Source organism: Klebsiella sp. FDAARGOS_511 (assembly GCF_003812845.1).
In the GTDB taxonomy this organism is placed as follows: domain Bacteria; phylum Pseudomonadota; class Gammaproteobacteria; order Enterobacterales; family Enterobacteriaceae; genus Klebsiella; species Klebsiella grimontii.
The window spans coordinates 229452-285625 of sequence record NZ_CP033824.1; the positions used below are offsets into that span (position 1 = coordinate 229452).

Here is a 56174-nt window from a genome sequence, read left to right on the forward strand (position 1 = left end):
GCGGGTGAGTTTATCATTGTGCCGAAAGGAACCGAGCATTGTCCTGAAGCGTTAACTGAAGAGTGCTGCGTCGTTTTACTTGAGCCAAAAACGACGCTGAATACGGGCAATATCGTCAATGAACGTACGGTCCATGAGCTGGATAGACTATAGCCGCGCCTCCTGACGTCTCAGAACGTTATCAACGAAGTTTCGTGTGAAATTAACACTCTCATAACATAATTAAAATTAAGCAAATGAAGCAGGTTGGCATTGTGGGTTGGCGAGGAATGGTCGATTCTGTTTTGCTACAGCGAATAATCGAAGAGTGAGGGGGTATTTTATGTCCTTTCGCAGGAAGTAAGTCCATCCTTAAAACCAACGGCATAAATACACGCTGAATACGGAGCTCTTGATGGTCACTACACATGTTTTTATCGCGGTCAGTCTTGATGGTTATATCGCCCGACAGGATGGCGATATCGACTGGCTGTTGCAGCGCGATGACCCGACAGAAGATCATGGCTATGCCGCATTCATCGCGGACAAAGATTGGATCGTTATGGGCCGAGGGAGCTATGAGAAGGCGCTGACTTTTGACCAATGGCCTTACGATCGACCCGTGCTGGTTCTCTCCCGACAGCTATCCGATATCGCCATTCCCGAGGCGCTGAAGGGCAAAGTGCAGCTCTCAAGCCGCACGCCAGGGGAAGTGCTTGCTGACCTGGCGTTGCAAAACGCGCATCGCGTCTATCAGGATGGCGGGCTGGTAATACAGTCGTTCCTGCGCGAAGGTCTGGTCGCCGATATGATTATCACTACCGTTCCTGTCCTGCTCGGTGCGGGAAAACCGCTGTTCGGTTCCCTGACAAGGGATATCGATTTGACGCTGTTATCAAGCCGCAGCTTCCCTTCGGGTCTGGTGCAGTCGCACTATCGGCTGACGTCATAAACTGCATAAATACATAGCGGCGACCAACGCGGAAGCAACAGTACCGCCCTGCCAGCGGTATTGAATGTTACTGATATAATCTCAAAATAGATAAAAGAGGTGACGCATGGGGACTGACAAAGTGCATAAACAAATATCAAGAAGCTTCAATCCCCTCCGTCAGGGGAGTAAACCATTTAGTCGCAAGATGGGCGGGTACTCGCCCGCCCTGCCGCCGCTACCGCGGCCAGACCTGCGGAAACTCATCGGCGATTAGGGGCTCGCCGTCGCGCAGCTTAAGCCCCGGAAACGGCGGCGAGGTCACGCCGCCGCGGTCGGCGAATGTCGCATCATCCCCGACCCAACGGGCAGAAAATACCCGCCGCGCGCGGGCGCTTGAATTGCCCCTGGCGCCGTGCAGCGTGCGGAAATGGAAAGCGACCGCATCGCCCGGCTCCAACGCCCAGCTGACAATATCGTAATCCTCCTGATGGGCATCGATATCCGGCAGCTCTTTAAAACGCGAGTGGGAATAGAGCTTTGAACCGTTAAACCGCGTTGGGCTGAACTCCTCGTCCCAGCGATGGGAACCGCGAATACAGCGCAGCGAAATCGCCTCCGCTACCGGATCGAGCGGGATCCACAGGCTGACATTCTGCCGCCCCTCCACGCAGTAATAGGGCTGATCGTGGTGCCATGGCGTTACCGTACTGCCGCCGGGCTGTTTCACCAGCGTGTGCTCGTGGAAAAACTTCGCCGTCTGCGACCCCATCAGCGCCGCGGCGATCTCCGCCGCCGGCGACTGAAAAACAAAATCGCGAAATTCCGGGATTCGTTGCCAGTTGCAATAGTCCTGAAAGAACGGTGCCGAACCGTCCTCAGGGATCACCGTTCGCGCATGACCATATTCGCTGGGGTTCTCCATCAGCGCGGCGACGCCGCACGACAGGCTCTCGATCCACGGCGTGAACACGCCTTTAAGCAGTACGACGCCGTCGGCCTGCCAGCGGTCGACGGTCTGTTGATCTATGAGCGGGGAGTTCGGGTTTTGCATAGTCGCCATCCTGTGTTGATAAATCAGTGAAGAGAATCGGAGGGATCGGCGCGCATCCAGGCGCAAAGGTTTTCCAGCATCGCCATACAGCGTTCGGTCTGGGGGATGCTGATATATTCGTCCGCTTTGTGGCCCTGCGCCATGCTGCCCGGCCCGCAGATCAGCGTCGCGACGCCTGCCTCGTCAAACAGGCCGCCTTCGGTACCGTAGGCGACGGTGGTGAAATCATCGCAGCCGCACCACTGCGCCAGCCAACGGGCGAACTCTGACTGCGGGTCGCTCAGCAGCCCCGGATAGTGGCTCAGCGTCTGGAAATGAATGTCGCTGCGCTGCGCCACCTTGCGCATCGCCGGAAGCAGCTGCTCGCGGGCATAATCGCCCAGGGCGTCGGTCACGGCCTGCGGGCACGTGCCGGGTAAATAGCGAATTTCAAAGTCGAACCAGCAGGATTGCGGGACGATATTCAGCGCCGCGCCGCCATGGATCGTCCCTACCTGCAGCGTGCCTGACGGCGGCGAGAACCGGTGGTCCTGCTGCCGTGAAAAGCTTTCGCCCAGCCCATCCAGCTGGTAAATCAGCTTCGCCGCATAGCTAATCGCGTTAACCCCTTGCGGGGCGTAGGCCGAATGGCAGGCGTGGCCTTCCACGCGACAGCGCACCGCGAGCTTGCCTTTATGACCATAGACCGGGCGCATGTCGGTCGGCTCGCCGATAATACACAGCGCCGGTTTATCGGCGGAGGCGCGGAGAAAATCCACCAGGCTGCGCACGCCCAGACAGCCGACTTCCTCATCATAAGAGAATGCCAGATGCAGCGGCATCCGCAGCGGCGCGGCCAGAAACGCCTCCAGCGACGCCAGCACGCAGGCGATAAATCCTTTCATATCCGCGCTGCCGCGACCGTAGTAGCGCCCGTCGCGTTCGGTAAGGGCGAACGGCGGCACCGTCCACACCTGACCATCTACCGGCACCACGTCGGTATGGCCGGAGAGCATCACCCCGCCGGGGCCGGTTGGCCCAAGGCGGGCATAGAGGTTTGCCTTGCGCCCTTCGTCGTCATAAAACAGCTGCGACGTTACGCCGCGCGCGCGCAGAAAGTCGCCGATCCAGGCAATCAGCGCCAGATTCGACTCGCGGCTGGTGGTATCAAACGCCAGCAGCGCGCCGAGGATCTCACGCACGCGGTTATTCATCGCCCGGCACCCCGTAGGTCGGCGCTTCGCGCGGGTCAAGGGCACGGGTGATATACGCTTCCATCTGCGGCTCGTAGGCCAGCCACAGCGCTTCCAGCGCTGCTACCGGACGTTCTTCCGCCCAGTCGACGCGTAAATCCACCACCGGCCAGGCGTAATCCTCCACGACTTTAAGCGCCGCCGAGTGCTCCGGCCCGGCTTCCCCGCCCGCATCGATACCCGCCTGCAGAGCCGCAATCAGGCGGCTGGCCAGTTCGCCGGTGGCGGCTTCGAACGCCGCCGTCATGGCGGTAATCACCTGCGGGTTGGCCAGCATATTCCCCGCCGCCACGCAGTTCTCGCCCTGCGCCAGCTGCCAGATGCCGAGCGTATGTTCACCGCTGAACACTGCGCTCTCGCCGCTGGCGTCGATGACCGCCACCTGGCGATAATCGCTAAACCGGTCTTCGCCCAGCGCCTGCTTCAGGGCCTGCTGCGGCGTGAGCCCCGCCTCAAGCCCGGCAAGAATCTGCGGTCCGAGCGCGGGCAGCGTAATGTTCTGGCTGGATACCGCGCCAACACCTGCCAGCAGCCACGGGCAGCGGGCGCCGACGGCAATGCTGGATGAGCTAATCGCAATGCCCAGTTGACCCGACTCCGGGCACAGGGCGGAAATCGAAAGGGTCATGGTGCCTCCTGCGCATGCCAGTCGTCAGGGATCACCGCCGTGACGTCAATTTCCATCAGCCACTGCGGCTGCGCGAGGGCCGACACCACCACGCCGGTCGAAATGGGAAACACGCCTTTGAGCCATTTCCCCACCTCCTGGTACACCGGTTCGCGGTAGCGCGGGTCGATCAGATAGGTCGTCGTTTTCACGATATGCGTCAGATCGCTGCCAGCCTCTTCCAGCAGCTGTTTAACGTTCTTCATCGCCTGTTCCGCCTGGGCGCGCGGGTCGCCCAGGCCGATCAAATTGCCGTCAAAATCGGTACCCACCTGGCCGCGAACGTACACGGTATTTCCCGCGCGCACCGCCTGGCACAGATCGTTATTGAGCGTCTGATTGGGATAGGTCTCTTTGGTGTTAAACATCCGAATACGGGTATGGGTAGGCATAGGTTGCGTCCTCAAATCAGGCGTTAGCAGGAAGGTTGGTAGTGTTGATACTGGCGCTGAATGGCAATCTGATCGGCGATGTATTTCGCATCGTGCCAGACGCCCCAGATAAAGGTTGAACCACGGCGGGAGAGCCAGGGCAGGCCAAGGAAATAGACACCCGGTTCGCTGGAAACGCCGCGATGGTGCTGCGGGCGCTGCTGTTCATTAAAGGCGTTGACCTTCAGCCATCGGTAATCGGTGGTATAGCCGGTGGCCCAGATAATGCTGCGCACGCCCGCCTTTTCCAGGTCGAGTTCGGCAAGCGGCTGGGTCAGGCAATCGGGGTCGGGCAGGAAGAAGCGCGCTTCCGGCTCTTCCGGCAGCGATAGCCCGTTGCGAGCGATATACTCATCCGCAGCGTCGAGCAGCGCCAGATAAGAGGCGTCGCCGAGACGAATGTTGTCCGCCAGATCGGCACGGAATACGGCTTTGCCCTCGGTAAAGCCGTGCGTCTGCCCGACCAGGGTAATCCCCTGGTGCGCCAGTTGGCGAAAGTCAACGGTATGACCGCCGCGCGCGCCGCTGACCGCAATCGTCACGTGTTCTTTACCGGGCTGATTGGCCGCCGCATCCCACAGTCCTAATACCCCCAGCCACCAGCAAAAATCGCGCTGGCGGTAGCGGCGCGGCGGGCGATCGTGCGCGCCGACGGAGAGCCACACCGCACGCCCCGCCCGGCGGAGTTCTTCGGCGATTTGTACGCCGGACGATCCCGCGCCAACCACCAGCACGCCGCCTTCCGCAAGCTGCTGCGGGTTGAAATAGTGCGCGGAATGTATTTGCTCAACTACGCTATCCTGCGGCGCGATGGCCGGTATCACCGGGCGCTGGAAGGGCCCGGTGGCGGCGACAATACGCTGCGCCTCAATCACGCCCAGTGACGTTTCCACGCGAAACCCCGGACGGCCGTTTAAGCGCTCTGCGCTAAAGACCTCAACGCCGGTCTTGATCGGCGCACTAAAGGATTTGGCATACGCGGCGAAGTAGTCGGCAATCTGCTCTTTGGCGACAAAGCTGTCGGCGTCGCAGTCGGGAAAGGTCATGCCGGGAAACCGATCGTGCCAGGCCGGGCCGTTGGCCACCAGCGAATCCCAGCGGCCGCTGCGCCAGGCCTCAGCGATGCGCTTTTTTTCCAGCACCAGATGCGGAATGCCGTGATGCGTCAGATGCTCGCTCATCGCGACGCCCGCCTGCCCCGCGCCCACCACCAGGGTATCGATCTCTGTAATCTGCTCTGTCATGTCTGTGTCCTTCAAGCACGGTTGTCCGGCTTATCCGCCGGAATTGACAGAACTCAGGTTAAGTAAGTGTGATGAAATGGTAAATTATTATAAAACGATCGTCTGAATAGAAATTTACGAGGCTGGATAACGCAGCGGGAAAATAACGCTTGCGGCCGCGTTAATTACATTACGCGTGCTGATGCGGCGTTAATTCCATGCTGCGACAATAATCCATAAAAAGCTGCGTCGGGCGCGTGGGTTCATTATTGGCAAGGTGCGCCATAATTAATGTCGATGCGGGCATCTCGTCGGCAATATCCAACTGCACCAGCTTTTCACCGTCATAGGTCGTATCGCATAGCGGACGGGTAACCAGTACCGAAAAGCCTAATCCCTGACCGACCATACAGCGCACCATTTCAATTGAGGGCGAACTATAGGCCACTTCCGGGTGATAACCTTTCTCTTTAAATATTGAGACAAAATAGTTTTTGCTGGGGACCGCATCGAGCAAAATCATCGGTTCACGACTTAACTCCTGCAGCGTGACGCTTTTTTTCTGTGCCAGTGGATGAGATGCAGGCAGCAATGCATAGGGTTTATGCGGGGCATTGAGCAGCTCTTTATGAATGGAATGCCCTAATTCAAGATCATAAACCAGCGCCAGATCGAAACGCCCGCGATGCAGGCCGTGCATCAGCTCATGTTGCTCACCGTCGTAGAGCTGGAGTGTGATCTCGGGATACATTTTTTTAAATCCCGCCACCAGTTTTGGCATATACAGCGGCGCGACGGATTCAAAGCAGCCGACGGAAATGGTCCCGGATACCAGCTCTTTATCCGCCCGCGAGTTCTGCTCAAACTCATACGATAGCCGCAGCAGCTCTTTGGCTTTATCGTAGAAGCGCCGCCCGCTTGAGGTCAGGGATACGCCCTGCGCGTGGTGGCGAATAAACAGCTGCTGGTCGAAGGTGCTTTCCAGATTTTTGATGGCAATGGAGATCGACGGCTGGGCAATATGTAGCTGGCGGGAAGCCTCGGCGATACTCTCCGTTTCCACCACCGTCACGAAATACTTAAGCTGTTTGAGGGTAAATCGGTTCATCGCGTCACCATTGATAAAATATTGTCTTATTGCGAACGGGCTTAGTTTTACGATAAGCAGTCTGCAAGCATCGTGCCATGCTCTTTGCGCTCTATATCGTCGGCAAATAACCGCCGCCTCTATTTAATTACCCGCCCTCTTTATTTTCCTGATTTCGCGTATTGCACCATAAAGAATCACCCTGCACCTTATTTGCCCGCAACATGCCCCAATATTGCACAAAATACCGTTTTGCAAAAAATCAGGTTTAAAAATAACGGTGATTGTTTTTAAGTTGTTTCAATGCTGTTTCTCATTAATTGCGTTAAATTCCTTGAGGTTAATATAGCTGTATAGTTTTTTTAAACTTAAAGGCCAAAAATTTACTAATTGCCACCGGTCGAACAGTGCCAGCATAGTGTCAGGGCAAGATGAACGCCGGCGGCTCCCCATTTTAGAACAGGGGAATCGCCTTAATTTCCGTTAATTATGGCGAGTGAAATAGCCCATGACGTTTAACTGGAACTATATGTTAAGCCTGCTCAGCGATGTCGATTTCTGGCAGGCCACCTGGACCGTCATCAAATTAAGTTTGCTGACCTGGGCTTTCAGCATTGTGCTGGGATTCATTCTGGCGCTGGCCAAACAGTCGCCGCGCAAGCTGTTTAACGCGCCTGCCCGCCTCTATATCTGGCTGTTTCGCAGCATGCCGCTGCTGGTGCTGCTGATTTTTGTCTACAACATGCCGCAGGCGCTGCCCTCCTTCGCGCCGGTGCTGAACGACCCGTTCTGGGCCGGGCTGCTGGCGATGGTGCTGAGCGAAGCCGCCTATATTGCTGAAATTCATCGCGGCGGGCTGCTGTCGATTCCGAAAGGACAGAGCGAAGCCGCCCGCGCGCTCGGGCTGCGCTATGCCGGCACCCAGTGGCGCGTGGTGATCCCGCAGGCGCTGCGCGTCGCCCTACCGGCGCTGGCCAATGAGTATATCGCCATCGTCAAGCTCAGCTCGCTGGTGTCGGTTATCTCCCTGACCGAGATCCTAATGGTCGGCCAGCGCCTCTATTCGCAGAATTTCCTCGTCATGGAGACCATGGCGGCGGTAGCGTTTTACTACATCCTGATCGTCACGGTATTTGATTTTCTGCTTAAGCGTCTCGAGACCTGGCTCGACGTCACGCAACGTAAAACCACGCGCCCGGTGGATGAAGAAATGCAGAAGCTGGCCACGGCGCGACGTCCGGCAATGGCCCGCAGCGTCAGCGTGGCGCAGGAGCCAGCGCTGCAGGCGTCTAAATTGCATAAAGCCTATAACAATGTCGAAGTGCTGGGCGCGGTCAGCCTGCAAATTCAGCCCGGCGAAGTCGTCTCCGTCATCGGCCCGTCCGGTTCCGGTAAGACCACGCTGATCCGCCTGCTGAACGGCCTTGAGCAGATCGATAACGGCGAGATCAAAATTAACGGTCAGCCATTTATTCACCTCGAGCGCCAGGGGCAGCAGAAGCCGCGTTTTATGGAGAACAGCGAGCATCGCCAGAATATCGGCATGGTCTTCCAGAGCTTCAACCTGTTCCCCCACCTGACCGTGCTCGGCAACCTGTTGCTGGCACCGCGCTATCACCATCTGGCCAGCGAAGGCGAGCTCAAGCAGCACGCCTGCGAGTTGCTGCATAAAGTCGGGATGCTGGAACACGCGTGGAAATATCCGCATCAGCTTTCGGGCGGCCAGCAGCAGCGGGTGGCGATTGCCCGCGCTCTGATGATGCGTCCGCAAATTATGCTGTTCGATGAACCCACCTCGGCGCTGGATCCGGAAAAGGTTAACGAGGTTCTGCAGGTTATCGAATCGCTGGCCCATGAAGGTATCACCATGGTGATCGTCACCCATGAGATGAACTTCGCCTTTAAGGTTTCCGATCGAATTGTGTTTATGGAAAAAGGACGCGTGGTCTGCGACGACACGCCTCAGGCAATGCGCGATGGCCAGCATCCGCGCGTGGACGCCTTCCTGAAAGATGTCTCTTTGGCTTAACGCTTCCGTTCCTGAAAGGAGAAAAATATGATCGCGCAGTGGCAAATCGAACAGTTTCATCAGCAGGGTTTTCTGGTTGTTGAAGAGGTGCTCTCCGCCGAGGAGGTGGCTCTGCTGCAGACCGATTTCGACGCATGGGTCGAAGAGAGCCGCCAGCATAGCGAGGCGTGGGGAGAAACCCTGGACGGCCGTCCGCGCTTCGACCTCGAAAGCGATCACGCGCCGAACCACCCCTCGCTGCGCCGGGTCAGTTCGCCCACCGAGATTTCCGCCGCCTACCGCCACGCCGCCTTTAATTCGCGGATGGCGGCGATTGCCGGCCAGCTCATCGGCGGCAGCGGGACCCGCTTTCATCACAGCAAAATCAACTCCAAACTGCCGCACACCGCCACGCAGGTGAAATGGCATCAGGATTTTCTGTTCACTCCCCACAGCAACGACGACATTATCACTGCCCTATTGATGGTTAGCGAAGTGACGCCAGAAAACGGTCCGCTCAACGTGGTCCCGGGAAGCCACCAGGGACCGCTGTGGTCCCACTGGCAAAACGAGCGTTTTACCGGCGCCGTGGCCCCGCAGGTAGAAGAAGCCCACTGCCAGCATCCGCAGGCCTGTTTCGGCCCGGCGGGTTCGGTGTGCTTTATGCATACCCGCCTGCTTCACGCCTCCAGCCCTAATGAAACCGATCTCCCGCGCACGCTGTTTATCAGCGTCTACGCGGCGGAAGATGCCCTGCCGTTCGGTGAAAATCCGCTGCCCAGCGTTCACGCCGGGCAGATGGTTGCCGGTGAAGAGAGCGGCCTGGTGCGTAGTACCGTTAATCATTTACGTCTGCCGCAAAAACCGCGCGGCGCATCCTTTTTTGTCCAGCAGGCCGGTACCGATCGCGCCAGCATGTAATTTGCCCACTTTTTGGAGGTTCTATGAAACGTATTAATGCTTTGCGCCCTGCTGTCCTGCTCCTTTGCGCCGCTGGCGCCCTGTCGTCCTTTAGCGCCCTGGCCTTCCAGCAGCCGGGGAAAATTACCGCCGGTTCGGATATGACCTTTTTCCCGTATGAATATATGGAAAACAACAAGCCCGCCGGGTTCGATATCGAGTTTCTTGCCGGGCTGGCAAAAACCATGGGCCGCGAGGCGGTGAATATTGATACCCGGTTTCCGAATTTGATTCCTGGTTTGCAGGGCGGACGCTTCGATATTACTAACTCGTCGATGTACATCACCGCCGAGCGTCTGAAGGTTATCGATATGGTGCCCTATCTGAAAAGCGGCGAAGCGATCCTCGCGCTGAAAGGCAGCGACTATCAGCCGAAAACGCCGGAAGAGTTTTGCGGTCATAAAATTGGCTCTATGGGCGCGACCTCTTGGCTGGCGCAGTTGCAAAAGCTCTCCGCCGACTACTGCGTGAAAAAGGGCCTGAAGCCAATAGCGCTTAGCGAATACACCACCGACCCGCAAACCACCCAGGCGCTGCTGTCGCGGGCGGTTGAGGCGCAAATCACCGATGCGGCGGTGGCGCGCGGCGTGATTGATAAGCTTGGCGATCGGGTGACGATCTCTTCCGAAACCTTAATTTATCCGGTGCTCAATGGTTTTGGGGTGAAAAAAGGCAATAGCGAAGTGAAAACCGCGCTGGAGGAAGGACTGAAGAAATACAGCGCGACGCCGGAATACGCCGCGCTGCTGAAGAAATATAACTTCCAGGCGCCGACGCCGGAGGACCTGCAAACCCTGATGCCAAAAGCGGAGTAACGACATGGCCCGGTCTTATGAAGAACAGACGCGCATCGACCTGGCGGCGACCTTTCGTATCATCGCCCATCTCGGGATGCACGAGGCGGTGGCCAACCACTTTAGCGCGGCCATCTCGGCAGACGGCAAAAAATTCCTGCTGAATCCGAAATGGAAACACTTTTCGCGCATCCGCGCCAGCGACCTGTTGCTGCTGGACGCCGATGATGAAGCCTGCGCCCGGCGATCTGACGTCGACGCCACGGCGTGGGCGATTCACGGGCAAATCCACCAGCGCCTGCCGGAGGTGCGGGTGGTGCTGCACCTGCATCCGGTGTATACCACCAGCATCGCTTGCCTCGAGACACCGCATATCCCGCCGATCGATCAGAACACGGCGCGCTATTTCAATCGGATAGCCGTCGATAGGTTATACGGCGGCATGGCGGATACCACGGCGGAAGGCGCGCGTCTGGCGTCGCTGCTGGCCGACAAGCGCCGGCTGCTGATGGGCAACCACGGCGTACTGGTGACCGCGCCGTCGATTGGCGAGGCTTTCGATGATATCTGGACTCTGGAGCGCGCCTGTCAGATTCTAGTGACCGCGTGGTCAACGGGGCAGCCGCTGAAAGTGCTCTCCGATGCGGTGGCGGAGAAAACCGCGCAGGACTGGGAGGGGATCGCCGACTTTTCACGCCAGCATTTTGCAGAGATGAAGCAGATGATGATCGACGCCGACCCTTCCTTGCTGGACTGACGGCTTACTCCTGGAAAAAGGCGCCCGGCGGCAGGCGCAACCGGGCATACGGAGATGAGGCGGATTTGAGGTATCGAGGTGCGGATTTTGCCGTAGGCCTGGCGACAGAATCCGCAAGTTACGCGCGTGTAGCCCCGGTGAGGCGCCAGCCCCCACCGGGGAACAGGCGGCTAGTAGCGCACGCAAACCGACTTTGTTTCGCACCAGTCGTCCAGCCAGTCGGGGCCGAAATCGCGGCCGGTGCCGGACTGCTTCATGCCGCCGAACGGCAGGTTGGCGTCGATCAGCGTATGGCTGTTGACCCACACCGTCCCCGCCTGCAGGCGATCGGTATAGCTCAGCGCCTGACTCAGATCGCGGGTCCAGACGCTGGCGGTCAGGCCAAAATCGCTGTCGTTGGCCAGACGCAGCGCCTCTTCGCCGTCGGCCACGCGCACCAGGTTCACCACCGGGCCGAAAACCTCTTCCCGGCTAAGGCGCAGCCCGGCGTCGGGATTAATCACCAGCGTTGGCGCAATATAGTAGCCCTGCGCATCCGGCCCCACGTGACCGCTAATCAGCTCTGCCTTCTGCTGACGGGCTTCATCAAGATAAGCCGCCACTTTCGCGCAGTGCGCCTGCGACACCACCGGGTTAATCTGGCTGCTCTCGAGCATTCCGGGTCCGACCTGTAGCGACTTCACCGCCTGCTCAAAGCCGCTCACCAGCGTATCGAACAGCGGCGCTTCGATATAAATTCGCGAACTGGCGGCGCACACCTGCCCCTGATTCAGAAAGCTACCGGTCATTAATCCCTCAATAACCCACTGCGGATCGGCATCTTTCAGCACGATAGCCGGGTTCTTGCCGCCCAGCTCTAGCGTGACCCGGGTCAGGCGATCGGCGGCCACGCGGGCAATCTGTTTACCGGTAGCGGTCGATCCGGTAAAGCTCACCTTGGCGACCTGCGGATGCGAGGTCAGCGCCGCGCCGCATCCGGCGCCGCTGCCGGTCACCACGTTAAAAACGCCGTCGGGCACGCCGGCCTCGGTTGCCAGTTCCGCCACCCGCAGCAGGGTCAGCGGGGTGGTTTCCGACGGCTTAATGACGATTGAGCAGCCAGCCGCCAGCGCGGGCATCACTTTCCACATGCCGATCATCAGCGGGAAGTTCCACGGCACGATCCCGGCCACCACGCCCACCGGCTCTTTTTTGGTCCACGCCTGATAGCGCGCCCCCGGTGGGAAGGGAATCGATACGTCGAGGGTGCGGCCGCTGATTTTAGTGGTCAGCCCGGCGGTATAGCGCATCCAGTTCAGCGTGCAGCCCACTTCAAAGGCGCGGGAAATGTTAATCGATTTTCCCTGTTCCAGGGTCTCCAGCTGCGCCAGCTCCTCGCCGTGCTGCTCCACCAAATCGGCGAAGCGCAGCAGGATCCGTTCGCGGTCGGCGGGCGTCCGCCCTGCCCAGCTGCGGGAAACGAAAGCACGCCAGGCGGACATCACCGCCCGATCGACATCCGCGGCGTTAGCATCCGCGGTGCTGGCGATAGCCTGACCGGTGGCCGGATCCCAGACGGTTAAACGCTTTTCGCTCTCTGCCGCCTGCTGCGCACCGTCGAGATACAACCCATGCTGTCTGTCTAGAAACTGCTGCACGCTGGCGAGTAGCGCGACCTGTGATGTGGACATACCCCTTCCTTATTGTTCACGGATAGTGGTTTCAGTTTATGCCGGGGTCGCGATTCACGCTTTTTTCTCTGTGACATTCGCTGTTGCCGCTGTGACAGGCGCCGCAATTAAGTCGATGGGTGGACAGGCAACATTATTGAAAAACGCCGGCTGGCCAGGCCTGATTGAGATACCCGAGGACGCATTCAATGACGATATCCTCTCTTGCCGTTATATTAACCTTGATACGCTACTCATTTATCCGGGAAAAATGACAATGTTGCCTCGTCGATAAGCGACCTTGACTTTCTGTCCGACGAAAAAAGGCGTTCCTCTTGTTGGCTGGACAATAACAAAATCACGTCCATCAGTGGGTCTGATAAACAACTCAACAAGCTGGCTACGAGCCAACCGTCTCTGTACTGCTTGCCCGGCCAACACGCCAGCGGCAGCAACACCCACTATCACCTGGCGCTGACCAGTAAGGGTATATCCGGTAATACCACCGAGAGCCCCGCCGCTAACGGTACCTACAGTATTGTAACCCGTATCGTTTTGGAGAGTTATATAGTTTACACCAGTAACAATACCGTATGAGGGGGGTATTTCTTGTGTATAAAAAGTATTTTCCATATTATTATCGGCATCAATTGAAGATCCTCTACACCCGACGATTGTGAGTAAAAAAATCACAGCAATGACGATATTCCGGCGCATTAACCTTGTCACTCGTAACAATTATGAAATATTAAAATAACCATGCAAATAGCTGGCCCATTGAAATTCATCAAAATATTGGCAATGCCTATATTTCAGCGTATAAACAGCCCCTATTGTTCTGAGCAGGCATTTTTAACTGATATCAATTCAACATCCTACAATCACAGACACGATCATTGACAACATATCCTCCACCTGACTAAAACTCTCTTTGTTAGTTTAATAAGCGAACTACATGTAAGATAACGGCACAATATCATGCTTTGTTAAACAATCCTTAAACGACTCTCTATGGTTTTTTAATGTTCGTTAAATTGATTCTGATCAAAAAGCCAGCCTCCCTTGTTTAATATCCGTTTAATATAGATCACTAATATCTGGTTAATAAAGCGAAAACCCATTGCGTGAACATTATGAAAAATAAACCGAAGAGAAAAAAAAGCATCAACAGCATTGTATTTATCGCATTCATTATAGTGAATGTGTTAATGCTAACCATCAGTATTTACACACTATATTTTAGTTCCTCATCCCCATTCACTGAACATCGAATGCGTCACGATACGACATTCTGGATAGGTGCGATTAAAAATATCGCATTACTAAGCGGCCTATGGATTTTCGTAGATGTCATTTTTTCCATTTTTTTCTACTTAAAGTCGAAATTTCATTAAAAACATTTATAAAAGGGTTTGATATGTTGTTTATTATAGCCTGGCTTATCGCCATGGGCACCAGTGAACTGTTATTGTGGTCTTATGGCTACCTTCACCTTATTTCTCCCGTACTTTATATCTCGCTATGCATTATGTTTATCTATCAACGCAGAAAAATACATAAAAATAAAGATCTCAACTTCTATGAGAAAAAAATAGCGTCTATGCGCATGGGCATAATGTTTGTTCTGTCTATGCTGGTGATGCTGGCCATCACTGTCAATATCCGTTTTTTCACGCTGATTTATACCGGACTTTAACATTATATGATGTTTCATCTGACGGGATGCCACCTCATTTTATCGGTATGGACTTACGCAGACAATCTGCTGCGAGAAGCGGTTTTATCATTAATTTATACGAGCAAGATATTCAATCATGAATAAATCGGATGCAAAGTTGTCTTTGCCTGCGCTGACCGCGTTGGTGGTCGGTTCGATGATTGGTGCAGGAATATTTTCACTTCCCGCCACTTTTGGTCGCGCAGCGGGCGGGCTTGGTGCCATCATCGCGTGGTGTATCGCTGGAGGGGGAATGTTAACCCTCGCCCTGGTCTTTCAGACTCTGGCCACAAGAAAACCACATCTGGATTCGGGTATATTTATTTACGCTAAAGAAGGATTCGGGAATTACCTTGGGTTTACTTCCGCGCTCGGTTTTTGGGCGGGGACCTGTATCGGCAACGTATCTTATTTTGTGCTGATAAAATCAACCCTCGGCACATTCTCACCCATCTTTGGTGATGGCAATACTTTATACGCAATTCTCACTGCCTCTGTTGTTCTGTGGTGTTTCCATATTCTGGTATTAAGGGGCGTAAAAGAAGCTGCAATTATTAATACGGTGGTCACCTGGGCCAAAATTATTCCGATAGGTGTCTTTATTGTCGTTCTTATGTTCGCGTTCAACGCTGACATTTTCACCGTTAACTTCTGGGGGGGGATCCGACATCAAGGACATTCACTCCCATACCCTCTCTGAAGGGTACCATGACCTTATGCACTATATCGCCGCGCCTGACAATGCGCACGAGTCCTTATTTTCGCAGGTCCGCAATACTATGCTGGTGACGGTATTCGTCTTACTCGGGATAGAGGGGGCGAGCGTGTATTCCCGCCTGGCGAAAAAACGTAGCCATATCGGTACCGCCACGGTGTTCGGTTTTATCGGCGTCCTGTGCATTCTGTGTCTGGTCACTCTCCTCTCATATGGGGTACTTTTACGACCTGAGCTTGCCGCGCTTCGTCAACCATCGATGGCAGGGGTACTGGAGACAATTGTGGGTCGTCCGGGGATGATTTTTATCAGTATTGCCCTGGTCATATCGGTTTTAGGCGCCTATCTCTCCTGGTCATTACTGGCAGCAGAAGTGTTATACAGCGCAGCAAAATCCGGACTGATGCCAAAAATATTGGCTAAAGAGAACGCTAACCGGGTTCCATATAAGGCTGTCTGGCTGACCAACATATTTATTCAGGTTTTTTTAATCATCACGCTGTTCACCGACTACGCCTTCCAGCTGGCACTGGAGTTAACCAGCTCGCTGACCTTAATTCCTTATTTCCTCGTCAGCGCATATGCTTTAAAGCTTGCGTTAACCGGGGAATCTTACTCCGGCTCTGGAACAGGGATAAGAAAGGGGCTGATACTGTCCACCATTGCCCTGATTTATTCGCTGATGATGATTTACGCTGGCGGCGTGAAATATCTTTTACTTTCTACCATTATTTACGGCCCGGGAACTATTCTTTTCTATTTCGCGAGAAAAGAGAATTTGACGAAAGTTTTTACCAGGCATGAGCGTCTTCTGTTTGCCATGCTGATGTCAGGAGCCATCATCGGTATCTATGCTATTGCAACGGGACTTATTCAAATTTAATAAACGGAAATATTATGCTTACTGAAAATAAAAACATATCACCCGCCTTTGGCGTTTATTCAGAGGTCGGTAAATTAAAAAAAGTCATGGTGTGTTCACCGGGAATGGCGCATGAACGCCTTACGCCGGGGAATTGTGACCGTATGTTGTTTGACGATGTTCTGTGGGTAGCGAACGCCAAACGCGATCACTTCGATTTTATGAATAAAATGCGTGAGCGCGAGGTTGAGGTTGTTGAGTTCCATCAATTGCTGGAAGAAACGGTAAAAAATCCTCTGGCGCGAAAATGGATTCTGGATTTACAAGTGGTACCTGATGAAGTCCCCTTGAGTCTGATAGATGAAACACGAGACTTTCTCGATAATATTTCCGCCCGCGAACTCGCGCAGACTCTACTTGGCGGCCTTTCAACGCTGGAACTGCTACACGTCTCAGGTGGAAAATACGATAAAGAAGAATGCAGACTTCTCCACGCCGCTATTGCACAGAGTCAGTACCTACTTCCTCCTTTACCTAACGCGCTTTACACCCGCGATACCACCTGCTGGATCAATGGCGGCGTTACTCTTAATCCCCTCTACTGGCCAGCCCGCCATGAAGAGACGGTGCTTGCGGCTTCCGTTTACCAGTTCCATCCTGATTTCGCTGGCAAGGTTAACGTGTGGTACGGCGATCCAACGGTCCACCACGGTACGGCTACCCTTGAAGGTGGTGACGTCATGCCGATCGGTAATAAAACAGTGTTAATTGGCATGAGCGAGCGCACCTCTTACCAGGCGATAGCACAGCTTGCGCAAGCGCTCTTTGCGGATCAGCATTCGGGTATTGAGAGGGTGATGATTGCCGCCATGCCAAAGCTTCGAGCCGCGATGCATCTTGATACCGTTTTTACCTTCTGCGACCGGGACCTCGTCACGCTTTATCCACCTATTGTTAATCAAATCAAAACGTTTTCATTGCGACCTGATGAAAGATCGCCGCACGGAATACGGTTAACCAGGGATGAAGATAATTTTGTAGACGCGGTAGCCCACGCGCTAAATCTCAAACAATTAAGAGTTGTGGAAACTGCCGGAAATGACTACGACATGGAACGTCAGCAGTGGGATAGCGGCGCGAATATGGTTGCGCTTGAGCCTGGTGTGGTTGTGGCCTATGACCGAAATACCAAGACTAATGCACAACTGCGGAAAAGCGGTGTTGAGGTGATCACCATTGTTGGCAGCGAATTAGGCCGCGGTCGCGGCGGCGGTCACTGCATGACCTGCCCTATTATTCGCGAGCCCATTGATTATTAATCATAAATATAATTCCTTTTATCATTCTGCGGAGGTCGCTAGCAGGATGGTAAAAGTATAATCGCTATCATGATGAACTGTGCAGGAACAATAATATTATTTGATCCCTGCACTGATTCATTAATGGCCTGCAGAATATATTATGATATCGACAACGGCTGCAGGTATAGTAGTTAGCCCCAGGATTATTTATCATTGCGCAATGACAACTGCGGATAACATCCCCCATACTGGGATCTCCCTCGACTGTATTTTATCTAAAGTGGATTTCAGAAGCATTTTATACATTTACAAAGATAAACAAAGGCTGAAATAAATTCTCTTCTGGTAATGCTAATATCCACTCAGCATTAATGAATAACAGAAAACGTCTGCAAAAATTCAGACAGGAGAATTTTATGGAAAAATCCACGTTGAGTCCCCTTGGTGTAAAACAATCATCTCAGCGGCCCGAACCGCAGGAGCGTCAAGCGAAACAGCTAGATCAACTTTGGACAAGACGCAAAAATGCAGTGGCGAGGAATAAATCATGGACAAGATCTGGGTTTGATGCGCCAGGAGATGCTATGCAAAATGGAATAACAGGGTCCCACATTTTGCGTGAGCCTATACTATAACAACTCCGTATTGTATTGGCACTAATGAATATTTCGAACTTTAATGTGACCCGATAGACATGAAGAGTATACCATGGTGCACATGTAATTAATCGCATTCCCGATTGTAATATCATCAGGATATAGCCCCTATTTTCAGAAAGTGCCCAAGGAATTACCCTTCTGATTTTACTTGCTAACTGCCATATATCGGTGTGTGTAATTCTGTGTCATTCCTGAACATTCTAATCATAGAGGGATGACACAGCCCTCTATTCAATGTTTATAACGTACTATTTCTTTTTTGCCTCTCCACTAATCATGTCTCCTTTTATTTTACCCTGTTAAATTTCATAACGGATTTGCGGTGACAGAGTAAACGTGTTACGTAATATTTTTTTATAATAATACTGTGATCCAGGTAATAGTTCTTTCATATACTCCGCCTTTGACCCTTGCCTCCGGCATCATAAGTGCAACAATGCAAAAACATTATCATTACAAAGGACGCGCGATGAGTACGGCAAATCGTGGGCAGAATTACCAGCATTGGTTAGCAAAAATCAATCAGGTCTGCGGGCAGTTCGCCGCCCGTCCGCTGGATGATAATTTCCACGGTGAGATCGACGCCAGCTACGCGGGCGACCTGAAAGTCAGCACGGTGACCGCCCGCAGCATTAATCTCTACCGTACCCGACAAGAGATCCAGCGCGATAATGACGCCTGGTTTTATACCGTCTTCCAGCTCGCGGGCCAGGCGACGATTGAGCAGGATGGCCGTCAGGCGATGCTGGAGAGCGGCGATATCACCCTGATTGACGCATCTCGTCCATGCTCGATTATCTGGCAGCAAACCTCGCGCCAGGCCTCCCTGCTGCTGCCAAGGTCGCTGCTGGAGCAGCAGCTGCGCGGCAGTGAAATCAGCATCGCTACCCGGCTGGCGAAAAGCCTGCCGATGGTCCAGCTCAGCCAGCGCCTGCTGCATGAAAGCATGAACAGCCCTGAACTCTCGGCCAGCGAAAGCAAAGCGGCGCTGGAGGCCATCGTCTGCCTGCTGCGTCCGATGCTGCATCAACAGGAGGCCCAGCCGTCCCGGCGCGATAAGCAGTTTCAGAAAATCATGGCGTTAATCGATGAGTCGATTCAGGCGGAACATCTGCGCCCGGAGTGGCTGGCCAGCGAAACCGGCATGTCGGTGCGCAGTCTTTACCGGCTGTTTGCGGAAAAGGGGCTAGTGGTGGCGCAATATATCAAGAATCGTCGGCTCGATTTGTGCGCCCGCGCGCTGCAAAGCGCCCATGATGACGAAAAGCTGGCGGGGATCGGCTACAGCTGGGGCTTCAGCGATCATAGCCATTTTTCCACCGCCTTTAAGCAGCGCTTCGGCGTCTCGCCGGGTGAGTATCGCAAGCGCTGCCGATAGCTATTTTTTCAGCCATTTGCCGTTAAGGCCCTTCACGTACTCGCCCGGCTGCGCCCTGGCGACCAGCTTCTGACCGGCCATTTTCGCCACCTGATCCACCGGTAGATTATTGTCATCCGCCAGCTGCTGATAGCTGTCGCTACGGGCGGCGTTGATCTGCTTCACCAGCTCAAGGGTTTCTTTATCCTGACGCAGCGGTTCAAGATAGCCGTTGAGGGTTTCGCCGACCCGCCCCTGCTGGCGAGCTTCATTGAGGGTCAGGGCCAGCGCCTGAGCGCTGAACAGCACCAGCGCCAGCGTCGTGGTTATCAGTCGTATTCTCATCATCGCCTCAGAACAGATCGCTACGCGATTTGAGCAGATTCTCAACGTCCTTATCCAGCTTAATATGAATTTCATGCTCAATTTTGACATTCATATTGATGGTGATCGGCTCTTTCGATGCCGCGATTTCAATACGCGGCGTACAGCCCGCCAGCAGCGCGGTGGCCAGAAAGGCGGCGAATAGTTTGATCATTATTGTTGTTCCTTACAGGTATGACTGTCCTGACAGCGCGGCGCGGGCAGCCTGGCGTTCTGCTCCAGCCACGCCTGCAGATTGTCGCCGAAACGCAAGCTGCGCCACAGGTCAAAAATATTCTCTTCATGGGAGTAGTTTAAGTGCACCGTATTGCTTTTGCCTTCTACCCGGCTGGTGCCGCTAATCGTTGCCTTCAGCGTCAGTACGCCAAGGTTATCGAGGTTGATCCGCGTCCACGATCTGGCTACCTCCATATATCGCAGCCAGTTAATGGCCGCCCCGGCGGAGACGTTGTCGGCCACCAACGCGTCCGCGGTGTCTTTATCGAGGCGCATCGTCATCGGCCCCGGATTGCTGAACCAGCCGTCTTTGATAATCCATTTTTTGTTATCCAGCCACAGAGGCAGCGCACCGTTAAACGGGCCGGAGACGGCGAACTGCTTCACTTTAATCGCACTCACTAATTCGCTGCTGGAGATATTTTGCAGACGCAGCAGCGCCGGGTCGTGCTGCGGCATCCTCAGTTGCTGCATGGTCAGCTTGCCGCCGAGAATATCGACGCTGACGTTACTCAACTGTAAAGGCGCGTCTTCACTCCAGGGCCAGGCCCCCTGAAGATCTGCCGTCAGATTGCGCGCGGTGAACTGGTTGACGACTTCGCCAATGCGCAACGATACCGGATGGCGGGTGCCAAGCTGCCAGGTGCCGTCGCTAAAACGGAACGGCAGCACAAAATCGACGCCGTTGATCTGGTTATCCGGCATCCAGGCGCTGCCGCCCTTGAGCACCCCGTGACCTCCCGCCTCGAAGCCCTGCCCGGCTGCGGCGGAGAATGCCACCTGCGCGTAAAGCGTTCCCTCACGCAGGGTCATCTTCCACTCCGGCGGCAACAGCGGCTGGAAAACGGTCAGCGACTGTTTTGGCCACCACGCTTCGCCGCGCAGACGTTCTCCGTCCCAGCGCCCGGTAACGCGCACGGGGCCAATTTTTTGCGCATGCAGGGAGCCGTTGAACTGGAACCAGGTCGGATCGCGACCGTCGATATTAAATTTCAGCGTCGACGGCGGCAGTTCGCTGCCGCCGCTGAAGGTGGTTTTCCCGGCATCCAGCGACAGCGCGCCGGTCAGTTTGGGATGCTGCCCATCGCGCAGCCAGCGGATCGGTTTTTCCAGGGTCAGACGCGGCGCGCTTACCAGCATGGAACCGTACTGCAGTTTATCGAACCCGGTCGACAGGCTGTTGAGCATGATGGCGCTGTCGGCCCATTCGCCCGCGCCTTTCACATCCCAGCGCGCCTGCATTGGGGTGAAATGACCCTCGCCCCAGTAGCGCCACTGCCAGCGGCCGCGGTCGGGCATAAAGTTGTCGGCCTGACCGTCAAGATGCAGGGTAAAATCGCCCATTTCCTGTTCATGGGCGCGTAAAATAGCCTGCAGGCGGCCATCAACGCCCTGCTGCGTCACTTTGACGCCCGCCAGCGGCCAGCGGATTTCATCAATATTCAACGAATCGATGACCCGCCCGCGCGAACGCAGCAGCGCGCCGGGGTGAAAGTTGAGCACCGGCGCGGTAAGCGGTCCACTCAGCTGCGCGGGCAGTTTGGCGTAAAAAATCAGATCGCCGAGCTTAGCCTCGCCGGTCAGCTGTAGCGGCATGTCGCTGCTGTCCATACTCAGCTTGCCGGGGCCGATATTCAGCACGGCGTTGCCCTTCCCGGCCTGCCCCTGAGTGAGCACGTTAAGACGCCCGCTGACCTGCATCTGCTCGGTGCCCTGCTGCCAGTTGCCCAGCGAAAGCGCGACGCGGCCGCTCAACGCGTTGCCCGCGTATTCGGTGTGCCAGCGGCCATCGCTGATGGTAATACGATCCGGGGTGATTTCCCACGGCAGGTCAAGCATCGGCTCCACCTCACCTCGCGGCGTGACCAGCAGTTGCCCGCGGTTCTTCTGCCACTCCAGCTCGGCATCGACCAGACCGGGAGTTTGTGGAAATTCAAAGGTGCTGAACAAGTGGCCATCGACCGGCAAACCGTCCGGCACCAGCGGCATCTGAAACTCGCCCACCAGCTTCACCGGCGCCTGGTCTTCCACCAGACGCGCGGAGAAGTCGCTGACCGTCAGCGCCTGACCGCGCAGTCGCGCCTGGAGGGTAACCTCTTTCCCGGCATAGCCGATATCCTGCTGCTGCGGCGTGAGCGACATCACCAGCCGCCCCTGCCATTTATCCCACGGCGACAGGCGCAGATTGTCAATCGTCAGCCAGCTATAAGGGAGCATTGATTGCCATTCGGCGAGGGTTTTCGGCGCCCCCGGCGCGGCTTCGCTTTCCGGGAGCTTGTTCAGGCAGGCGCTGTTTATATCCAGCTCGCCGATATGTAAACGCCAGCGGCTGGGACGCGAGAGCGAGGCATTGGCGACGCGCGCGATTTCGCAGTCGCCGACCAGATAGCGCAGATCCGGAATACGCAGCGACGAGCGCGTCAGCCGCGGGCTTTCATTGAGTGAGATTCGGGTTCCCGCAGGTAGCCAAATGCCTGCCAGCGTAGGCACCCAGTGGGTGAGCGTTAATAGCAAAGCCAGCGGTAGCAGCACGAGGGCTAATAATAGCGCGATGGCGGCTTTATATTTACCCTTCATGGGCAGCTAATATCCTGATTCGAAATAAGTAAAAGCCGAGAGGCCGTTATTGTGGCACGTTCGACCTGTGAGTTAAAGTTTCCATCCCGTTTAAGCGTAGTCGTCGCCCTGTGATTCACCAGCCAGCTATTTAACCAGGGTTTAGTTTTCGCCTGCGACACTGGTCTACACCTGCGAACGTAAACGGATTGTGCTGTGGACTTAATTATCTCGCTGATGGAATACGCTCAGAGCCGCTATTCATTGGTATTGCTGATGGTTTTCCTGATGACGTTCGCTAAATCCTGCGCCGTCATCTCGCTGCTGATCCCGGGCACCTCCGGGCTACTGCTGTTCGGCACCCTGGCATCGGCCAGCCCGGGACATTTCCTGTTAATGTGGATGAGCGCCAGCCTCGGCGCTATCGGCGGATTCTGGCTCTCGTGGCTGACGGGCTACCGCTACCGGTACCATCTGCATCGTATCCGCTGGCTTAATGCCGAACGCCTCGCTCGCGGCCAGTTGTTCCTGCGCCGCCACGGCGCGTGGGCAGTCTTTTTTAGCCGCTTTCTCTCTCCGCTTCGCGCCACCGTGCCGCTGGTAACCGGCGCCAGCGGCACCTCTCTCTGGCAGTTTCAGCTCGCCAACGTCAGCTCCGGGCTGCTCTGGCCGCTTATCCTGCTGGCGCCAGGCGCGTTAAGCCTCAGCTTTTGATGAAAGGTATTGTCTTTTAAAGAGATTTCTTAACACCGCGATATGCTCTAGAATTATTACTATAACCTGCTGATTAAACTAGTTTTTAACATTTGTAAGATTATTTTAATTATGCTACCGTGACGGTATTATCACTGGAGAAAAGTCTTATGAAAATCGCTGTGTATAGTACAAAACAGTACGACAAGAAGTATCTGCAGCATGTTAATGATGCATATGGCTTTGAACTGGAGTTTTTTGACTTCCTGCTAACCGAAAAAACCGCCAAAACCGCCAACGGCTGTGAAGCGGTGTGTATCTTCGTAAACGATGACGGTAGCCGCCCGGTACTTGAAGAACTAAAAGCCCACGGCGTGAAGTACATCGCGCTGCGCTGCGCGGGGTTCAACAACGTTGACCTCGATGCCGCCAAAGAGCTGGGCCTGCGGGTGGTGCGCGTCCCGGCCTACTCGCCGGAGGCGGTCGCTGAGCACGCGATCGGCATGATGATGTCGCTGAACCGCCGCATTCACCGTGCCTATCAGCGCACCCGCGACGCGAACTTCTCTCTGGAAGGGCTGACCGGTTTCACCATGCACGGTAAAACCGCCGGCGTTATCGGCACCGGTAAAATCGGCGTCGCCGCGCTGCGCATTCTTAAAGGTTTCGGTATGCGTCTGCTGGCGTTTGATCCCTACCCAAGCGCCGCCGCGCTGGATATGGGCGTGGAGTATGTCGATCTTGAAACCCTGTACCGGGAGTCCGATGTTATCTCACTGCACTGCCCACTGACCGATGAAAACTACCATTTGCTGAACCATGCCGCGTTCGATCGCATGAAAGACGGGGTGATGATCATCAACACCAGCCGCGGCGCGCTCATCGATTCGCAGGCAGCGATCGACGCCCTGAAGCATCAGAAAATTGGCGCGCTGGGGATGGACGTGTATGAGAACGAACGCGACCTGTTCTTTGAAGATAAGTCTAATGACGTGATTCAGGATGATGTGTTCCGCCGTCTCTCCGCCTGCCATAACGTCCTGTTTACCGGTCACCAGGCGTTTCTGACCGCGGAAGCGTTGATCAGCATTTCGCAAACCACCCTCGACAACCTGCGTCAAGTGGATGCAGGCGAAACCTGTCCTAACGCACTGGTCTGATTTTCCTTGCCCTTTTGTGCTCCCCCTTCGCGGGGGGCACATTCAGATAATCCCCACAGAAATTGCCTGCGATAAAGTTACAATCCCTTCATTTATTAATACGATAAATATTTATGGAGATTAAATGAACAAGTATGCTGCGCTGCTGGCGGTGGGAATGTTGCTATCGGGCTGCGTTTATAACAGCAAGGTGTCGACCAGAGCGGAACAGCTTCAGCACCACCGTTTTGTGCTGACCAGCGTTAACGGGCAGCCGCTGAATGCCGCGGATAAGCCGCAGGAGCTGAGCTTCGGCGAAAAGATGCCCATTACGGGCAAGATGTCTGTTTCAGGTAATATGTGCAACCGCTTCAGCGGCACGGGCAAAGTCTCTGACGGCGAGCTGAAGGTTGAAGAGCTGGCAATGACCCGCATGCTCTGCACAGACTCGCAGCTTAACGCCCTGGACGCCACGCTGAGCAAAATGCTGCGCGAAGGCGCGCAGGTCGACCTGACGGAAACGCAGCTAACGCTGGCGACCGCCGACCAGACGCTGGTGTATAAGCTCGCCGACCTGATGAATTAATAGTTACCGCAGCTTCCGCCTGCCAGCGCCTGCTCGCTGCAGCGCTTGCCGTTCGGCAATGCGCACATGCCGATAGCGGAGCCATCAAGCTGGCGGGCCACCGATAACGAGCCGCCAACCATGGCGCAGTTTGCCTGGCCGGAGCTGCTCATCGCAGCGCGCATTCCCGGCGATACGTGCGCCGCCGTTGCCTGCTGAACAGGTTCATCATTGCTACTACACGCCGACAGTAACAGCGCAGCACATCCCACTAAAAACGCAGCTCGCATCTTCTCTCCCCTCAGATACATCTTAAAATGGACAAGCCTAAGGATAATAGGCAGCTCAGCGCGCCGCGTCGAGAGGCGAAGTACGTATTTATGCGTTGTGTTAACATTTATTAGCAAATTTTTTGGCGTCAGAAGCCTCTCAGCATGAGCACATTAATCTCTGTACAACTGAGAAGCATCATGGTGAGGCGATAGTTTCCCGACAGTTAAATAGGTAGTTCTTTGTTCTGCAAGATTATTTCCTGTGCGTTCAATCTTAGCTTCTTTGACTCACTGGTGAGCATCCAAATCACTTTCATTCCTATCAGCGACAATCTTCAGAGTTGAATGGCTCTACTCGGCAGGGACTCGTCACAGTCAAACATAAAAAAAGCCAGCAGGGGATGTGCTGGCAATTCTTCAAATATGAAAGTTATTGAATACCGTATTTCTTTTCAGTGACGAATTTTGGCTCTTGCTAATTGGGACCTTTTTTGACAAGCATTTTTTCGCCCCATACGACCACGCCTTTTTGACGCATCTGTTCAAAGGTCCTCATAAACTCCCCACTTTCTATTACTGAAAACTTATAACGACTGAAAAAACGATCCATTTGAGGATAACCAAAGCCATTCTCATTCCTGGTTAAGTTGAGAATAATATCCTCGAGCGTCTGCTCTGCCACTATACGTTCAAAATCAATCACTTGGAACCCCTCAACTCTTGTTCTTCTGCTGCTTTCAGCGCTTCTGGTGTATATAAAGAGTTTCTATTACCTAATTTATAGTCCTCCAGAGTGGCTGTATGAGTATTATTCCATACCTCAACAGAGCGCTATCTTTAACGCCAAGCAGCTTGTAGCGCTCCAGTTCTCTGACCTCATGAGTGTAGTATCTCTTATCGGTATCAGTAGCCTGGAGCTCACCTTTTATAATTTTTTCTAGCCTGTCAATCATCACTTTATTGGCATCTGATTCAGCAAAACGACCTGTATGTAGTTTCACCTTATCAATGCCTGCACGGTCAATGATTGCCGCCTTCCAGTCCAGATTCTGAACCGGACCGCCTGCTTTACCTCCGTGCCAGTATGTACAGGGGTCACCGGTGCCGGCGTACTGTTACCGGTGTGAGGCGGGGCGCCCGCCACGGCTTATACATATTCAATTTCTCCAGATTTCGATTACTGAAATGATTAGATTAATAAAATAAAAACTACATAGATACTCGTGTTCGCAACCAACCATATATAAATGATTTATTAGCCTCACTTTTTTCTGCTAACTCCAGATAATACTGCCCCTGGCTACAGTTTAATGCCCGTAGCAGTACACGCTCCCCTTCACTGCCTCTTCGAATAACATAATGGCTCAAGGCATTTAAGGTTCTGGGGCCAATAACACCATCGGTTATAAGATCCGGATAAAGTACCCCACGATGATTAAAAGCATTTAACCAGCGTTGAAGCCACTTACCCGGCAGAACAGGCCCCATATTGACCCCGGCATCACACAGTTTTTCAGCGATCGCGGTAGATATTTCAGCAACATGATCGAACCGGGGCGCAATCCAGTAGTCAGCGTTGAGAATATCCAGCGCCTGTTGGCGCGTCAGTTTTTGCATATCGCCATCATAACCATGAGCCCGTGCGGTGACTTGAGTAATCCCCCAGTTTGTCGGACCTCCTTTATCATCAGGATGATTTACATAACCGCCCTCCTTTTCCAGAATGGCATTAAAAATCTCATCTTTAGTCATTTATTCCTCATTTATCGATTAAATGCGCGATATTCCCCCTCACCAGGAACACGGCAATAAAGACAAAAAAATTCACGGTAACCACCAACCAGTGGGTCGACGTATACAAGCCGAAGAGATAACGAAACGGTATGCTGGCATAAGTGATTACCAGCAAATAAGCCGTATACGATATCCATGGTCGATACCTCCTGTACCGGGCGCGCCGATAAAACATTAAGGTTAGGGTGATCAAAGCGCAGAGAATGGCATTAAGCAGCGCGGGCAGTTCATTTCCCATTCGGGCGCCCACTATTGTTGCGGGTAAGTATTTTATATAGGTCGGTTAGTTCTTGATTATTCAGGAACGTAAGTATCTTAATAATCAGCGCGGATATCAGTACGGCGCCTAACGCGTCTAACGGTCTATCACTATATCCTGTCCAGATCGCCAACTTTGTCCCAATTAACCCGGAACCCAGAACACCGACGATAAAAGAAGTCATAAAATAGGCAGCGAGTCTAAAACGCGTGATATTAACCGCCGTCGCAACATAAAATACCGCGCCAGCAAACGCGCCAAATACAACGCCATAATCAATACCTGTCATCAGGCCAAACATACCAGCGCCCATTAATCCACCAGCAACAATTATCGACGTACCGGAAACAGGATCGGACATATACCCTCCCTTCTTTCACTATGAGTTATGATGGTAAATAACGAAGCGCAGGGTCATTTTTCCTGGCACTAAGGTGTTACCTCGCCGTTACTTTCTTTCTTTTTTGCAAACCAAGCGCATAAATTGCCCTCTCGAAGAGCCAGGCTTCTGGCTGCGCATACTGGTGGGCAAATTCTTGCTGATAAATGATGGTCGCTCGCTCAATTTGCCGTTTATATTCCTCGCGCTGCCAAAAAATATCCTGCGCCACAAATTTAATCGGCAATGCGTCCTCAATACGTTCAGGCGTATGGTGCTTCCCTTTTGCCTGAATCTGAGCGCGGGAAGGGGTGGGCCGGTGGATAAGATCGGAACTGAGCGTTTGCGGATTTTGTAAGTGGGAACGCTGCGCGCGACGTCTACCCGCAGCGGAGCCATTAAACGCGGTTTTACGGGACATTGCGGTCTCCTTTAATGGGCTTTGGCGGAATGCCATTGGCAATCGGATCCTTGCCAATGGCTTTACCCCAAAGCGCACTGCGCCATGGCGCTGGCTTTTCAGCCACGTAGATTCAGTTATGAATCGTTGTATTTCATCATCCAGATAGTGCTGCCTATCAAGCTGATGACAAAAGAATACCTCAGGGTTATTTAAAAATAAATACCCATGGGTATACGTTATGACAAAAACACATTAATGAATTGAAAACATTGAAATTTTTTTTGAAAAAAGTGGTCTACCGCGTAAAAAAACTGAAAAGGTCCGAGGGGGTTGTGATGAACAGCGTCTCACAGGAGGAGGGGCGATGACGCAGGTATGCCCGGCTTACACGCGACATACCTGGTTAAAACTTATCGGCTGAACTCAGTACGAATGGCGACCTGCGGGGCAATGCGCGCCTTTAAACGAAGCGTTTAACGCTGTGGCTATAAATCACGCGACCAATGATCTTCAGATACTGTTCATGGCTCTCGCCAATCGTCCAGTCTGCATATTTACTGTTATCCGAGTGAACAAGCAGGCCATCCGCCGTGAACTGAAGTCGCTTCACCAGCACCGCGCCTTTAAAGGAAAAGACGTAAATGCCATCGCCTTCAAAGTAGTCTTTCGAGACATCGACAAAAATGTAGTCACCGGTCTCAATGGTGCCGGACATGCTATCTCCGGATACGGTGATCACCTTGATATGCTCTGCGGGCCTGTTACCAAAAAGCCGCAGCGCGCCGGCAGAGTCATAGGTGATACTGCTGACCGTTTCATCAACCTCACTGGAGACAATGCAGCCCGGCCCTGCGCTGGCCTGGGCATCCAGAACCTCAATGACATACGGCATCTGTGGCGAATCCTCTACCGGTTCTCGCTCGATATCAATATTCCCGGTGATACCGTCCATCCATCCGCGGGGAAGATTGAACGAAGATTCAATAAGTTCGACCATCTCGTCAGCTATCCTTTTCTTTTGCTTTTTACCTTCGGGGTAGAGCATTCTTGAGACGTAAGAAGGCTCCCGTCCAAGGGTTCGGGCCACATCAACGGCCTTACCACCGCATAAATTATCACGGATATAGAGCAACCGCTGTCGTCTGATTTCGTATTTATCCATCGCAATGATTCTAACGCCATTTACCATCAGGTATCTAAAATATAGCAAAACCCGAATAAATTACCTACAGGTAATTAAGGCAGTATTGTCGGTCAGGACCCTTTGACTGGCGGAATTCGCCACACTGCTACTTATGGAAAAATGACGCCATTGATTTTGGTGTAGGGTGTCGCTCATACGTGGATACCTATGTAATACGTTGAATTAATTTATCTGAACTATGGATTTTGTCGCTACTGGAGATCAAAAAATCATGTTCCTCCGGAGTCTATACTTAGACAGTAATTCGCAAACCCGGTCCCCCCTGCCCGTAACCATGCAGGGAGAAACGAACTTTTACGCTACCGGTGAAATCGCGCCGATAGCGGTTGCGCAGAATGCAGAATAGATAAGCGAGTGCTCAGAATGTATCTATGGGCATAAAAACATTTTTTATCAAACATTTAGCAATGTGAGTATTGATATGATCACTATCGACGGTAATGGCGCGGTTGCTTCAGTCGCGTTTCGCACCAGTGAAGTTATCGCCATCTACCCGATCACGCCCAGCTCCACGATGGCGGAGCAGGCGGACGCCTGGGCGGGCAACGGGCTGAAAAACGTCTGGGGCGATGTTCCCCGCGTCGTCGAAATGCAGTCGGAAGCCGGGGCAATCGGCGCCGTACACGGCGCGCTGCAAACCGGTGCCCTTTCGACCTCTTTTACTTCATCGCAGGGTTTACTGCTGATGATCCCGACGCTGTACAAACTGGCCGGCCAGCTGATGCCGTTTGTGCTGCACGTCGCCGCCCGCACCGTGGCAACCCACGCGCTCTCTATCTTTGGCGATCACTCGGACGTCATGGCCGTGCGCCAGACCGGCTGCGCGATGCTCTGCGCCAGCAGCGTCCAGGAAGCCCAGGATTTTGCGCTAATTTCGCATATCGCCACCCTGCAAAGCCGGGTGCCATTTATTCATTTCTTTGATGGTTTCCGCACCTCGCACGAAATCAACAAAATCGCCCCGCTGGCGGACGATACCCTCCTCAGCCTGCTACCGCAGGATAAAATCGATGAACATCGCCAGCGCGCCCTGAACCCCGAACATCCGGTAATCCGCGGCACCTCAGCTAATCCGGATACCTACTTCCAGTCACGTGAAGCGACTAACCCGTGGTACGACGCGGTTTACGCACACGTTGAAACGGCAATGAACGATTTTGCCGTCGCCACCGGGCGTCAGTACAAACCGTTTGAGTTCTACGGACATCCGCAGGCCGAGCGCGTTATCGTGATTATGGGCTCCGCAATCGGCACTTGTGAGGAAGTGGTTGATGAACTGCTGAGCCGCGGTGAAAAAGTCGGTGTACTGAAAGTTCGTCTTTATCGCCCCTTCTCCGCTGCCCATCTGCTGGAAGCGCTGCCGGTTAGCGCCCGCGCCGTTGCGGTGCTTGACCGAACCAAGGAACCGGGCGCCCAGGCTGAGCCGCTGTATCTCGACGTGATGACCGCGCTGGCGGAAGCCTTTAACCGCGGCGAGCGGGAAACGCTGCCGCGTACCATTGGCGGCCGCTATGGTCTCTCATCAAAAGAGTTCGGACCGGAGTGCGTGCTGGCGATTTTCAACGAACTGAGCGCCGCCAAACCCAAACCACGCTTTACCGTCGGCATCTACGATGACGTCACCAACCTTTCCCTGCCGCTGGTAGAAAATACCCTGCCGTCGGAGGCGAAGCTGGAAGCTCTGTTTTACGGGCTCGGCAGCGACGGCAGCGTCTCGGCCACCAAAAACAATATCAAGATTATCGGTAACTCGACGCCGTGGTTCTCGCAAGGCTATTTCGTCTATGATTCGAAAAAAGCTGGCGGCCTGACGGTTTCCCATTTGCGCGTCAGCGAGAAGCCGATTCGTTCTTCCTATCTGATTTCGCAGGCCGATTTCGTTGGCTGTCACCAGCTGCAGTTTATCGACAAGTATCAGATGGTTGAGCGTCTTAAGCCGGGCGGTATTTTCCTGCTCAATACCCCATACAGCGCCGAGGAAGTCTGGTCGCGCCTGCCGCAGGAAGTCCAGGCCACGCTGAATCAGAAAAAAGCGCGGTTTTATATCGTTAACGCGGCCAAAATCGCCCGCGAGTGCAGCCTCGGCGCGCGCATCAACACCGTTATGCAGATGGCGTTTTTCCATCTGACGCAGATCCTGCCGGGTGATAGCGCGCTGGCGGAACTGCAGGGCGCGATTGCGAAAAGCTACAGCAGCAAAGGTCAGGAACTGGTCGAACGCAACTGGCAGGCGCTGGCCCTGGCCCGCGAGTCGCTGGCGGAAGTGCCGCTGCAGCAGGTCGATGCCAACAGCCCGAATCGCCCGCCGGTCGTCTCCGACGCCGCGCCGGATTTCGTCAAAACCGTGACCGCCGCCATGCTGGCCGGGCTCGGCGATGCGCTGCCGGTCTCCGCCCTGCCGCCGGATGGTACCTGGCCGATGGGCACCACCCGCTGGGAAAAACGTAATATCGCCGAAGAGATCCCTATCTGGAAGGAAGAGCTTTGTACCCAATGCAACCACTGCGTGGCCGCCTGCCCGCACTCGGCAATCCGCGCGAAAGTGGTCACCCCGGAGGCGATGGAAAATGCCCCGTCCAGTCTGCACTCCCTGGACGTCAAATCCCGCGATATGCGCGGCCAGAAATACGTTCTGCAGGTCGCGCCTGAAGATTGCACCGGCTGTAATCTGTGCGTCGAGGTTTGTCCGGCAAAAGATCGGCAGAACCCGGAAATCAAGGCCATCAATATGATGTCGCGCCTTGAACATGTTGAAGAGGAGAAAGTCAATTATGACTACTTCCTCAATCTGCCGGAAATGGACCGCAGCAAGCTGGAACGTATCGATATCCGCACTTCGCAGCTGATCAGTCCGCTGTTTGAATACTCCGGCGCCTGCTCCGGCTGCGGCGAAACGCCGTATATCAAGCTGCTGACTCAGCTCTACGGCGACCGGATGCTGATTGCCAACGCCACCGGCTGTTCATCGATTTACGGCGGCAACCTCCCTTCCACGCCGTACACCACCGATGCCAACGGCCGCGGGCCGGCATGGGCCAACTCGCTATTCGAGGATAATGCCGAATTTGGCCTCGGCTTCCGCCTTACCGTCGACCAGCATCGTCAGCGCGTAATGCGTCTGCTATCGCAGTTCGTCGATAAACTCCCGCCTGAGCTTAACGAGGCGCTGCACGCGGAGGCCACGCCTGAGGTACGCCGCGAACAGGTGGACGAACTGCGCAAGGTGCTGGCAAATGAAGAAGGAGCGAAGGAACTGTTAACCGACGCCGACGCACTGGTCGAGAAATCTATCTGGCTAATCGGCGGCGACGGCTGGGCCTACGATATCGGCTTTGGTGGTCTCGACCACGTGCTGAGCTTGACCGAAAACGTCAATATTCTGGTGCTCGATACCCAATGTTATTCCAACACCGGCGGCCAGGCATCGAAGGCTACCCCGCTGGGTTCGGTGACTAAATTTGGCGAGCACGGCAAGCGTAAAGCGCGTAAAGACCTTGGGGTCAGCATGATGATGTACGGTCATGTTTATGTGGCGCAAATTTCCCTTGGCGCGCAGCTCAACCAAACGGTAAAAGCGATTCAGGAAGCGGAAGCGTATCCGGGACCATCGCTGATTATTGCCTACAGTCCTTGCGAAGAACACGGTTACGATCTGGCGTTAAGCCACGATCAGATGCGTCAGCTGACCGCGACCGGATTCTGGCCGCTGTATCGCTTTGACCCGCGTCGTGCCGATGAAGGTAAACTTCCGCTGGCGCTGGACTCCCGTCCGCCGTCAGACGCGCTGGCCGAAACGCTCCTGAACGAACAGCGTTTCCGTCGCCTGAACGCGCAGCAGCCGGAAGTTGCGGAACAGTTGTGGAAAGATGCGACCGCGGATCTACAAAAACGCTATGACTTCCTGGCGCAGTTGGCCGGTAAGGCGGAAAAACCCACCAGCGAAAGCTAATTCGCTGCCATTTTTTATCCGCGCATAAAAAAAGCCCGAATATTCATTCGGGCTTGTCGCTTTACCGCTCAACAAAAACCATTCTCAGGAACGAGGGCAATATAAATTCTTGAATGACAATAAAAGGCATATAACGACCAGATAATACGATATTAAAATCGTCATGTATAATTTTTATTTTGTATATTTTCTGCCAAATCATTCATTATAATTATCATCATTTCATCTGAATTATTTATTTTAGATTTTACTTATATCGTAACAATTGATACTTACCATATCTCTATTTGCTCCTTTAGCATGAGTTCACTTCCCAGGAGGAAGCTAAAACAAAAACCGTTAAAGGATTGTCTAAATGAAAAGAAAAGTACTGGCCCTCGTTATCCCGGCATTATTAGCTGCTGGCGCTGCTCACTCTGCTGAGATTTATAATAAAGACGGAAATAAACTGGACCTCTATGGCAAGGTAGACGGTCTGCATTATTTCTCCGATGATTCATCTAAAGATGGCGATCAATCCTACGTCCGTCTTGGCTTCAAAGGCGAAACTCAGATTAACGATCAGCTGACCGGCTACGGTCAGTGGGAATATAACGTTCAGGCGAACAACACCGAAGGCGCCGACAACCAGTCCTGGACCCGTCTGGCGTTTGCGGGTCTGAAATTCGCTAACTACGGTTCATTCGACTATGGCCGTAACTACGGCGTACTGTACGACGTAGAAGGCTGGACCGATATGCTGCCAGAATTCGGTGGCGACTCCTACTCCCAAGCCGATAACTTTATGACCGGCCGCGCTAACGGCGTTGCAACCTACCGTAACAATGACTTCTTCGGTCTGGTTAACGGCCTGAACTTCGCCCTGCAGTATCAGGGTAAAAATGAAAACGCCGGCAGCGGTGAAGGCACCAACAACGGCGATCGCAGCGTACGTAACGCCAACGGCGACGGTTTTGGTCTGTCAACTTCTTATGATTTCGGTATGGGCATCAGCGCAGCTGCCGCATACACCTCTTCTGACCGTACCAATGATCAGATGACCCGGACCACCGCAGGCGGTGACAAAGCGGAAGCGTGGACCACCGGCCTGAAATATGATGCCAACAACATCTATCTGGCGACCATGTATTCCGAAACCCGCAACATGACGCCTTACGGCGACGGTAACGGCGTTGCCAATAAAACCCAGAACTTCGAAGTGACTGCGCAGTATCAGTTCGACTTTGGTCTGCGTCCGGCGGTTTCTTTCCTGATGTCTAAAGGTAAAGATTTGAGCAAAACCGATGGCGACAAAGATCTGGTTAAATATGCTGACATTGGCGCGACTTATTACTTCAACCGTAATATGTCTACCTACGTTGATTACAAAATCAACCTGCTGGATGAAGACGATAGCTTCTATTCTAACAACGGCATCTCTACGGATGACGTCGTCGCATTAGGCCTGGTTTACCAGTTCTAATGTCCGGGCCCGCTGGCAACGGCGGGCTTTCTCTTCCCCTCCCTGCCATCGCCGGCATTCAAAGCAAAACAATATATCGATTACCTTAAAATAATCGTCCGTTAAATGATATATTGCTACCTGGAATTGCCGCAGCCGTAGAGGACGCCCGCCATGCAACATCACCCCGTAACCTCATCCCGAATCACCTCCGTCGCCTATGATGAGTCCGCCGGCATTCTTGAAATCCGTTTTCGCGATAACCAAACGCTGCAGTATATCGGTGTCCCGCCGCGCATTTTCCGCGACTTTCTCCTGGTGGTTTCTAAAGGTCGTTTTTACGATGGCGTCATTAAAGGAAAATTTACCGAACGCCGCTGCGCCTGATGGCCAAAGTGTGATTGCGCGCAATGTACAATAATCGCCTGGATGACCTACACTTTAAGTGGTTACTTAAACAGGAGGTTTTATGAACAGAATGATTCTTGTGCCCATCGATATTTCTGATACAGAATTAACCGATCGCGTTATCAAGCATGTTGAAGCTGAAGCCAGAATCGATGATGCCGAGGTGCATTTCCTGACCGTCATTCCCTCCCTTCCCTATTACGCTTCGCTGGGAATGGCCTACACCGCAGAGCTGCCGGCGATGGATGACCTCAAAGCCGAATCGGAATCGCGGCTCAAAGAGATTGTGAAAAAGTTTAATATCCCCGAAGACCGTATCCACTTTCACGTTTCAGAGGGCTCGCCGAAAGATAAAATCCTTGCTATGGCGAAGTCTCTTCCCGCGGACCTGGTGATTATCTCTTCGCACCGTCCCGATATCACCACCTACCTGCTGGGCTCTAACGCCGCCGCCGTTGTCCGCCATGCGGAATGTTCGGTGCTGGTCGTGCGGTAAACCGACTCTGCCCGCCGCTGTGCGGGCTTTTTGTCTTTTATCCCGCCGGGCTTATTTAACCTTAAATGTGCTGACATTCCCTTCGCTAATCCGTACCATACACGCCACATGCTACGCACCAGCAGAATGCCATAATCATGCTGGCAGAACGCGTGCGCTTCTGATGCCACACTATGAATTGAGCCATTATTAAATGCTGCAGAATCAAGAGATTAGCAAGAAAGAAAAATACAATATCGACAAATTGCAGAAGCGCCTGCGCCGTAACGTCGGCGAGGCCATTGCCGATTTTAATATGATTGAAGAAGGCGACCGCATCATGGTTTGCCTCTCCGGCGGTAAAGACAGCTACACCATGCTGGAGATTTTGCGCAACTTGCAGAAAAGCGCGCCAATTTCCTTCTCCCTCGTGGCGGTCAACCTCGATCAAAAACAGCCGGGCTTCCCCGAACATATCCTGCCGGAATATCTTGAGCAGCTGGGCGTTGAATACAAGATTGTTGAAGAAAATACCTACGGCATTGTTAAAGAAAAAATTCCGGAAGGTAAAACCACCTGCTCGCTCTGCTCACGTCTGCGCCGCGGCATTCTTTACCGCACCGCTTCTGAGCTGGGCGCGACCAAAATCGCCCTGGGCCACCACCGCGACGATATCCTGCAGACCCTGTTCCTGAACATGTTCTACGGCGGGAAGATGAAAGGTATGCCGCCGAAGTTGATGAGCGACGACGGTAAACATATCGTGATTCGCCCGCTGGCCTACTGCCGGGAAAAAGATATTGAGCGTTTCTCCCAGGCGAAAGGTTTTCCGATTATTCCGTGTAATCTGTGCGGTTCGCAGCCCAACCTCCAGCGCCAGGTGATTGCCGATATGCTACGCGACTGGGACAAACGCTATCCAGGGCGCATCGAAACGATGTTTAGCGCGATGCAGAACGTGGTGCCTTCCCATCTTAGCGACGTTAACCTGTTCGATTTTAAGGGCATTCATCACGGTTCTGCGGTGATTGACGGCGGCGACCTGGCGTTCGATCGCGAAGAGATCCCGATGCAGCCGGCCGGTTGGCAGCCGGAAGAGGATGACGCGCAGTTGGATGAACTGCGCCTGAATGTGGTGGAAGTAAAATAACGTCTTTACGTCTCAGGCGCGCGCCTGAGACGCCTTTTTCGCGCTTATTTCAGCAAACGAACCCGGCAGGTCTTACCTTTAATCTTCCCGTTTTGCAGCTGCTTAAACGCTTTATGCGCTACGCCCTGGCGCACGGCAACGTAGACATGCGCCGGATGAACGGCGATCTTGCCGATGTCCGCGCCATCAAGGCCGATATCACCGGTCAACGCCCCCAGTACATCGCCCGCGCGCATCTTCGCTTTTTTTCCGCCATCAATGCATAGCGTGGCCATCTCTGCCTTCAGCGGCACAATAGTGCTATTTGCCGGCCCGTTCATCCAGTTGAGCTTTGTTTGCAACATTTCGGCAAGAATATTCGCGCGCTGCGCCTCTTCCGGCGCGCAGAGGCTAATCGCCAGACCGCTTTCGCCCGCGCGAGCGGTACGACCAATGCGGTGCACGTGAACCTCCGGGTCCCAGGCCAGCTCGTAGTTCACCACTAGCTCGAGCGACTTGATATCTAACCCGCGGGCGGCAACGTCGGTCGCTACCAGCACGCGCGAGCTCCCGTTAGCAAAGCGTACCAGCGTCTGGTCGCGGTCGCGCTGTTCAAGATCGCCGTGCAGCGACAGAGCGCTCTGGCCAGCGGCGTTTAGCGAATCGCAGACAGTCTGACAATCCTTTTTGGTATTGCAGAACACCACACAGGAAGCGGGCTGATGCTGGCTCAGCAGCTTTTGCAACAGCGTGATTTTTCCGTGTTGCGAAGTTTCAAAAAACTGCTGCTCAATAGCTGGCAACGCATCAACGGCATCAATTTCAATGGTCTGCGGGTTGTTCTGCACACGGCCGCTAATCGCCGCGATCGCTTCCGGCCAGGTAGCGGAAAACAACAGCGTCTGGCGCGAAGCCGGCGCAAAGCGGATCACTTCATCAATGGCGTCGCTAAACCCCATATCCAGCATGCGGTCCGCTTCGTCCATCACCAGCGTTTGTAGCGCGTCCAACGACACGGTGCCCTTTTGCAGGTGATCGAGCAAACGCCCCGGCGTGGCGACGATAATATGCGGCGCATGCTGTAGCGAGTCGCGCTGGGCGCCGAAAGGCTGGCCACCGCAGAGGGTCAAAATTTTAATATTCGCCAGAAAGCGCGCCAGACGACGCAGCTCACCAGCGACCTGATCCGCCAGTTCGCGGGTCGGACACAGCACCAGCGACTGCGTCTGGAACAGAGAAGCGTCAACGTGCTGGAGCAATCCGAGGCCGAATGCCGCCGTTTTACCGCTGCCGGTTTTTGCCTGCACGCGGACATCTTTACCCGCAAGAATAGCCGGCAAAGCCGCCGCCTGAACCGGGGTCATCGAAAGATACCCCAGTTCATTCAGGTTAGTGAGCTGGGCGGCGGGCAAAACATTCAGAGTTGAAAAAGCGGTCACAATTATTTCTCGCATTACATTTAGGGGCGGACAATCTGCTGGCGCGTATCGTCGCAGATCTCCGCTCCCGATGCGACAATTTAATCGGCTCATCGTCAGGCGGTGGGTCGGGTAACGGGCGCGGGCGGGGTTTAGGATCGTGGACCGGTACAGGATCGTTGGGTTCCGGCGGAATGGGGATTGAGTTCAGCGAATGAATACGCATATTGACTCCCGGTTATGGACGGGTACACCAGTTAAGCGTAGAAGCTGAGAAACAGAGCGCAAAAAAAAGCCGACTCATTAAAGTCGGCGTCGTACGAATCAATTGTGCTATGCAGTAATTCAAAAAAGGAAGTAAGACAATATGGAGCGCAACGCCCATCGCTTGACGTTGCATTCACCTGCGAGAGAGATATTGCCCTGAATGGGTAGACGGTTTATTGATTTCGCTCAAACATTGCCGGGTTTTCATCATCATCACCGCGCCAAAAGACGATTCTTTACAACCATTTACTACGATGCAACCACCATGTAACACCCCCAATGAGAACGACTAACATTATGCAGAAAATAGAAAAACCCATATGCCAGCTATTGCCGGGAATGCCGCCGAGGTTGACGCCAAAGAGTCCGGTTAAAAAAGTGCTGGGTAGAAAAACCATTGCCATCAGCGACATCGTATAAGTTCTACGCGATAGCGACTCCTGCATAATTTGCGCGATTTCATCGCTCATGATCGCCGTGCGGGCGATGCAGCTATCAATCTCATCCAGACCTCGCCCCAGACGTTCGGCAATATCCTGCATCCGTCGCCGATGGTCGTCCGTCATCCACGGCAGACGCTCGCTGGCAAGCCTTGCATACACATCACGCTGCGGCGCCATATAGCGGCGCATGACGATAAGCTGTTTACGTAGTAACGCGAGGAAACCACGCGGCGGGACCTGCTGATCCAACAAATCATCTTCCAGATCGATAATCCGGTCGTGAAGCTGCTCGATAAACTCGCTGGCGTGATCGGTTAGCGCATCGCAAACATCCACCAGCCAGCCGCCGCCGTCAACCGGGCCGTTTCCCTCACGCAAATCGCCGAGCACATCATCCAGCGCCAGGACTTTGCGCTGCCGGGTGGAGACAATCAAACGCTCGTCCATATAAAGACGCATCGCGACCAGTTGGTCCGGGCGCTCATCGGTACTGCCGTTAATACAGCGCAGCGTGATTAAAGCCCCATCGCCAATCCTCGTTACACGCGGGCGAGTGCTCTCGCCGGCCAGCGCATCGCGCACGTTATTGGGCAGCAGCGGCGTTGATGCCAGCCATTCCGCGCTATCAACATGGGTATAGTTGAGATGCAGCCAGCAAGGATGCTCTTTATCAATGGTGTCACTATCGACCAACGGCTTTACGCCGCCCTGCCCGTCGAACACCCAAGCAAAAACGGCATCCGGCACGTTCAGTTCCGATCCCTTAATGGCGTCCACTGGACCTCCGTTAACTCATGCACATTTCCGTAGTCTAGCCTTACGCGACGGTTACGCAAGAGCTAATCAGGGCATGCTGCTGAATTCACTGGCGAAAAGCGAGGAGTCTGAAAAAAAGAACCCGCCGGCGGCGGGTTGTGGATGTACTTTGCAATACTGTGTCTAACCTGCATTATCACTCTCCGCCAGACGCTGGGCTGACGGGAAGGCAGGCTAGCAGGAGCCGTTCACTTTTTCTCTTCTGCGTATTGACGAGCGTTGTCATGCAAATGGGTACACATACTTTTTTCCTCCATTTTAATAAGCAAAATAAGAATAGAGCGATATTGCTGCTTTGCAAGTTTAACTGTGGCCTTTGGCGCTATTCAGATAGCGCAGAAATAGCAGCAGGTCTAAGTCGTTGCGTAGATGAAATTTAGACATAATCAGACGTTTATGTGCAAAAACCGTTTTATTGCAAAGCGAAAGTTCTCGGGCAATCGCGTTCACCGTTAGCCCTTGGTAGATTGCCGCCGCGATGATTCGCTGCTGTGGAGATAGCCTTCTCTGCGGGCAACGCTCGCATCGTAACACCGATTTTTGTTCCGCTGCCGGTGGAACCAGAATCCATGAGAGTTTAATTTTCGCCATAACCTGAGAGATTTTCTCATCGCGCCCAACAAAGACGATCTCTTCCAGGCAGAGCGGCAAAGCGCCTCTCCCCCGTTGATTTTGCCTGGCAACCAGGCCAATCAGCAATCCCGGTTTCCGATTTAACAACTCCGGATGACATACGAATTCAGCTCCGCGGCATAAATCCAGCACGACCACATCAGCATCCTGCACGATCCGTTCATTAAGCGATGCAGCACATTGCGTAGATAATGAGTACTCCGGGAAGATGCTCTGTAATATAAAGTGAAATCCTAAATTAAAAAACTGATTGTTATTTTTAATGACGATATTCAACATTGGCTTAGCCTGCTGAAGATAGTAAATCAAGTATTATCCAGACAGCTAACGATACGCAAAGTACCGCTATCGTCGTTTTACAAAACACGATATAAATAAACATTATTTTTCGACCTGAGAACTGGCGCCCCACGAAATTTAAGTAGAAATAGCGTTCTGGCGCAGCGAATCACACGGGCTAATTAAAACCTCCCCGCCCCGCTGTGGATTAATATCCCTCATCTTGACTAAAAAAGGATATTGCAAAAAACCTTATACCATTCACATGGATTATATTTACGCTCGCCGGAGCGTCGCCAGCCAGGCCGGCCGGCTTACAATCAAGCATCGTAAAAACCAACGCTATTACGGCTGAAGTGAATTCTCATCTAAATACACTCATTAACTCAAGTTATTTTTCGGTATAATTTTAGACTATTCATAACTTGCATTGTTGATCTTCTCAGAGGTTATTGGCTGCCAGAGGGGAGGACTCCCCGGCGGAAAAATGGGAGAGTGACAAACTATCCTGCGTAAGCATTCAACAAAACGTCACCTCTGTGGGGCATCACGTTCGGCGCATTCCTTTTTCGGTAAAATGCTGTATTATGCGATTTATTGCAGCATTTTGCGGGTTTAGATTATGCACAAAACGGCCAGACAGAAATATCTAATTGATATTCTTAGCGAAAAAGGCCAGGTCACTATCAGTGAGCTGGTCGATAACCTGCAGGTTTCTGCAGATACGCTGCGCCGCGATCTCAGCGACCTCGAGAAACAGGGGCTGGCCCAGAAAAACCACGGCGGCGCTATCGCGCTCAATCTCTCCATCATGAATCGCCAGAACAGGAATACGCTGCTACCGGATATCAAGCAGCGCTTAGGTAAAATGGTGGCGGAGAAAATCCCCGGCGGATCCACGCTGTTCCTTGACGCGGGGAGTACCGTGCTGGCCGTCGCCGCTCAGATACAGGGCCCGATGACGGTGATCACCACCTCTTTGGATATCGCCCAGCACTTCAGCGCGCGTGCGGATATTCAGCTTATTTTGCTGGGGGGGAAATGGGATATGCAGCAGCGCCTTTTTGCCGGTAGCGCTACGGTTTCGCTACTGGAACGCTATCGGGCGGATATCGCTATTCTCGGCGCCTGCGCGCTCCATGCCGATCTCGGCCTCAGCGCCAGCCAGGAGGCGGACGCTGAAGTTAAGCGCGCCATGCTGGCGGCCAGCGCGGAACATTGGCTGGTGGCCGATCATATGAAACTCAATCACTGCGAGCCCTGGCTGGTTGCCGGACTCGCCGACATCCACCAGCTCTTTCTTGATCGGCCATGGGAAGAACTGAAGGATAACGGCTCAATACAACTCACTATCGCTGATGCTTAAGAACGCGGAGATGCTTATGACTAACGGTAAGAATATTAATATTGCCCTGATTGGCTACGGATTCGTCGGCAAAACTTTTCATGCTCCGCTGATCCAGTCCGTCAACGGCTTGAATCTGGCGATTGTCGCCTCGCGCGATGAAGATAAAGTGAAACGCGACCTGCCGAATGTCACCGTCATCGCATCACCTGAAGAGGCCATTCAGCATCCGGATGTCGATCTGGTGGTTATCGCCTCTCCTAACGCCACCCACGCTCCGCTTGCCCGTCTGGCCTTAAACGCCGGCAAGCACGTCGTTGTCGACAAACCGTTTACCCTTGATATGCAGGAAGCCCGCGAACTGATTGCGCTCGCGGAAGAGAAACAGCGGGTGCTGTCAGTGTTCCATAACCGCCGCTGGGACAGCGATTATCTGGCCGTGAAGCAGGTTATCGAACAGGAGCTCATCGGAAAAGTTAAACATTTTGAATCCCATTTTGACCGCTTCCGCCCGGAAGTACGCGTCCGCTGGCGGGAGCAGAACGTACCGGGCAGCGGCCTGTGGTTTGATTTAGGCCCGCATCTGATCGACCAGGCGCTGCAGCTGTTCGGCCTGCCGCAGTCGGTGCAGGGGAGCATCGCCACTCTGCGTGAAGGCGCGGAGATCAATGACTGGGCGCACGTGGTGCTGAACTATCCGCAGCACAAAGTGATTCTGCACTGCAGCATGCTGGTCGCAGGTGGCGTATCGCGCTTTACCGTCCATGGCGATAAAGGCAGCGCCGTCAAACAACGCGCAGACCAGCAGGAGAGCCAGCTGCTGGCGGGCGTGATTCCGGGCAGCGAAAGCTGGGGCGCGGACGACGATAGCCTGGTGGTGTTTGACGCGGACCTGCGCGCCAGTGAAATCAGCGCGCCACGAGGCGATCAGCGCCAGTACTATATTCACGTCCGCGACGCGCTGACCGGCAAAATCAACAATCCGGTATCCCCATTAGAGGCGCTCGCCGTGATGGCGGTGCTGGAAGCGGCTGTGCAATCCGCCGAGAGCGGTACAACGCAAACTCTCGCGCTGACCGCAGATGAACTGGCGGGTCTGCAATAAGCGCTGCGCAATATGTCTGAGGGATTGTCGCCCCCTTTAATGCCAGCCTACAGTTTCACCCGCAGCAAATCGCTGAGCCGGGTGGTGTAGGCTGGCGACAGCATCTGCCGCTTCATCTCCCAGCTGCGCTCTATCCCCTGCCCGGCAAACCAGAGCCGGCCTTTATCACGTCGATTAACAGAATCAAGAACCGTCATCAGCTGTTCACTATTCGCGCGCGGCCGATAGTCGTCAAACAGGCCTAACTGCGCCACCCCCTGGCTAAAGAAATCGCCCAGCATCACGCCGCACTTTTGATATCGGTATCCCTCTCGCCAGATGGTGTCCAGGCATTTTAGCGCCGCCGCGATGATATCCCGGCTATCCTGGGTCGGGATGTGGATTTTCGTGCCGGCATCATTGCCGTAATAGACTTCATTACCCGCAAACGGGCTGGTCTTCACAAAAACGGAAACATAGCGGCAGTACTGATGCTCCGCGCGCAGCTTCTCGGCGGCGCGGACCGCATGGCTGCATACCGCTTCACGCATCGCCCCGTATTCACTCACCTTCTGACTGAATGAACGCGAGCAGATAATTTGCTGTTTAGTCGGCATATACTCTTCCAGCTCAAGGCAGGGCTCGCCTCTCAGTTCCCGCACGGTGCGCTCCATCACGACGCTGAAATGTTTTCTGATAAGCGAAGCGGGCGTCTCGGCCAGCTGAAGCGCCGTGTTGATCCCCATATCATTGAGCTTTTTCGCAATGCGGCGCCCTACCCCCCAGACCTCACCGACGACCACCTTCTCCAGCAACTTTCTCTGCCTGACCGGTAAGGAGAGATCGACCACGCCCTCGAACTTTGGCCACCTTTTGGCCGCATAATTAGCCAGCTTAGCCAGCGTTTTCGTCGGCCCGATCCCTACCCCCACCGTCAGACCGGTACACTGGAGTAATGTACTACGCACATGGCGACCAAATGACTCAAGCTCCTCAGAACGATGGATCCCGGCCAAATTCACGAACGCTTCATCAATAGAATATTGATGAACCGCGGGGGCCAGCTCTTCGAGAATCGTCATGACCCGATGGGACATATCGCCATAAAGGGCATAGTTGCTGCTAAACACCGCCACCTGATGGCGTTCAAACTGTGATTTCACTTTGAAATAGGGCGCGCCCATTGGAATCTCCAGCCGTTTAGCCTCGTGATTCCTGGCGATGACGCAGCCATCGTTGTTGCTCAACACCACCACCGGACGCCCGCGTAAATCAGGGCGAAAGGCCGTTTCACAGCTGGCATAAAATGAATTCACATCGACCAGGGCAAACATCAGCGAAGCCTGTTGATGCTGAAAGTGACGACACCAAAAATCTCCAGCGCCTCACCGTCGTTGTGCAGCACAATGGGTGGAAAATCTGGATTCATCGGCAAGAGTTGCATGATGGGGTGCGTACAGAGGCGTTTAACCGTGTACTCGCCGCCGACGGAGGCGATGATGATATCACCATGTTTCGCTTTCAGGCCACGGTCCACCACCAGCAGCGTGCCTTCATAAATGCCGGCATCAACCATTGACGTGCCCGTCGCCATGACAAAATAGGTCGCCGCGGGATGGCTGATACAAAGCTCATTGAGATCTATCCCCTTCTCAATGTAATCCTGTGCGGGGCTGGGAAAGCCGCATGAAACAAGGTCGCTAAACAGCGGAATCGACACGATCTTTCGCAATTCAACCGGTTGATAAAACATCATATTAGAGTCACCCGTGGCAATACTGTATTTATATACAGTATCAATAGTTCATCCGAGTTTTTCAAGTCGCCCGTCAGAGATTGGTGCGAAGACGTTGAAGTTGCGCTGAATTTTGCATCCGGGTTTGCACAGGACGCCTTCCTCGTACGTATTACAGATGGTTTTGTATTGCATGCTGGAAATTTCCGCAAATTGGGAGGAGGATAGAATCCGTTGAGGCGTACTTTGCTCATAGCCTGTTGTGGTCCACCCGACATACTGAACCGGAGATTCATATGTATTACACGTTAGGAGACAAAACTCTCCACTTTTATCGTTATCAGTGCCGCTTTTATGTCGCTCATTGGGACGGAGGGCATGTAATGACGGAGAAGTTCAAGCCGTTTATTGCCTCAATCACCGAGAAAACCGGCCTTGAGGCAAAGAACGTTGAGGCGGCGGCGCGGGACTACTTCAATAACGTCGACTGATATTGTACGCCATACCATCGCTATCGGCTTATTCGCCTAGCGATGGTAACGATGGACGAACGGCGGAAAGCATAAGAAAAGCCGTGTCACGCGATCGTAAAACAAAGCCTGTAGGATAAGCCCGGACGCCACCAGCGCTAAAACGAGGTGAAGAGATGGGAACAGTTAAAGCCAGTAATCTGGAACAGGCAAAGCAGCTTCTGCAGTCCGGCGACGCCATTAAACTCGAACTGGATTTCGAACTCGACTCTGATGAATTTTTTAATTTTGCTATCGAGTACTGTACGAATGGAGCGAAGCTTACGCGAGCCGGCGATCGCTTTCAGATTTCACGTAAAAAAAAGTAGCCTGAGCGTTATCCCCGCGATTCCCAGCATCACAGGGGCCTTCGTTTTTAGCGCCTGTGATGCTCGCCAGCAGAATAAAAACATCCTCATAAATTAACCTGGAATATTGATACATCGCGCATTTTCGTTGCCGAGGGAGGAATATTGTAGCTGCGGTATCTTACCGAGGGTTAAACCGTGAAAAAACTATTAATATGCTGTTTGTTTGGCGAAACGGCAGGGATTATTGCCCGCAGAATGCAAAAAATTGCTGACGATCGGCAACTGGATTTATTAATCAGCGCCGTTGGGGTTGAAAATTTCTTTAGCGTCGCTCCCGCTTACGATGCCGTGCTGGTTGCCCCGCATATCCAGTATAAGGTCGAGCAATTCACTCGCGCACCGCAGGCACCACAAGACATTGCCGTTATTGAAAGTTTGCCCTATGCCTCATTTGATGGTGAGAAGATCCTTAACTTCGCCCTGAATACGCTGCTGTAATCTCTCTCCTGTCCTGTCAAAAGAACCCGTGACAGCACGGGTTCTTTTGAGATGAATTATCTGAACGGCGCGTCAAGAGGTACTTCGGCGTCAGGTTCATGGGTAATGCGGTTGCGAAGATCGCGACGAATCATCTCAATGGCCCAGAACCAAAAAATATGCCCCAGCAATTCCGAAATATACTCATCGGCAGGAATATTCAATAACGAAGGCGTCAGCCCCAGTAGCGGAAATGAGATCCAGTGAACGGCGATGGTGGCGACAATTCCCGCCCATGCTCCCTGCCATAATTTCACTTTCGGAAAGACTTCCGCGACGACACAATAGCCAACGGCAAACACCAGCGAGAATATAATATGCGTGACCATCACCGGATTGATGATGTGTTCGGAGAAAGTATATACCGTATGCGTTGGGTCAATTCCCAGATAGTCGCGTAAGAAAAGATAAGGTGGATTAAACTCATCTCTGCCGCCGGAGAAAGTACGCGGCGGTAATGGAACTTCAGCCCCCCATTTAACAAACGCCGACATAATTCCTGCAATCACCCCGACAAATAGCGCTACGCCATAACGACGTCGCCCGGGTGTTGTTTGTATAAAAAAGTCCTTAATCGCCATAAAAAATCACCATTAATTTATTACATTTATTTCCCCTGTGTCATATTTAAGGGCATTGGCGATTATCAACATTGATCACGATCACACTTTTCTCAGGTGCCATGACGACCAATTATATACTGTAATTATGACCATAGGTCTATTACCAGCAGATAAAGAGCCCCCTTTTTATTCAAATGACGCTCTTTCCGGGACGATGCTTTTATTGCCCAAAACGGTAACTGATGCCCGCCATCATGGAGTTTACATCGCTGCTCACGCCAATTTGATTTTCGTTACCCACATTGTTGACCCACTGGTACTCCAGACGTCCCGACCATCTGTCATTAAATGCATATTCGGTGCCGAAAGCCAGTACCGGGCGCACGCCGGTGTCAAATCGATTTTTTCCATTCACGTCGGATTCCGCGCGATAGCCCATCATCCCTGCCCGGCCGTAAAGATCCCAGTCGCTGGTCAGGCTATAACTGGCCTTCAACGAAAGCTGTAGTCCCTGACTTTTCATTTGCGAACCGGATGCGCCATGGCGACCATTGATACCCATATTGCCTAAATAGTCATAGCCACCTTCAACCGCCAGCCAGGGGTTAATCTGATAGCCGGTAAACACACCGCCGCCGACGTTATCGCGGTCGACATCGACTTGCCGATCGGTGCTGGAATCGCCGTAGTGCGACCAGCCAAATTTAGATCCCGCGTACCAGGTTCCTGTCTCCGCAGCAGCAAAAGCTGCCGTCGCCGTAAAAGCATGGGCAATAATTAACGTAATAAGCGTCTTCTTCATAATCATCTCGTTGTCGACCCGTTGTCGAATAAATGTCATCGTAAATATTAAGTGGGTCTACAATAAAATATTAATACCGCGCTGATAATCGTTTTATTATTTAAATTTGGACAACCCGCCAGCCCTAAAACCGCTCGGGTAACTTATTCACGCCAATCAAGTCCCCCGTATTTAAACGTAATATAGTTACCACATTTTAACGCCGATAATACGTTTAATACACTGCTATGTGATAAGTGGCCCCCCCCCTGAATATAACCCAGAATAGATAGGCGCATCCGTGTCTGTTCGGGAAGCGGTCCTATCTCCTCCGTTGATAAAAAGGTACAGCTGTGGTTGATTTTTATGTGTCCTGGTCATACGTTTTCGCGGCTCAACGTTCATTTTTCGGCAATCGGTGTCAGGAGCGCCGTTAAACGCGGGATACTCGCTTCCGGGCGGACGGGCGGTAGGATATGCATAGGAATACCAGATGAGTTCTGGTTTAAAAATTATAGAACGCAACAAGTTTTCCGCAAGAATTGCGAGACTACGCATTTACTCACATCTGCAAAGATAAGAAAAGTACGGTCTGATTTGAATTTAAACAAACTAAAAAGCTGCCCGCAGGCAGCCGATCGAAATGGTAATAACGCTTACGATTCAGATATCAAAGGCCCTTTTCAAGGGCCCAATCTTACTTCCGTAACTCAAGCGATGCCGAGTTTCTGGACATATGCGCTGCGATATTATCGAATGTAATCATCGCGGATTTACAAAAAATGCATTTCGCGCCAAACGGATTTTTTTCAGAAACATCGTAGGTGGATGTTCTGTACTGCGACCCATGACAGCATGGGCATCTGAAATGAATGTGGTCAATCATGATGTTAGCCTCTTTTTGCTACAACATTCTCTACCGCAGGGACATTTAGCCATATTTCACAGAAAACACCTTCCCGGCTTTTCTGTCACAGCGTGAAAACGCTGCTCTGAATGGTTGAGAATAACAATGACATCATTGTCATTACTGCTTATAGATACCTCTGAAGCGCACTTCAGACTGAACTCTATTACTGCACCAGCGATTTTTTAATGTTGTTAATTTCTTAGTTTGCCCGAGGGCACGTAATGTTTGGTAGATTTCAATAAAATAATCGTGTGCTATTGGGATAACGTTATCTCTTATGCACTTTTGCACGCTAAACGGAAAATTCCAGGCCAATCCCTTCTCTATCGCCGTTTGCGCCAGTTTGTGAACCTGTTTACTCGGGTTTAGACCGTCATCGTTGTCGCAGGTTCAAAAAACTTTTAAATTATTCGCTTCACAGAGCTTAATTAATCACGATAGGGAGAGTCTAAAGAAGGATTATCTACGGATAACGCTTGAGATGAGAACTGCTTCACTAAACCGTTTATTACTGGATCTGTGTAGTAAATCGACCTGCTATTAATCACATAGATGCCGATCGATAGCAAGCTTTATTTTCACCCCGCAGCGCACTGAGAAAAAACGCGACCTGAAAAGATAGGTAAGGTAGTCGGCCGGAGCCCGCAAAGCCTTCGTTGAAGACAAGAGCAATGATCAGCCCCAGAGTGGAAACGTTAAGCTCTTATCCGGGACCAGATTCGCAGCCTGGAAACATTTATCCCCGGAGAGCAGCGTAACGGCATCTTGTTCAACCGAACGCTCCTCCCCTTCTGAATCGAATCGCCAGGCTATTTTTCTGGCGCAAGGCGTCAGAAAAATAGCGTCAGACGGAAAGCCGTAGTAACCCGCACAAAACAGAATCTCTAACTAATCGTCAGCTCATTCACAACGCTCGCTACGCTTTTGACGCTGCGAATGTTGCCGATCCCCGTGCCGAGCGAGATATAGCCTTCCTCAGCGTTGCCTTCCAGCATGCCGATACGCAAGCCGCGTAATCCCCCCATGGCTTCGCCGAGCGCCTCGCGGCTGGCGCCGGCTTTATCCATCGACACCAGTGTTTCGGCCAGCCTGCCCGGCAGCGAGCGATAGAAATGCGGCAGCGTGCGGAAAAGCCGTAAATCAAGGCCATTGGCGGCAATAATTCTTTTTTTGACTGAGGCCGGCACTCTGCTTTCTTCCGTCGCGATAAAAACCGAACCGGCAAATATCCCTTCCGCGCCGAGCGCGTGCGCCGCTCTGGCGGTACGGTTGTCGGTAATACCGCCAGCCGCCATCACCGGAATGCGATCCACCGCATCGGCAATCAGCGGCACGATTGAAAAGGTTCCCAGCACGGTACCCGGCAATGTCCCTCCTTCATCAAAACCGGTCGCGACGATGATATCGGCGCCAGCGGCTTCAGCAAGGCGGGTATTTTCAGGCGTCGGATTGATATCACGGTAAATGACAGCAATACCTGCCTCTTTTAATTCGTTGAATAGCGCCGGTATGAGCGCCCCTTCACCGTAACCGGTATACACCACGGCCCTGATGCCCTCTTCTTTTATCACCTGCAGAATAGGCGGGGTCCAGATATCGTTTTCAGGCATTGGGATCAGGTTCACGCCGAAAGGCTTTTCGGTCAGCCGTTTGGTTTTGCGGATCTCTTCGCGCATTTTTTCAGCGGTTTCTTCCGGCGTGGAAACCGCGGTCTCAGCGGTTAAACCCGCATTGGGCCCCAGCACACCAAGCCCGCCTGCATTGCTGACGGCGGCGACTAAACGGGCATCGGTTAGCCACGATAGCGGCCCCTGAATAACCGGTTTTTCTATATTCAGGATCTGACAGATACGGTTATTTTTCATGGTGCAATATCCTTCACAATAGCGCTATGGCGCGGTTCAGTTTCTTAGTGGAAGGAGTGTAGGCCGTAAGATTATTTAGAAAAATAGCCAAAAAAATTCATCACTATTATAAAATCAGTAACAATGAAATCTCCCGATGTGGGCAAAAGAAACTAACTATGCAAATAAATCTCTTCGAATCGATTCGCATTTTTATTGAAATTGTCGAGGCGGGCAGTTTTACTCAGGCGGCGGAACATCTGCAAATCCATCGTCCCGCCGTTACGAAAGCCTTGCAGCTGCTGGAGCAGCACTGCGGCACACGTTTGCTGCAGCGAACAACGCGTCGTATTAACCTGACGCCTGACGGGGAAGCGTTTTATCGTCAGAGCAAACCTTTACTCTCCCAGGCGGATGCGTTGCTGGAGTCGTTTGGTACAGACCGGGTATTGCACGGCCAGCTGCGAGTCGACATGCCTGTCGCTTTTGCGACGTTATTGGTCGTTCCCCATCTGCCTGATTTTTATCGTCAGCATCCTGGCGTCGAAATCATCCTCAGTAGCTCGGACCGCCGTCAGGATATGCTGCGCGATGGGCTTGACTGCCTGCTGCGGGTAGGACAACTGGATGACGGGGACTATATCGCCCGCAAGTTGGGCAGCATTAAAATGACGACCTGCGCCAGCCCGGCCTATATTGCGAGCCACGGCGCGCCGCAAACGCTGGAGGATTTGCAGGATCATCAGGCTATCAACTGGATTAACAGCAGCAGCAGGCAAATTATGCCGTGGACCTTTGCGACGCCAGAGGGTATCACCGAAATGACGCTTCCCGGTAAGCTGGTCATCGATAACTCTGAAACTTATTTATCGGCAGGCCTGGCGGGTCTGGGATTAGTTCAGGGAATGAACCTTTTTTTACAACCTTATCTCGACCGCGGCCTTTTAGTGGAAGTCTTACCCGACAACCCCTCCCCCGACCGCAAACTGTCACTCTTGTATCCGCACCGCCATCTCTCACGCAAAGTGCGGGCGTTTACCGAGTGGCTAGAGAGCTTATTGTCAAAGACGCGATGCGACGTTAAACAGTAACGGTAGCGCCTGTCATCGACCAGAAAGTGCCCCGGAGAAGGTTATGCCCCTCAGGAATGACGGCTTAGATTCTCAGGGTGTCAATCACCGCCCGCAGCGCGGGCGACACGTTGCGATGGGGATAATAGAGAAAAGAGCCTTCCAGCCGCTGGCTGTAGCGTTGCAAAACTCTGATAAGCGCGCCTCGCTCTAAGTCGTCGGCGACCAGCTCCTGCGGGACATAAGCCAGACCCAGACCCAACCTGGCGGCTTTTGCCTCCATATAGCTGTCAGCAAAGGCCCACTGCCCCTGCGGACGATGGGTGATTTTTTTACCGTCCTGATCGAGCTCCCAGCCGTACAGGCTTCCGTCGCCAAACTGATAGGCGATGCAGGGATGAATCACTAAATCTGCGGGCGTTTGCGGAAAGCCGTAGCGGCGAAAATGCTCGGGCGTGCCGACAACAACCATCTCCATATCTGGCGAAATGCGCACCGCCACCATGCCGCCGCCGACTTCCGGCCCCAGACGCACCCCGGCATCAAACCGCTCCGCGATAATATCGACAAACCGGCTTTCGCCGATCAGTTCCAGGCGAATATCAGGATAGCGTTGTTTAAATACCGCCAGCTTCGGCAGGAGCACTTTATCAATAGCGTGCTGGCTGGCATTGATGCGGACGGTACCGGACGGGGTATGGCGATAATACGCCAGCGTGGATAGCCCCGAGTCTAACGCATCAAAGCCGGATTCGACGGTTTGATAGAGCTGCTCGCCCGCCTGGGTGAGCGAAAGTTTGCGGGTGGTACGCACCAGAAGCTGCACGCCCAGCCGCTCTTCCAGTTCACGAACGGAACGGCTAACGCCGGATTGCGCCAGCCCAAGCCGCTGCGCCGCGGCGGTAAAACTGCCCTCCCGCACCACCAGCATAAACAGGTACAGATCGTTATAGTTTTCCCGTTTTGCCATGATTCCTCCCGCGCCTGCGTCGTAATTTATAACAATATGATATGAATTTTAGCACTTTCCACCCACTAATCAGCACTCTGGCTGCTAACTATAATCAGCGCATTGCAACAAAGCACAGCAGCGTTATCCGTATGAAACCTGTATCTGGAACCTGTTTTAGGGGAATGATTAATGAAAGCGTTTACCAGAAAACTGACGGCCGCCATGCCTGCCATGCTGCTATGCGCGTCACTAAGTGGAGTCACCACCATGAGCTATGCCGAGACAACCAATCCAAACGCGCCCGTTTCGATGGTCGAAAAATGGGACAAAACCTTCGCGGAAAGCACGAAAGTCAGTCACCGTAAGGTGAGCTTCCAGAACCGGTACGGGATCACCCTGGTCGGCGATCTCTACATTCCGCAAGATCGCGGCGAACGCAAGCTGGCGGCGATCGCTGTCAGCGGCCCCTTCGGCGCGGTGAAAGAGCAGTCCAGCGGTCTCTATGCACAGACCCTGGCGGAACAGGGTTTCGTCACCCTGGCCTTCGATCCTTCTTATACGGGCGAAAGCGGCGGCTATCCGCGTAACGTTGCCTCTCCAGATATCAACACCGAGGATTTCAGCGCGGCGGTCGATTTCTTAGGTCTGCAAAGCGAGGTGGACCGCAACCGTATCGGGCTGCTCGGCATTTGCGGCTGGGGCGGCATGGCGCTTAACGACGCCGCGATGGATACCCGCGTGAAAGCGGTGGCCACCAGCGTCATGTACGACATGAGCCGCGCGATGGGCCATGGGGTTGGCGACGGTAAAGATCGCTATACCACCGCCGATCGCCGCGCCGTACTGCGCTACCTCAACGAACAGCGCTGGAAGGATGCGGAAAACAGCACCTACTCACCGGGCGGACATGATATTTACGTCGATGAGAAAGGTAACGCCAGCGCGGGCGATCGTATCTTGCCAGAAACCTTACCCGCCAACCCAAACCCGGTTTTGAAAGAGTTTTTTGACTATTACCGGATGCCGCGCGGTTTCCACGCCCGCTCCGTGAACTCAACCGGCGCGTGGAATGCGACCATGCCGCTGTCGTTTATGAATATGCCGCTGCTGAGCTATGCCAATGAAGTCACCATCCCGACGCTGATCGTGACCGGTGAAAAAGCGCATTCCCGTTATTTTGCCGAAGACGCCTTTAAGGCCATCGGCAACAAAGAGAAAGAGCTGATAATCGTCCCCGGCGCGAACCATGTCGATCTCTATGACAATGCGGCCGGTAAAATTCCGTTTGCCAAATTTGAACAGTTTTTCAAAACCAACCTGAGATAACGACCGAAAGCCGTTCGCAATTCGCGGGCGGCGTTCCATCGCCCGCTCTTTACCTTTACCCACGTTTTTTGTCGTTATGCGATCAATAGCGTCTGATCCGGCCGCGCCTGAAGCGGGCCGGGAAAATATTCAGGGATGCAGATCATGTCCACACTGAGCCGTACTACACCACCCACGCCAGCGCACGCCCACTGGGGCGGCGTATTTGCCATGACGCTGTGCGTTTTTGTCCTCATAGCTTCCGAATTTATGCCGGTCAGCCTGCTGACGCCGATTGCCAGAGATTTAAACGTCACCGAGGGGCTGGCAGGCCAGGGCATTGCGATTTCCGGCGCCCTTGCGGTACTGACCAGCCTGACTATCTCCAACCTTGCCGGGAGTCTGAATCGTAAATATCTCCTGCTGGGGCTGACGGTTCTGATGGCGGCGTCGGGTTTGATTGTCGCGCTGGCGTCCAGCTATGCGGTTTATATGGCGGGAAGGGCCCTGATTGGTATCGTCATCGGTGGATTCTGGTCGATGTCGGCGGCCACCGCCATCAGGCTGGTGCCGCAGCGCCAGGTTCCCCGCGCGCTGGCGATTTTCAACGGCGGTAACGCGCTGGCGACCGTCGTGGCGGCGCCGCTGGGCAGCTATCTGGGGTCAACCGTCGGCTGGCGCGGCGCCTTTTTATGCCTGGCGCCGCTGGCGATAGCCGCCTTTGTCTGGCAGTGCGTCAGCCTGCCCGCGATGGAAAGCGATAACGCGAGCCGGCCGCGCGGCTCCGCGCTTCGCCTGTTCAGAACGCCCATCGTCGCTATCGGCCTGCTGGCCTGCGGACTCTTCTTCATGGGGCAGTTTACCCTATTTACCTACGTGCGGCCGTTTCTGGAAACGGTAACCGGCCTCAGCGCCTCTGGCCTGTCCCTGATTTTGCTCGCGATAGGCATCGCGGGTTTTATCGGCACCCTGGGCGTTTCGCCACTCCTCACCGCCCGGTTTTATCAGACCTTAATCTCTCTCCCCTTACTGATGGCCGTGATTGCCGGAACGTTGCTGCTGGCAGGACACCACGCCTGGGCCGTAGCCATTCTGTTAAGCTTGTGGGGAATGCTGGCGACGGCGGCGCCAACCGGCTGGTGGACGTGGATAGCGCGGACGCTGCCCGACGACGCGGAAGCTGGTGGCGGACTGATGGTCGCCGTGATTCAGCTGTCGATTGCGCTGGGTTCGACGGCAGGAGGCGTGGTATTTGACCGCCTGGGGTGGCAAAGCGCTTTTGGATTGAGTGGAATATTGCTGCTTGCCGCGGTCGGAATAACGGTGATCGCTGGTCGCCTGGCGAGGAAGTAGGCTAAGGCTGCGGTTTTTTCTCGCCGCGCGTCGTGCGTATAATGCGGTTTCAATACGCGCTGAAAAACTGCGGCTAAAAATATGAATCTCAATCGGTGTTGTTATTTACTCCTGATCGCCGCGGCGATCGGCTGCATTTTTACGTCCTGGCCTTTTGCTATTTGGCTCCTGCTGGTCAACGTCCTGACGCTGGCGATTTACGGTGTGGACAAAATGGCGGCGCGCAGGGCCTGGCGCAGGGTGCCGGAGTCCACGTTGCTGGTGTTTGGGCTCGTGGGCGGCTGGGCTGGCGCGATAGCGGGTCAGCAGCTGTTCCGCCACAAAACGCAAAAGCAGCCATTCAGGACCTGGTTCATCATCAGCGCGATCGCCAGTCTCTCAGGGATGGCGGTGATTTATGTGCTCTATCCTTTTTCTTTTTATTAATTTCCGGCGAGGCTAACGGCTTGCAAAAGAGGGGAATGCACTCAATCGGCCGCTATTCGTAGTATATTGAGAGTACTGTTGATTATCAGGTGTCCCTTATGACCTACTCCATCGGTGAATTTGCGCAGCTTTGCGGCATTAACGCGACGACGCTCCGCGCCTGGCAGCGTCGCTACGGCCTCCTTAAGCCACAGCGCACCGATGGCGGCCATCGCCTGTACAACGATGACGATATCCAGCAGGCGCTCAAAATTCTCGACTGGGTCAAAAAAGGGGTTCCTGTCAGCCAGGTGAAACCCCTACTGGCGCGTCCCGGCGCGCGGCGGACGAATAACTGGCTCATCTTGCAGGAGAGCATGCTCCAGCGGCTGAAAGAGGGGAAAATCGAATCCCTGCGCCAGCTGATTTACGACGCCGGGCGCGAATCCCCTCGCCCCGAGCTGGTCACCGAGGTGCTACGCCCGCTGCGCAGCCAGGTCTCCGCCAACGTACCGGCAATCATGACGCTGCGCGAAATCCTCGACGGGATCATCATCGCCTACACTTCCTTCTGCCTCGAAGGGGACAAAAAGGCGCCCGGCGATAACTATTTGATCACCGGCTGGCATCTGACGGACGCCTGCGAAATCTGGCTTGAAGCGCTCAAACGCACCGGACAGGGCCACCGCATCGACGTCCTTCCGACGCCCCCGGCAACCCTGGCGCCGGAGATCCTGCCGGAGCGCAAATGGCTGCTGGTGACGACCGGTAAACTCTCCCCTGCTCGCCAGAAGCAGGTTGAACGCTGGCAGCAGCAGGTGGTCTCCCTGGAGATTGTCGCGCTGTAATTTAGCGCGCCTCGGCTAACACGTCCTTCGTAATATCCCCGTAAACCGATCCTCTGTGCGTTAAATGCGCCCCCTGTCCGCGCCGTCTGTCTGCTCAAGGCGCGGCGGACATGCCCT

55 protein-coding genes and 4 pseudogenes (1 of these 59 only partly in view) are annotated in these 56174 nt (G+C 53.6%); 29 read left to right on the forward strand and 30 right to left on the reverse strand.

Going from position 1 to position 56174, the window contains the following annotated elements; all coding sequences use genetic code 11:
• The 3 genes and pseudogenes from EGY08_RS02060 to EGY08_RS02065 form a co-directional block, all read left to right on the forward strand.
• Positions 1 to 153, forward strand: partial view of a cupin domain-containing protein gene (locus tag EGY08_RS02060; RefSeq protein WP_004121031.1) — the final stretch only. The gene continues 210 nt to the left of window position 1, outside the view; 153 of the gene's 363 nt are visible here — the last part of the coding sequence; its start codon lies beyond the left edge, outside the window; it ends in the stop codon at positions 151 to 153.
• A gap of 83 nt (positions 154 to 236) precedes the next feature.
• Positions 237 to 308: pseudogene (locus EGY08_RS30960) on the forward strand (hypothetical protein); the annotation flags it as partial.
• An 86-nt stretch (positions 309 to 394) separates the two neighbouring features.
• On the forward strand, positions 395 to 931 hold the full coding sequence (locus EGY08_RS02065; RefSeq protein WP_123828128.1) for a dihydrofolate reductase family protein: 537 nt from the start codon (positions 395 to 397) through the stop codon (positions 929 to 931).
• Positions 932 to 1148: 217 nt separating this feature from the next.
• Here EGY08_RS02065 and EGY08_RS02070 read toward each other — a convergent pair whose 3' ends face one another.
• The 6 genes from EGY08_RS02070 to EGY08_RS02095 all read right to left on the reverse strand — a co-directional run bounded on the left by EGY08_RS02070 (position 1149) and on the right by EGY08_RS02095 (position 6625).
• Positions 1149 to 1964: a phytanoyl-CoA dioxygenase family protein gene (locus EGY08_RS02070; RefSeq protein ID WP_123828129.1), complete on the reverse strand. Its 816-nt coding sequence runs from the start codon at positions 1962 to 1964 to the stop codon at positions 1149 to 1151.
• 23 nt (positions 1965 to 1987) lie between these two features.
• Positions 1988 to 3157 (reverse strand): acetylornithine deacetylase, encoded by a 1170-nt coding sequence (gene argE / locus EGY08_RS02075; RefSeq protein ID WP_123828130.1) that lies wholly within the window; start codon positions 3155 to 3157, stop codon positions 1988 to 1990.
• Complete coding sequence (locus EGY08_RS02080) at positions 3150 to 3824, reverse strand: DUF1028 domain-containing protein (protein WP_049114498.1); 675 nt, start codon at positions 3822 to 3824, stop codon at positions 3150 to 3152. Before EGY08_RS02080 ends, argE begins: the two co-directional genes overlap by 8 nt.
• The gene (locus EGY08_RS02085; protein WP_004139129.1) at positions 3821 to 4255 is read right to left on the reverse strand and encodes a RidA family protein; all 435 of its coding nucleotides are present in this window, start codon (positions 4253 to 4255) and stop codon (positions 3821 to 3823) included. Before EGY08_RS02085 ends, EGY08_RS02080 begins: the two co-directional genes overlap by 4 nt.
• 23 nt (positions 4256 to 4278) lie before the next feature.
• Positions 4279 to 5538 (reverse strand): flavin-containing monooxygenase, encoded by a 1260-nt coding sequence (locus tag EGY08_RS02090; RefSeq protein ID WP_004121044.1) that lies wholly within the window; start codon positions 5536 to 5538, stop codon positions 4279 to 4281.
• 169 nt (positions 5539 to 5707) lie between these two features.
• A complete protein-coding gene (locus EGY08_RS02095; RefSeq protein ID WP_004121046.1) occupies positions 5708 to 6625 on the reverse strand; it encodes a LysR family transcriptional regulator in 918 nt (305 codons plus the stop codon).
• 487 nt (positions 6626 to 7112) lie between these two features.
• Between EGY08_RS02095 and EGY08_RS02100 the strand changes: the two genes are divergently transcribed.
• The 4 genes from EGY08_RS02100 to EGY08_RS02115 are packed head-to-tail and all read left to right on the forward strand — an operon-like array spanning position 7113 to position 11123.
• Positions 7113 to 8633, forward strand: a complete 1521-nt coding sequence (locus tag EGY08_RS02100) for an amino acid ABC transporter permease/ATP-binding protein (RefSeq protein ID WP_004121048.1) — start codon at positions 7113 to 7115, stop codon at positions 8631 to 8633.
• Between the two features lie 27 nt (positions 8634 to 8660).
• A complete protein-coding gene (locus tag EGY08_RS02105) occupies positions 8661 to 9533 on the forward strand; it encodes a phytanoyl-CoA dioxygenase family protein (RefSeq protein WP_087829524.1) in 873 nt (290 codons plus the stop codon).
• A 23-nt stretch (positions 9534 to 9556) separates the two neighbouring features.
• Positions 9557 to 10387, forward strand: a complete 831-nt coding sequence (locus tag EGY08_RS02110) for an ABC transporter substrate-binding protein (protein WP_004121052.1) — start codon at positions 9557 to 9559, stop codon at positions 10385 to 10387.
• Between the two features lie 4 nt (positions 10388 to 10391).
• Positions 10392 to 11123 carry a class II aldolase and adducin N-terminal domain-containing protein gene (locus EGY08_RS02115; protein WP_049080210.1) on the forward strand — a complete coding sequence of 244 codons (732 nt, stop codon included), beginning with the start codon at positions 10392 to 10394 and terminating at the stop codon, positions 11121 to 11123.
• Between the two features lie 170 nt (positions 11124 to 11293).
• On the opposite strand, the gene EGY08_RS02120 is transcribed toward EGY08_RS02115, so the two are convergent.
• Together EGY08_RS02120 and EGY08_RS02125 are read right to left on the reverse strand one after the other, a co-directional pair.
• Positions 11294 to 12793, reverse strand: a complete 1500-nt coding sequence (locus tag EGY08_RS02120; protein ID WP_049114308.1) for an aldehyde dehydrogenase family protein — start codon at positions 12791 to 12793, stop codon at positions 11294 to 11296.
• A gap of 237 nt (positions 12794 to 13030) precedes the next feature.
• The gene (locus tag EGY08_RS02125; RefSeq protein WP_049114307.1) at positions 13031 to 13489 is read right to left on the reverse strand and encodes a hypothetical protein; all 459 of its coding nucleotides are present in this window, start codon (positions 13487 to 13489) and stop codon (positions 13031 to 13033) included.
• A gap of 700 nt (positions 13490 to 14189) precedes the next feature.
• Here EGY08_RS02125 and EGY08_RS02130 point away from each other — a divergent pair.
• The 4 genes and pseudogenes from EGY08_RS02130 (at position 14190) to feaR (ending at position 19404) form a co-directional block, all read left to right on the forward strand.
• A complete protein-coding gene (locus EGY08_RS02130; RefSeq protein ID WP_004121058.1) occupies positions 14190 to 14468 on the forward strand; it encodes a hypothetical protein in 279 nt (92 codons plus the stop codon).
• Positions 14469 to 14586: 118 nt separating this feature from the next.
• Positions 14587 to 16087 (forward strand): annotated as a pseudogene (locus EGY08_RS02135) (amino acid permease).
• Positions 16088 to 16101: 14 nt separating this feature from the next.
• Complete coding sequence (locus EGY08_RS02140) at positions 16102 to 17385, forward strand: arginine deiminase (RefSeq protein ID WP_004121060.1); 1284 nt, start codon at positions 16102 to 16104, stop codon at positions 17383 to 17385.
• A gap of 1110 nt (positions 17386 to 18495) precedes the next feature.
• Positions 18496 to 19404 carry a transcriptional regulator FeaR gene (feaR, locus tag EGY08_RS02145; protein ID WP_123828131.1) on the forward strand — a complete coding sequence of 303 codons (909 nt, stop codon included), beginning with the start codon at positions 18496 to 18498 and terminating at the stop codon, positions 19402 to 19404.
• Here the strand turns inward: feaR and EGY08_RS02150 are convergent, their stop codons facing one another.
• From EGY08_RS02150 to EGY08_RS02160, 3 genes are read right to left on the reverse strand one after another with little or no spacing between them, the layout of a single operon-like run.
• Positions 19405 to 19728: a YdbL family protein gene (locus EGY08_RS02150; protein WP_004121062.1), complete on the reverse strand. Its 324-nt coding sequence runs from the start codon at positions 19726 to 19728 to the stop codon at positions 19405 to 19407. It abuts the gene before it with no gap.
• Between the two features lie 7 nt (positions 19729 to 19735).
• On the reverse strand, positions 19736 to 19921 hold the full coding sequence (locus EGY08_RS02155; protein WP_004121063.1) for a YnbE family lipoprotein: 186 nt from the start codon (positions 19919 to 19921) through the stop codon (positions 19736 to 19738).
• Complete coding sequence (locus tag EGY08_RS02160; RefSeq protein WP_087829542.1) at positions 19921 to 22560, reverse strand: YdbH family protein; 2640 nt, start codon at positions 22558 to 22560, stop codon at positions 19921 to 19923. Before EGY08_RS02160 ends, EGY08_RS02155 begins: the two co-directional genes overlap by 1 nt.
• 195 nt (positions 22561 to 22755) lie before the next feature.
• Here EGY08_RS02160 and EGY08_RS02165 point away from each other — a divergent pair, with 195 nt between their 5' ends.
• The 3 genes from EGY08_RS02165 (at position 22756) to hslJ (ending at position 24957) form a co-directional block, all read left to right on the forward strand.
• On the forward strand, positions 22756 to 23253 hold the full coding sequence (locus tag EGY08_RS02165) for a DedA family protein (protein ID WP_004121067.1): 498 nt from the start codon (positions 22756 to 22758) through the stop codon (positions 23251 to 23253).
• A 149-nt stretch (positions 23254 to 23402) separates the two neighbouring features.
• Positions 23403 to 24392: a 2-hydroxyacid dehydrogenase gene (locus EGY08_RS02170; protein ID WP_004112629.1), complete on the forward strand. Its 990-nt coding sequence runs from the start codon at positions 23403 to 23405 to the stop codon at positions 24390 to 24392.
• 124 nt (positions 24393 to 24516) lie between these two features.
• The gene (gene hslJ, locus EGY08_RS02175) at positions 24517 to 24957 is read left to right on the forward strand and encodes a heat shock protein HslJ (RefSeq protein WP_004121070.1); all 441 of its coding nucleotides are present in this window, start codon (positions 24517 to 24519) and stop codon (positions 24955 to 24957) included.
• Here hslJ and EGY08_RS02180 read toward each other — a convergent pair.
• The 7 genes from EGY08_RS02180 to EGY08_RS02215 all read right to left on the reverse strand — a co-directional run bounded on the left by EGY08_RS02180 (position 24954) and on the right by EGY08_RS02215 (position 29205).
• Entirely contained in the window at positions 24954 to 25226 is a 273-nt protein-coding gene (locus EGY08_RS02180) for a DUF333 domain-containing protein (protein ID WP_004101621.1), read from the reverse strand. The genes hslJ and EGY08_RS02180 overlap by 4 nt on opposite strands.
• A 457-nt stretch (positions 25227 to 25683) precedes the next feature.
• Complete coding sequence (locus EGY08_RS02185) at positions 25684 to 25911, reverse strand: hypothetical protein (RefSeq protein WP_004121072.1); 228 nt, start codon at positions 25909 to 25911, stop codon at positions 25684 to 25686.
• A gap of 506 nt (positions 25912 to 26417) precedes the next feature.
• A complete protein-coding gene (locus EGY08_RS02195) occupies positions 26418 to 26960 on the reverse strand; it encodes a glycoside hydrolase family 108 protein (RefSeq protein WP_123828132.1) in 543 nt (180 codons plus the stop codon).
• A gap of 7 nt (positions 26961 to 26967) precedes the next feature.
• Positions 26968 to 27240 carry a phage holin family protein gene (locus tag EGY08_RS02200; protein WP_032741863.1) on the reverse strand — a complete coding sequence of 91 codons (273 nt, stop codon included), beginning with the start codon at positions 27238 to 27240 and terminating at the stop codon, positions 26968 to 26970.
• Positions 27230 to 27622, reverse strand: coding sequence for a phage holin family protein (locus tag EGY08_RS02205; protein ID WP_112165246.1), 393 nt, complete (start codon positions 27620 to 27622; stop codon positions 27230 to 27232). Before EGY08_RS02205 ends, EGY08_RS02200 begins: the two co-directional genes overlap by 11 nt.
• A gap of 76 nt (positions 27623 to 27698) precedes the next feature.
• Entirely contained in the window at positions 27699 to 28061 is a 363-nt protein-coding gene (locus EGY08_RS02210; RefSeq protein ID WP_123828133.1) for an antitermination protein, read from the reverse strand.
• A 442-nt stretch (positions 28062 to 28503) separates the two neighbouring features.
• A complete protein-coding gene (locus EGY08_RS02215) occupies positions 28504 to 29205 on the reverse strand; it encodes a S24 family peptidase (protein ID WP_049090298.1) in 702 nt (233 codons plus the stop codon).
• A gap of 463 nt (positions 29206 to 29668) precedes the next feature.
• On the opposite strand from EGY08_RS02215, the gene nifJ reads away from it, so the two are divergent.
• The 5 genes from nifJ to ttcA all read left to right on the forward strand — a co-directional run bounded on the left by nifJ (position 29669) and on the right by ttcA (position 36670).
• Positions 29669 to 33196 (forward strand): pyruvate:ferredoxin (flavodoxin) oxidoreductase, encoded by a 3528-nt coding sequence (gene nifJ, locus EGY08_RS02220; RefSeq protein WP_123828134.1) that lies wholly within the window; start codon positions 29669 to 29671, stop codon positions 33194 to 33196.
• Between the two features lie 355 nt (positions 33197 to 33551).
• The gene (ompC, locus tag EGY08_RS02225) at positions 33552 to 34658 is read left to right on the forward strand and encodes a porin OmpC (protein WP_004121085.1); all 1107 of its coding nucleotides are present in this window, start codon (positions 33552 to 33554) and stop codon (positions 34656 to 34658) included.
• 153 nt (positions 34659 to 34811) lie between these two features.
• Entirely contained in the window at positions 34812 to 35024 is a 213-nt protein-coding gene (locus EGY08_RS02230) for a KTSC domain-containing protein (RefSeq protein WP_004121086.1), read from the forward strand.
• An 82-nt stretch (positions 35025 to 35106) separates the two neighbouring features.
• Positions 35107 to 35541 (forward strand): universal stress protein UspF, encoded by a 435-nt coding sequence (gene uspF / locus EGY08_RS02235; RefSeq protein ID WP_004121089.1) that lies wholly within the window; start codon positions 35107 to 35109, stop codon positions 35539 to 35541.
• 193 nt (positions 35542 to 35734) lie between these two features.
• Positions 35735 to 36670 (forward strand): tRNA 2-thiocytidine(32) synthetase TtcA, encoded by a 936-nt coding sequence (ttcA, locus tag EGY08_RS02240; protein ID WP_004121091.1) that lies wholly within the window; start codon positions 35735 to 35737, stop codon positions 36668 to 36670.
• 44 nt (positions 36671 to 36714) lie between these two features.
• Here ttcA and dbpA read toward each other — a convergent pair whose 3' ends face one another.
• The 4 genes and pseudogenes from dbpA to EGY08_RS02260 form a co-directional block, all read right to left on the reverse strand.
• Positions 36715 to 38088, reverse strand: a complete 1374-nt coding sequence (dbpA, locus tag EGY08_RS02245; RefSeq protein ID WP_004121093.1) for an ATP-dependent RNA helicase DbpA — start codon at positions 38086 to 38088, stop codon at positions 36715 to 36717.
• A 40-nt stretch (positions 38089 to 38128) separates the two neighbouring features.
• Positions 38129 to 38293: pseudogene (locus EGY08_RS31295) on the reverse strand (hypothetical protein); the annotation flags it as partial.
• A 277-nt stretch (positions 38294 to 38570) separates the two neighbouring features.
• Positions 38571 to 39554, reverse strand: a complete 984-nt coding sequence (zntB, locus tag EGY08_RS02255; RefSeq protein WP_004121094.1) for a zinc transporter ZntB — start codon at positions 39552 to 39554, stop codon at positions 38571 to 38573.
• 342 nt (positions 39555 to 39896) lie between these two features.
• Positions 39897 to 40505 carry a helix-turn-helix transcriptional regulator gene (locus tag EGY08_RS02260; RefSeq protein WP_004121096.1) on the reverse strand — a complete coding sequence of 203 codons (609 nt, stop codon included), beginning with the start codon at positions 40503 to 40505 and terminating at the stop codon, positions 39897 to 39899.
• Positions 40506 to 41127: 622 nt separating this feature from the next.
• Here EGY08_RS02260 and EGY08_RS02265 point away from each other — a divergent pair.
• Complete coding sequence (locus EGY08_RS02265) at positions 41128 to 41871, forward strand: DeoR/GlpR family DNA-binding transcription regulator (RefSeq protein WP_004121098.1); 744 nt, start codon at positions 41128 to 41130, stop codon at positions 41869 to 41871.
• On the forward strand, positions 41864 to 42955 hold the full coding sequence (locus EGY08_RS02270) for an oxidoreductase (RefSeq protein ID WP_177447566.1): 1092 nt from the start codon (positions 41864 to 41866) through the stop codon (positions 42953 to 42955). Before EGY08_RS02265 ends, EGY08_RS02270 begins: the two co-directional genes overlap by 8 nt.
• Positions 42956 to 43002: 47 nt before the next feature.
• Here the strand turns inward: EGY08_RS02270 and umuC are convergent, their stop codons facing one another.
• Both umuC and umuD read right to left on the reverse strand, forming a co-directional pair.
• Complete coding sequence (umuC, locus tag EGY08_RS02275; protein WP_004121101.1) at positions 43003 to 44268, reverse strand: translesion error-prone DNA polymerase V subunit UmuC; 1266 nt, start codon at positions 44266 to 44268, stop codon at positions 43003 to 43005.
• Positions 44268 to 44690 (reverse strand): translesion error-prone DNA polymerase V autoproteolytic subunit, encoded by a 423-nt coding sequence (gene umuD / locus EGY08_RS02280; RefSeq protein WP_004121104.1) that lies wholly within the window; start codon positions 44688 to 44690, stop codon positions 44268 to 44270. Before umuD ends, umuC begins: the two co-directional genes overlap by 1 nt.
• A gap of 275 nt (positions 44691 to 44965) precedes the next feature.
• On the opposite strand from umuD, the gene EGY08_RS02285 reads away from it, so the two are divergent.
• The 3 genes from EGY08_RS02285 to EGY08_RS02295 all read left to right on the forward strand — a co-directional run bounded on the left by EGY08_RS02285 (position 44966) and on the right by EGY08_RS02295 (position 45987).
• Positions 44966 to 45160: a hypothetical protein gene (locus EGY08_RS02285; protein WP_004121108.1), complete on the forward strand. Its 195-nt coding sequence runs from the start codon at positions 44966 to 44968 to the stop codon at positions 45158 to 45160.
• A gap of 155 nt (positions 45161 to 45315) precedes the next feature.
• Complete coding sequence (locus EGY08_RS02290; protein ID WP_004121110.1) at positions 45316 to 45507, forward strand: hypothetical protein; 192 nt, start codon at positions 45316 to 45318, stop codon at positions 45505 to 45507.
• Between the two features lie 177 nt (positions 45508 to 45684).
• On the forward strand, positions 45685 to 45987 hold the full coding sequence (locus EGY08_RS02295; protein WP_004121114.1) for a PTS sugar transporter subunit IIB: 303 nt from the start codon (positions 45685 to 45687) through the stop codon (positions 45985 to 45987).
• A 56-nt stretch (positions 45988 to 46043) separates the two neighbouring features.
• Here EGY08_RS02295 and EGY08_RS02300 read toward each other — a convergent pair whose 3' ends face one another.
• The 5 genes and pseudogenes from EGY08_RS02300 to EGY08_RS02320 form a co-directional block, all read right to left on the reverse strand.
• On the reverse strand, positions 46044 to 46607 hold the full coding sequence (locus EGY08_RS02300; protein ID WP_004121116.1) for a YagU family protein: 564 nt from the start codon (positions 46605 to 46607) through the stop codon (positions 46044 to 46046).
• Positions 46608 to 46809: 202 nt separating this feature from the next.
• Positions 46810 to 47391, reverse strand: a complete 582-nt coding sequence (locus EGY08_RS02305) for an outer membrane beta-barrel protein (protein ID WP_004121118.1) — start codon at positions 47389 to 47391, stop codon at positions 46810 to 46812.
• A gap of 124 nt (positions 47392 to 47515) precedes the next feature.
• Positions 47516 to 47687, reverse strand: a pseudogene (locus EGY08_RS31385) (helix-turn-helix domain-containing protein); the annotation flags it as partial.
• Positions 47688 to 48067: 380 nt separating this feature from the next.
• Positions 48068 to 48256, reverse strand: coding sequence for a cold-shock protein (locus tag EGY08_RS02315; RefSeq protein WP_071988221.1), 189 nt, complete (start codon positions 48254 to 48256; stop codon positions 48068 to 48070).
• Positions 48257 to 49164: 908 nt separating this feature from the next.
• On the reverse strand, positions 49165 to 50145 hold the full coding sequence (locus EGY08_RS02320) for an NAD(P)H-dependent flavin oxidoreductase (protein WP_123828136.1): 981 nt from the start codon (positions 50143 to 50145) through the stop codon (positions 49165 to 49167).
• Positions 50146 to 50303: 158 nt separating this feature from the next.
• Here EGY08_RS02320 and EGY08_RS02325 point away from each other — a divergent pair, with 158 nt between their 5' ends.
• On the forward strand, positions 50304 to 51215 hold the full coding sequence (locus EGY08_RS02325; RefSeq protein ID WP_049115327.1) for a LysR family transcriptional regulator: 912 nt from the start codon (positions 50304 to 50306) through the stop codon (positions 51213 to 51215).
• A gap of 64 nt (positions 51216 to 51279) precedes the next feature.
• Here the strand turns inward: EGY08_RS02325 and EGY08_RS02330 are convergent, their stop codons facing one another.
• The gene (locus EGY08_RS02330; RefSeq protein ID WP_049115325.1) at positions 51280 to 52164 is read right to left on the reverse strand and encodes a LysR family transcriptional regulator; all 885 of its coding nucleotides are present in this window, start codon (positions 52162 to 52164) and stop codon (positions 51280 to 51282) included.
• A 171-nt stretch (positions 52165 to 52335) separates the two neighbouring features.
• Between EGY08_RS02330 and EGY08_RS02335 the strand changes: the two genes are divergently transcribed.
• The 4 genes from EGY08_RS02335 (at position 52336) to EGY08_RS02350 (ending at position 56057) form a co-directional block, all read left to right on the forward strand.
• Positions 52336 to 53472: an alpha/beta hydrolase gene (locus tag EGY08_RS02335; protein WP_123828137.1), complete on the forward strand. Its 1137-nt coding sequence runs from the start codon at positions 52336 to 52338 to the stop codon at positions 53470 to 53472.
• A 144-nt stretch (positions 53473 to 53616) separates the two neighbouring features.
• Complete coding sequence (locus tag EGY08_RS02340; RefSeq protein ID WP_162626006.1) at positions 53617 to 54804, forward strand: MFS transporter; 1188 nt, start codon at positions 53617 to 53619, stop codon at positions 54802 to 54804.
• Positions 54805 to 54885: 81 nt separating this feature from the next.
• Positions 54886 to 55230, forward strand: a complete 345-nt coding sequence (locus EGY08_RS02345) for a DUF1294 domain-containing protein (RefSeq protein ID WP_004121130.1) — start codon at positions 54886 to 54888, stop codon at positions 55228 to 55230.
• 98 nt (positions 55231 to 55328) lie between these two features.
• Entirely contained in the window at positions 55329 to 56057 is a 729-nt protein-coding gene (locus tag EGY08_RS02350; RefSeq protein WP_004121132.1) for a MerR family transcriptional regulator, read from the forward strand.
• The last annotated feature ends 117 nt before the right edge of the window (positions 56058 to 56174 follow it).

What these genes read in the sequence shown, in the direction of transcription:
- EGY08_RS02200 (WP_032741863.1), bottom strand. Translation starts at nt 27,240, where the DNA reads ATGGGAAATGAACTGCCCGCGCTGCTTAATGCCATTCTCTGCGCTTTG.
- umuC (WP_004121101.1), bottom strand. Translation starts at nt 44,268, where the DNA reads ATGTTTGCCCTGGTCGATGTGAATTCATTTTATGCCAGCTGTGAAACG.
- EGY08_RS02300 (WP_004121116.1), bottom strand. Translation starts at nt 46,607, where the DNA reads ATGGCGATTAAGGACTTTTTTATACAAACAACACCCGGGCGACGTCGT.
- EGY08_RS02215 (WP_049090298.1), bottom strand. Translation starts at nt 29,205, where the DNA reads ATGGATAAATACGAAATCAGACGACAGCGGTTGCTCTATATCCGTGAT.
- ttcA (WP_004121091.1), top strand. Translation starts at nt 35,735, where the DNA reads ATGCTGCAGAATCAAGAGATTAGCAAGAAAGAAAAATACAATATCGAC.
- EGY08_RS02260 (WP_004121096.1), bottom strand. Translation starts at nt 40,505, where the DNA reads ATGTTGAATATCGTCATTAAAAATAACAATCAGTTTTTTAATTTAGGA.
- EGY08_RS02140 (WP_004121060.1), top strand. Translation starts at nt 16,102, where the DNA reads ATGCTTACTGAAAATAAAAACATATCACCCGCCTTTGGCGTTTATTCA.
- EGY08_RS02080 (WP_049114498.1), bottom strand. Translation starts at nt 3,824, where the DNA reads ATGACCCTTTCGATTTCCGCCCTGTGCCCGGAGTCGGGTCAACTGGGC.
- EGY08_RS02110 (WP_004121052.1), top strand. Translation starts at nt 9,557, where the DNA reads ATGAAACGTATTAATGCTTTGCGCCCTGCTGTCCTGCTCCTTTGCGCC.
- EGY08_RS02115 (WP_049080210.1), top strand. Translation starts at nt 10,392, where the DNA reads ATGGCCCGGTCTTATGAAGAACAGACGCGCATCGACCTGGCGGCGACC.
- EGY08_RS02340 (WP_162626006.1), top strand. Translation starts at nt 53,617, where the DNA reads ATGTCCACACTGAGCCGTACTACACCACCCACGCCAGCGCACGCCCAC.
- EGY08_RS02195 (WP_123828132.1), bottom strand. Translation starts at nt 26,960, where the DNA reads ATGACTAAAGATGAGATTTTTAATGCCATTCTGGAAAAGGAGGGCGGT.
- EGY08_RS02290 (WP_004121110.1), top strand. Translation starts at nt 45,316, where the DNA reads ATGGGAACAGTTAAAGCCAGTAATCTGGAACAGGCAAAGCAGCTTCTG.
- EGY08_RS02180 (WP_004101621.1), bottom strand. Translation starts at nt 25,226, where the DNA reads ATGCGAGCTGCGTTTTTAGTGGGATGTGCTGCGCTGTTACTGTCGGCG.
- uspF (WP_004121089.1), top strand. Translation starts at nt 35,107, where the DNA reads ATGAACAGAATGATTCTTGTGCCCATCGATATTTCTGATACAGAATTA.
- EGY08_RS02320 (WP_123828136.1), bottom strand. Translation starts at nt 50,145, where the DNA reads ATGAAAAATAACCGTATCTGTCAGATCCTGAATATAGAAAAACCGGTT.
- EGY08_RS02350 (WP_004121132.1), top strand. Translation starts at nt 55,329, where the DNA reads ATGACCTACTCCATCGGTGAATTTGCGCAGCTTTGCGGCATTAACGCG.
- EGY08_RS02325 (WP_049115327.1), top strand. Translation starts at nt 50,304, where the DNA reads ATGCAAATAAATCTCTTCGAATCGATTCGCATTTTTATTGAAATTGTC.
- argE (WP_123828130.1), bottom strand. Translation starts at nt 3,157, where the DNA reads ATGAATAACCGCGTGCGTGAGATCCTCGGCGCGCTGCTGGCGTTTGAT.
- umuD (WP_004121104.1), bottom strand. Translation starts at nt 44,690, where the DNA reads ATGATGTTTTATCAACCGGTTGAATTGCGAAAGATCGTGTCGATTCCG.
- EGY08_RS02330 (WP_049115325.1), bottom strand. Translation starts at nt 52,164, where the DNA reads ATGGCAAAACGGGAAAACTATAACGATCTGTACCTGTTTATGCTGGTG.
- EGY08_RS02065 (WP_123828128.1), top strand. Translation starts at nt 395, where the DNA reads ATGGTCACTACACATGTTTTTATCGCGGTCAGTCTTGATGGTTATATC.
- EGY08_RS02205 (WP_112165246.1), bottom strand. Translation starts at nt 27,622, where the DNA reads ATGTCCGATCCTGTTTCCGGTACGTCGATAATTGTTGCTGGTGGATTA.
- EGY08_RS02285 (WP_004121108.1), top strand. Translation starts at nt 44,966, where the DNA reads ATGTATTACACGTTAGGAGACAAAACTCTCCACTTTTATCGTTATCAG.
- EGY08_RS02070 (WP_123828129.1), bottom strand. Translation starts at nt 1,964, where the DNA reads ATGCAAAACCCGAACTCCCCGCTCATAGATCAACAGACCGTCGACCGC.
- EGY08_RS02155 (WP_004121063.1), bottom strand. Translation starts at nt 19,921, where the DNA reads ATGATCAAACTATTCGCCGCCTTTCTGGCCACCGCGCTGCTGGCGGGC.
- EGY08_RS02105 (WP_087829524.1), top strand. Translation starts at nt 8,661, where the DNA reads ATGATCGCGCAGTGGCAAATCGAACAGTTTCATCAGCAGGGTTTTCTG.
- nifJ (WP_123828134.1), top strand. Translation starts at nt 29,669, where the DNA reads ATGATCACTATCGACGGTAATGGCGCGGTTGCTTCAGTCGCGTTTCGC.
- EGY08_RS02125 (WP_049114307.1), bottom strand. Translation starts at nt 13,489, where the DNA reads ATGCGCCGGAATATCGTCATTGCTGTGATTTTTTTACTCACAATCGTC.
- EGY08_RS02335 (WP_123828137.1), top strand. Translation starts at nt 52,336, where the DNA reads ATGAAAGCGTTTACCAGAAAACTGACGGCCGCCATGCCTGCCATGCTG.
- EGY08_RS02120 (WP_049114308.1), bottom strand. Translation starts at nt 12,793, where the DNA reads ATGTCCACATCACAGGTCGCGCTACTCGCCAGCGTGCAGCAGTTTCTA.
- EGY08_RS02230 (WP_004121086.1), top strand. Translation starts at nt 34,812, where the DNA reads ATGCAACATCACCCCGTAACCTCATCCCGAATCACCTCCGTCGCCTAT.
- EGY08_RS02270 (WP_177447566.1), top strand. Translation starts at nt 41,864, where the DNA reads ATGCTTAAGAACGCGGAGATGCTTATGACTAACGGTAAGAATATTAAT.
- EGY08_RS02315 (WP_071988221.1), bottom strand. Translation starts at nt 48,256, where the DNA reads ATGATTGACCACATTCATTTCAGATGCCCATGCTGTCATGGGTCGCAG.
- feaR (WP_123828131.1), top strand. Translation starts at nt 18,496, where the DNA reads ATGAGTACGGCAAATCGTGGGCAGAATTACCAGCATTGGTTAGCAAAA.
- EGY08_RS02095 (WP_004121046.1), bottom strand. Translation starts at nt 6,625, where the DNA reads ATGAACCGATTTACCCTCAAACAGCTTAAGTATTTCGTGACGGTGGTG.
- EGY08_RS02305 (WP_004121118.1), bottom strand. Translation starts at nt 47,391, where the DNA reads ATGAAGAAGACGCTTATTACGTTAATTATTGCCCATGCTTTTACGGCG.
- EGY08_RS02170 (WP_004112629.1), top strand. Translation starts at nt 23,403, where the DNA reads ATGAAAATCGCTGTGTATAGTACAAAACAGTACGACAAGAAGTATCTG.
- EGY08_RS02150 (WP_004121062.1), bottom strand. Translation starts at nt 19,728, where the DNA reads ATGAGAATACGACTGATAACCACGACGCTGGCGCTGGTGCTGTTCAGC.
- EGY08_RS02130 (WP_004121058.1), top strand. Translation starts at nt 14,190, where the DNA reads ATGTTGTTTATTATAGCCTGGCTTATCGCCATGGGCACCAGTGAACTG.
- EGY08_RS02345 (WP_004121130.1), top strand. Translation starts at nt 54,886, where the DNA reads ATGAATCTCAATCGGTGTTGTTATTTACTCCTGATCGCCGCGGCGATC.
- EGY08_RS02090 (WP_004121044.1), bottom strand. Translation starts at nt 5,538, where the DNA reads ATGACAGAGCAGATTACAGAGATCGATACCCTGGTGGTGGGCGCGGGG.
- EGY08_RS02160 (WP_087829542.1), bottom strand. Translation starts at nt 22,560, where the DNA reads ATGAAGGGTAAATATAAAGCCGCCATCGCGCTATTATTAGCCCTCGTG.
- EGY08_RS02085 (WP_004139129.1), bottom strand. Translation starts at nt 4,255, where the DNA reads ATGCCTACCCATACCCGTATTCGGATGTTTAACACCAAAGAGACCTAT.
- ompC (WP_004121085.1), top strand. Translation starts at nt 33,552, where the DNA reads ATGAAAAGAAAAGTACTGGCCCTCGTTATCCCGGCATTATTAGCTGCT.
- hslJ (WP_004121070.1), top strand. Translation starts at nt 24,517, where the DNA reads ATGAACAAGTATGCTGCGCTGCTGGCGGTGGGAATGTTGCTATCGGGC.
- EGY08_RS02210 (WP_123828133.1), bottom strand. Translation starts at nt 28,061, where the DNA reads ATGTCCCGTAAAACCGCGTTTAATGGCTCCGCTGCGGGTAGACGTCGC.
- EGY08_RS02100 (WP_004121048.1), top strand. Translation starts at nt 7,113, where the DNA reads ATGACGTTTAACTGGAACTATATGTTAAGCCTGCTCAGCGATGTCGAT.
- EGY08_RS02265 (WP_004121098.1), top strand. Translation starts at nt 41,128, where the DNA reads ATGCACAAAACGGCCAGACAGAAATATCTAATTGATATTCTTAGCGAA.